This is a genomic window from Sporocytophaga myxococcoides DSM 11118 (assembly GCF_000426725.1).
GTDB lineage: Bacteria > Bacteroidota > Bacteroidia > Cytophagales > Cytophagaceae > Sporocytophaga > Sporocytophaga myxococcoides.
In genome coordinates, this window is record NZ_KE384560.1 from 1,033,673 (window position 1) to 1,091,343 (window position 57,671).

Consider the following 57,671-nt stretch of genomic DNA (forward strand, 5'->3'; position numbering starts at 1 on the left):
ATAATAAAGATAATTGGACTCAGGCAATTTTGAAAGATGGATTGAAATGGGAATCTCATGTTTCTGATTTAAAAGGCTGGCAGTCATCTGCAGCTCAGCTTTATGGAGTAAGAGGTATTCCCGCTACTTTTCTTTTAGACAAAGAAGGCAAGGTGGTGGCAACTAATTTAAGAGGTGAAAGCCTTGTAAATATGCTGGAATCTCTTTGTAAATGATTTTATATGAATTGATATGAGTAAGAATAACAAGGTACTGGTAGTAGATGATGAACCTGATATACTGGAACTTCTTCAGTATAATCTGGAAAAGGAGGGATATGAAGTGCGTACTGCTCCCAGTGGTATGAAAGGGATAGAAGTGGCGAAGGAATTTCTTCCTCAGTTAATTCTTTTGGATATCATGATGCCTAAAATGGATGGGGTTGAAACATGTAGAAGGATAAAGGAAATTACTAAGCTAAAAGATGTTTTTATAATATTCCTTACTGCCAGGTCTGAAGAATATTCTGAAGTAGCTGCGTTTGATGCAGGTGCTGATGATTATCTTACCAAACCTATAAAACCACGGGCTTTAATGAGCCGAGTATCGGCTTTTTTCAGAAGAGATTCAAAGAATAAAATTGAACACGAATCTGTTAAAATTGGCAGACTTATTATTGATAGATCAAGTTACGTTGTAAAGAAAAATGATGAGGAAATAGTACTGCCTAAAAAAGAGTTTGAATTGCTTTATTTTCTAACACAGCATCCTAATACCGTATTCAGCAGAGATGATCTGTTGAAAAAAATCTGGGGTACAGATGTCTTTGTTGTCCCGCGGACCGTCGATGTGCATATCAGAAAGGTGCGCGAGAAAATTGGAGAGGATTACATCAAGACTGTAAAAGGTATCGGATATAAATTTGAGAACATTGATTAGTGATGTTATCTAATTCTAAAATCCTCCCAGCCTTGCTGGCATTTTGGTCCGGATTAATAACAGTTTGCTTCTTTTCATTCTATAGTAATTCTGGCCAGCTCTATATTTGGAGTGCAGCTCTAATAGTTTTTGTAATAACCTATCTGCTCTATTATTTAGTGTTTGAGCATTTGATTTTTACAGAAATCCATAAGCTTTATACACTGCTCACTAAGGTAAAAAAAAAGGACTATCAACTAACCAAAGGAGAACTTGTAAAAGTGGATGATCCACTTTCTAGGCTGCATGAGGAGATTGTTGATTTTGCATCAAGAAAGGAGCAGGAAATTACAGAATTAAAAAAGCTAGAAACCTTTCGAAGAGAGTTTTTGGCTGATGTGTCCCACGAATTAAAAACCCCTATCTTTGCAGCTCAAGGTTTTATTCATACTTTGATTGATGGAGCTATTGAGGATGAAGGTGTGAGGGATAAATTTCTTACGAAAGCTGCAAATAATCTGGACAGTCTTAATGTTCTGGTAGAGGACCTGCTTACAATTTCTCAATTAGAAATAGGGGAAATAAAAATGCAATGTCAAAATTTTGACATTCATAGGCTTGCAGAAGATATATTTGAGCAGCTGGAGGAGACAGCTGAACGAAGGGGGGTAAAGCTTCGGTTTCACAAACATACGCCCAGATCATGTTATATCTATGCAGATAAATACAGAATAGGACAGGTACTCACTAATCTCATAGTAAATGGTATAAAGTACGGCAAGGAGAGGGGTAACATTACTGTTTCCTTTAATTACCAGAATGATTATGTATTTGTCTCTGTTCAAGATGACGGGCCAGGAATAGAATCAAGGCATTTAAACAGAATTTTTGAGAGGTTCTACAGAGTAGAGAAAAGCAGATCAAAAGACAAAGGCGGAACCGGGTTGGGGTTGGCCATAGTAAAGCATATTTTGGAAGCCCACGACTCCAAAATTTATGTGTCAAGTATAATGGGAGAAGGTACAATATTCTCTTTTAAATTAAGAAAAGGAAAAGTAATTAATGAAAAGGGCTAGTTTTAAAGACCTGATAATTTTTGAAGACGAGGAGTATTTATTGATCAATAAACCTCCATATATATCCACTCTGGAAGATAGAGATGCCACAAAGACAAATATTCTTGAAATGGCAAGAGAAATCTATCCGGAAATTAAGGTTTGTCATCGACTTGACAAAGAAACTTCTGGCGTGCTTGCATTGGCAAAGACTCCGGAAGCATACCGTCACTTGTCTATCCAATTTGAAGATAGAAATGTAACAAAGCAGTATCACGCCGTTGTGGATGGCGTACATGAATTTGATGGTGTCGATGTTTATTTGCCTATTTATGCTAGTTCGGATGGTATAGTGAAGATTGATAGACAAAAAGGAAAAATTGCAGAGACGATATTTAATACAATAGAGGTATTCAAAAAACATACATTAGTAGCATGTTATCCAATAACTGGCAGGATGCACCAGATCAGGATACACCTCACATGTTTAAAAGCCCCTATAACCTGCGATGGACAATATGGGGGGAGGCCTCTTTATTTATCTTCACTAAAGAAGAACTTTAATCTGAAGCATGATACTGAAGAGATGCCCTTAATTCAAAGGGTGGCTCTTCATGCAAGGTCTTTGGAGTTTAAAAATAGCGAAGAAAAGACTATATTTGCAGAAGCTCCTTATCCTAAGGATTTTGAGGTTTTGGTAAAACAATTAAAAAAGTACGCCTAAGGTGCTGATTATGAAATGCTTTTACCGGGTGTGGATAAAGAATTAGAAATTTTTTAGGCAAAGTTGTTTTTGAAAATATAAAGTTATATCTTTGTGTCCCTTTTTAAGGGGAAGTATGCTTTGTATAGTAAACAGAATAAATATTAAAAATGGATAGCATAAGTTATAGAACCAGTTTTGCGACTAATGAGACAGTTAAGAAAGACTGGGTTATCGTTGATGCAGAGAATCTGATTGTAGGTAGAGTTGCGAGTGAGATTGCAAAAATCATCAGAGGAAAACATAAAGCTAGTTTCACTCCCAATGTGGATTGTGGGGATAACGTTATTGTTATTAATGCTGATAAAGTTCGCTTTACCGGAAAGAAATTTGAAGATAAAGTTTACACAAGACACACTGGTCATCCAGGTGGACAAAGATTCACTACACCACGTGAATTAAAAAATAAATCTTCAAGATATATTATTGAAAATGCTGTAAGAGGAATGTTACCTAAAAACAGAATCGGAAGAGCAATATTCAAAAATCTGTATGTATATGAAGGTGCAGAGCATCCGCATGCAGCTCAACAACCAAAAGTCATCAATCTATAATCAAGAAATATAGTTAATGGAAACTATAAATAAGATAGGCAGAAGAAAAACATCCGTAGCAAGAATATATTTAACTTCAGGCAAAGGAAATGTTACTGTAAACGACAGAGATTTAAAAGAGTATTTCCCAAATGAAATACTTCAAACTACAGTAAATCAACCATTTGCATTGACCAATAATCTTGGTAAATATGATGTAAATGTGAATGTTCAGGGTGGAGGTATAAGAGGTCAGGCAGAGGCTGTTAGACTTGCAATCACCAGAGCATTGATCGAAATTAGCGAGGATAGTCGTCAGCCACTGAAGAAGGAAGGTCTTACAACCAGGGATCCAAGAATGGTTGAGAGAAAGAAATATGGTAGAAGAAAAGCTAGAAGAAGATTCCAGTTCAGTAAACGTTAATATTATAGAAATTCAGATCTCGATTTGACGATGGCAAAGAAAATAGAATATAAAGACTTATTAGAGGCAGGTGTACACTTCGGTCACTTAACCAGAAAGTGGGATCCTAAAATGGCTCCATACATTTTCATGGAGAAGAACGGAATCCACTTGATCGATTTAAATAAAACACTTGCTTGTCTTGATGATGCTTGTGCTGCTATTAAAGGTGTTGTAAGATCAGGAAGAAAAGTCCTTTTCGTAGCAACTAAAAAGCAGGCAAAAGAAGTTGTAGCTGAAGAGGCTAAAAGACTTAAAATGCCTTATGCAACAGAAAGATGGTTAGGCGGAATGCTTACCAATTTTGTTACAGTAAGAAAATCTCTTAAAAAGATGTCTTCTATCGATAAATTGATGAAAGATGAATCTTATACGGCTCTTGCTAAAAGAGAAAAACTTACAATTACAAGAGAAAGAGAAAAACTGGAAAAAGTACTTGGAGGTATCTCTGAATTAACTCGTCTTCCTGCAGCTCTTTTTGTTGTAGATGCTAAAAAAGAACATATCGCAATTAAAGAAGCGAAGAAGTTAAATATACCAGTGTTTGCAATGGTTGATACCAACTCTGACCCAAATACGGTTGAATTCCCAATCCCTGCAAATGATGATGCTTACAAATCAATAGCAATCATTACTCAGGCGATCGGTCAGGCAATCGAAGAAGGTCTGGTTGAGAGAAAGAAAGATAAAGACGATGCAAAGCTGAAAGAAGAAGAAGAGACTAAGAGATCTGCAGATATCGAAGAATAGTTAAAGATTCTTATCAATTATAAAATTGAACATTGGACTTCCTTCAATGTTCAATTTTTTTTAGGGTGTTCACAATCAAAACTTAATAAAAACTTTAAACATACTTAAAGCGATGTCTATATCAGCAACAGATGTTAATAAGCTAAGACAAATGACAGGTGCCGGAATGATGGATTGCAAAAAGGCACTAACTGAAGCAAATGGCGATTTCGAAACTGCCATTGATATTCTTAGAAAAAAAGGTCAAAAAGTATCCGCTTCAAGATCTGATAAAGAGGCTAAAGAAGGTTCCGTATTTGTAAAGACAAATGACAAAGGCAACGAAGGAATCATTGTTGCTTTGAACTGCGAAACTGACTTTGTAGCAAAAAATGAAGAATTTCAGAAACTGGGATCAATGATCCTTGAAGTTGCTGATAAAAATAAACCTGCATCTATTGATGAGTTACTTAGCCAAAAATCAGGTAACCTTTCAATTCAGGAGCATATTACTGATTTAGTTGGTAAGATTGGTGAAAAAGTGGAAGTTAGCTCTTATGAAAGAGTTTCTGGAGATCAGGTTATTCCATATATCCATGGTGGCGCTAAACTTGGAGTATTAGTAGCTCTTAAAGGTGTAGCTGGTGGAAACTTTACAGAAGTAGGTAAAGATGTTGCAATGCAAATTGCTGCTATGAAACCAATCGCTCTTGATAAAAATGATGTAGATCCAAGTGTTGTTCAAAGAGAAATCGAGATTGGTAAAGAGCAGGCAAGAGCTGAAGGAAAAGCAGAAGCTATGCTTGAGAAAATTGCTCTTGGTAAATTGAATAAATTCTACAAAGACAATACTTTGTTGAACCAGGAATTCGTAAAAGACAATTCTAAAACTATCAGCCAAATGCTTGATGGAGTTCAGAAAGGTTTGACAGTTTCTGCTTTCAGAAGAATATCTGTTAACTAATTTAATAGATTAGGTAAAATAAAAAAGTCCCGAATTTCGGGACTTTTTTATTTATATGACTTTCTATTTTTATTATTCGAAATGAACTGTAGTATTTGGTAATAAGGCTTTAATCTTATCCTGTTCTTTTTTGCTCAATTCATTCCCAACTAGGACAAGTGTTTTAAGATTCTTTAAGTTTGCTATTTCTATTGGCAGAGTGGTAAGTTTGTTCAGTGCCAGGTCAAGGGTTTCAAGAGATGATAAAGTCGCTACTGATTTTGGTAACTCTGTCAATGCATTTTGTCTTAGGTTTAAGACCTTTAGATTTTTAAGATTCCCAAATTCGTAGGGAAGCGTTGTGATTTTATTTTTATTCAGGCTTAACTCCTTCAAATGTACTAATTTCCCAATAGCAGGAGATACTGTTGTTATTTGGTTGCTATTAAGATCTAATGATAACAGAGCCGTAAGTTTTCCAAATTTGTCAGAAATTGTAGTTGCTTTGTTATTAAAGAAGTTAAGTTTTACCAGGTAAATGAGGTGATCACTGTTTGCCGGCAAATCTGCAAGAGTTTTTGAGCTAAAATCTGCACAATAAACTACTTCTGGTTCAAAAAAAGCACCATCAAGGTCAAAGCATTCACCCATACAGCTTTTTTCAAGTTTTGCAGCAGCGTCTTCTTTACCCAATTTCATTGCACTGACAAAATCTGTACATAGTTCTGAACTGAAGAATCCCATTTTTTTACCTAAAAGATCTTTTGCATATGCTCTATGATAATAAGCATCTGCAAAATCAGGTTTTAAGCTAATTGCGTTGGTAAATTCCCCGATTGCCTGTATATACTCTTTCCTATTGAGACTGGCTAAACCATTTTCATAATAAGTCTTGGCGTCAGGCTGATTAAAACTGGAAAGCGTTATAAGAATGAAAATAAGGCCTACGGTAAAAAACTGTTTCATAGGAGTAGTTTTTATTCCTTTTTGATTTGTACTTGAGCTTTTAAACAAAGGTTACACTAAGTTTTTCACAAAAAACGCTTCCTCCTCATATTCAGCGGAAGTTTTTTTGGGAGCTGGCAAATGTACAAAATTATTTACCGGAATTCATCAGTTCTTCGATTTCATCAGCTTCAATTGGAATATTTTCCATAAAATCAACAGGACCTTTCTCTGAAATAAGTATATTATTTTCAATACGGATGCCTAATCCTTCTTCTTTAATGTAAATACCAGGTTCAACGGTAAAAACCATTCCATTTTCAAATATTGCATTTCTGCTACCTACATCATGGACATCCAGACCAAGATAGTGACTGACACCGTGCATAAAATATTTTCTGTATAATGGATTTACCGGATCTTGTTTTTTAACGTCTTGACTGTCAATAAGTTTAAGTTTTATTAACTCTTCCTCCATTATTTTTCCTACAGTTTCATTATAGGTTTTATAATTATTCCCAGCCAACAGAAGCTTTTTGGCCTCTTTCATAACCTTAAGGACTGCATTGTAAACATCTTTCTGTCTGGAGGTGAATTTTCCATTTACCGGTATGCTTCTGGTTAGGTCTGCAGCATAGTTGGCATATTCTGCTCCAAAATCCATCAGTAAGATGTCCCCATCCTTACATTTTTGGTCATTGACAACATAATGGAGAATGCAACTACTCGCTCCGGAAGCTATTATAGATTGGTAAGCAGGTCCACGTGAGCGGTTTTTAAGAAATTCATAAGCAATTTCAGCTTCAATTTCGTATTCCATTACTCCAGGTTTCACAAAGTTTAACACCCTTCTGAAAGCTTTTTCTGTAATGTTTACGGCAGTTTTCATTTGGGCAATTTCTATTTCTGATTTAATTGAACGGAGTTTGTGAAGTATAGGAGCTGATCGCTCATAGGAATGCAAAGGATATTGTTTTTTACACCATTTTGCGAATCTTTCTTCCTTTGACAATACCTGTTTATCTGCTCTGGTATGCTCGTTGTAGTTTAAATAAATCGAAGAGCAGTCGAATATTATAGAGTTTAATACAGATTCAAACTGAGATGACCAGTATATAGTGGGAATCCCTGATGTCTCTGAAGTTTCTTTTTTTGTAAGTTTATTTCCTTCCCAGGTTGCGATATGATCATTTGTTTCTCTGACAAAAAGAATTTCCCTTAAAGATTCATTTTTTGCATCAGGAAATAAAACAAGAATAGTCTCTTCCTGGTCTATACCTGAGAGGTAAAATAAATCGTTATTTTGCCGAAAAGGTAGAGTACCATCAGCATTTGTGGGAAATATATCATTAGATACAAATATCGCGATAGAGCCGGGTTTAAGTTGACTAACAAAATTTGATCTGTTTTTTACAAAAAGGCTTTTATCAATAGGTAGGTATCTCATTTTAAAGTAATTTTATAAATCGTTTTTGAAAATTGATATTTATGAATAAAGTAATAAAAACCATATTCTTTTGTTTCATCTCAGTTTATTCATTCGGTCAGAATAAATACTGGGTCAATTTTAAGGATAAAGATATTCAGAATTATGATTACGAAAAGTATTTAAGTGCGGAAACGATCAAAAACAGAAAACGATTTAACCTGGCACTTTACCAATATTCTGATGTGCCAGTTAACCCGGAATATATTAAAAGCCTTAAAAATTCAGGAGTAGAAATTCAAAGTAAATCAAGATGGTTTAATTCAGTATCTGCATTCCTTACCTCAGACCAATTGAAGCAGGTATCAAACATGTCTTTTGTTGAATCTGTAGAACCTGTGAACCGGGATATTATCATTACAGGCACGGAAACGAATCTGAATCCGGAAAACTATCATATCGCAATGATGCAGATGCAATCAAGTGCTATGCTAGCAAAAAATCTTACTGGTGAGGGAATTACTATAGGCGTAATAGATGCAGGCTTTCTTCAGGCTAATTCAGATAGGTACCTTGTTCATTTGTTTGAGGAGGAAAAAATTAAAGGTCAAAGAGATTTTCAGGATCCTTCCAGAAAGGATATAATGAGTGAATCTGCTACCGATGCCGACTCTCACGGAACAACGGTACTGCAGATGATAAGCGGATATTACTCTCAGCAGAAAACTCAGACAGGTCTTGCGGTAAACAGTAATTTTTATCTAGCAAGAACTGAAAACGGAGCAAAAGAATACAGAGGGGAGGAAGATAAGTGGGTTGAAGCTATTGAATGGTTGGATAGCTTAGGAGTCAGATTGGTGAATACTTCCCTGGGATATGCCATAAACATGGATGATCCAAAGGAAAATTACAAGCCGGAAGAAATGAATGGTAAAACAACCAGGATAAGTAAAGCAGCTCAGACAGCAGTTGCTGATAAAGGAATATTTGTAGTAGTTTCTGCCGGAAATGAGGGAAGTAACCCTGGGTGGAGAATCATATCTTCTCCTGCAGATGCCGAAGGTGTGCTATCTGTGGGAGCAACAAGAGACAGATATTGGGATAAAATATCATACAGCAGCATTGGTCCGGAGTTTTTAAGTTATATGAAACCCAATGTAAGCTGTTTTTCACCTAATGGAACATCTTTCTCAGCTCCTGCTGTTGCAGGATTTGTCGCTTGTCTGATGCAAATGGATCCAAATAAATCTAATAAAGAATTAAAAGTAATAATGGAAAAAAGTGGCCATTTATATCCTTATGGAAATAATTTTATTGGTTATGGAGTTCCTTTAGCTTCAAGAGCTATAGCTCTTATGGAAAACCCAGAGTTAAAATTAACTCATTCTGATGAAAAACATGTTTCAGGCTCCAAGGTCCAGATAAAAATAGATAAAGATCTTAATGCAGATATAGTTTTATTCCATAAAAAGAATCAAACGATTGTAAAATATCAGGAAATCGGTACAGTGCACAGAGGTAAACTGAAAATCAAGAGAATACCAGGCATAGCCAGAACTACTGTTGCTTTTGGTCAGGAAGTGCTGGAGATCATCTGGGACTAGTTGAATTTCGATTTGTCAGTACTTATGAGTTAATTTGTTTAATGAAAGATTATGAAATTTTTACCCTGAGCAATGGGCTCAGGGTTGTTCATAGATTTGTATCCCATACTAAAATAGCCCATTGCGGATTTGTGCTGGATGTCGGTAGCAGGGACGAGCATCCGGAGGAACATGGCATCGCACACTTTTGGGAGCATATGGCTTTCAAAGGAACCCAAAAACGCAAATCTTTTCACATTATCAACAGACTTGAGGTGTTTGGGGGCGAGTTGAATGCATATACAACCAAGGAAAAAATCTGTTTTTATGCTTCAATCCTTGATGATCACTACGAAAAAGCGGTAGATCTGCTGGCTGATATTACTTTCAATTCTACTTTTCCGGAGAAAGAAATAGAAAAGGAAAAGACTGTCATATTGGAGGAAATGTCCATGTATGAAGACTCTCCTGAAGAGTCAGTACATGAGGACTTTGAAGAACTCATTTATGGTAAGCATTCTTTGGCTCATACTATCCTTGGGAAGAATAAGACTGTCAAATCATTTCAGAAAAAGCATTTTATTGATTTTTTAAGAAATAATCTTGATACCAGGAAAATCATATTTTCTTCTGTTGGCAATATTCCTGTAAGCAAAGTAAAGAAGCTCGCAGAAAAGTATTTTTCAGAAATTCCACTTCGGGCGGTTAAGAAAAAGAGAAGCCCATTTATTTCTTATAAGCCAAAAATCTTAGTGGTTAATAAGAAAATCCAACAAGCGCATTGCATATTGGGGAATAAAGCTTATTCCATAAAAGATGAAAAAAGATTACCCTTTTTTATGCTAATAAACCTTCTAGGAGGGCCAAGTATGAATTCAAGGTTAAATATGTCTTTGAGAGAAAAACATGGTCTTGTATATAATGTGGAAGCTAATTACAACTCATTTGTAGATACGGGCAACCTTTCAATATATTTTGGAACGGAAAAAAAACAGGTAGAAAAAAGTCTTAACCTGGTAAAAAAGGAATTACGCAAACTCAAAGACAGTCCGCTTGGAAGTCTGCAATTGCATACCTGCAAGGAACAGCTTATTGGTCAACTTGCAATGGCAGAGGAAAGCAATATTTCTTTCATGCAAATGATGGGAAAGAGTTTACTTGACCTTGGTCAGATTGAAGATCTTAATGAGATATTCAAAAAGATCAGAAAAACTTCTGCTCTGGAATTACAGGAGATCGCAGAAGAAATCTTTGATGAAGATCAGTTTAGTTACCTCACTTACCTTCCTGAATAAAATAATGGAATTTATTTCAAAAGATCTGGAGCAATATGTAGAGCAGCATTCTACTCCTGAATCAGACCTATTAAAGAGACTTGACAGGGAAACGCATGCCAAGATTTTAATGCCGAGAATGGTCTCCGGGCATATACAGGGAAGGTTTCTTTCTATGATTTCTCATATGATAAAACCCCATATTGTGCTTGAAATAGGCACCTATACAGGGTACTCAGCTATATGCCTTGCCGAAGGATTACCTCCTGAAGGAAAACTCATGACAATAGATGTTAATGAAGAAATAGAATCTTTTGCACGTAGTTTCATTGAACAGTCAAATAAGGGAAAGCAGATAGAACAGAGAATTGGTAATGCTCTTGAGATAATTCCAGAGCTTGAGATGCAATTTGATCTTGTCTTTATTGATGCTGATAAAATCAATTATCAGAAATACTATGATCTGGTATTTGACAAGGTCAAGAAGGGTGGATATATATTGGCTGATAACGTGCTTTGGAGCGGCAAGGTATTTAAAGATATCCTCAAGATGGATAAAGATACTAAAGCACTTATGGACTTTAACGACATGGTTCAGAATGATGACAGGGTTGAAAATGTGATGCTGCCTGTAAGAGATGGACTTTTATTAATACGAAAGAAATGATAAAAAAAGGATTGTTTGTCTGGTTAATTTTTATTCATCAGCTAGTACTTGGTCAGAGCCCGGAAGTGCCGGAAAAAATATATTTTGCTGACATGGAACTAAGGCTTACTGACAAAGCGAGAAAGACAATTCAGGCAGAGGTAGATGCCCTCGTCAGAAATCCTAAATACTTTCAGCTTAAGATCGACAGGGCAGATCTTTATTTTCCATTAGTTGAAAGAGTCTTTAAAGAAGAAGGATTTCCCGACGATTTTAAATACCTGGCCATACAGGAAAGCAGTCTGCGACCTGATGCAGTTTCTTCGTCAAATGCAGTTGGGTATTGGCAATTTAAAAAGGAAACAGCTATTGAAGTAGGCTTAAGAGTGGATCGGGATATTGATGAAAGAATGAATATTATTTCGGCAAGCAGAGGAGCAGCAACATATATGAAACGCCACAATGCAACACTGGATAACTGGGTGTATGCTTTAGTTGCATATAATACCGGACTAGGTGGGGTCAAGTCTCATATTGATAAGAAATATATAGGAAGTCGGAAAATGGAAATTGACAGTAATATTCACTGGTATTTCAGGACATTTCTCGCTCATAAAATAGCTTATCAGGACAAGATCGGTAAAAATCCCAAACCTTTATTTAAGCTTGTGGAATATACCAATTGTCACCATAAGTCTCTTGAAGAAATTGCGGATGAAACAAGCATTGCTAAAGAGGATGTTTTAGACCATAATAAATGGGTTCTATGCAAAAGAATACCTGACGACAAAAACTACGTAGTCGTGCTGCTTTCCAAAGCAGATCAGGAAGCTATAATTGCATCTCAAAATGAAAAGAAGAGTGAGGATGTCGAAAGAAGAGGAGGATGGAGAATATTCAAAAGAAAACAGGAAGAAGTTGTTCCTAACATACCAGTAGGTGAGATTGCAATCTTATCCGAGATCAACGGGCTTAAGGTTATCAAGGCCAAAGAAGGTGATTCTTTTGCAAAGCTTGCCTACCAGGGCGGAATAACAACAAATCAGCTATTGGACTATAATGATCTGAATTCTTTTGACAAGGTAAAAGGCGGAAAGATATACTATCTGGAGCCTAAACGAAGCAGAGCCATTGTAATGTTCCATATAGTAAAGCCGGGAGAAACGCTGCTGGACGTTTCCGATCAATACGGGATAAGAGTCAATGATATCAAGAGGAAGAACAGGATGAAGCTGTCTGAAAACGGCCTTAAGCCTGGACGAGTATTATGGTTGAAGAAAAGACGTCCAAAAGATACACCGATAGAAATTAAACCTGTAACTATTGAAAAGACTCCTGAAGTAGTAAAACCACCAGTTCAGATTACAGAAGTGGTTAATGATATTAAACCTGAAGAAAAGCCTCCAGTGAAGGAAGAGGCAAAACCGGAAGCGAAACCAGAATTAAAAAATCAGGGAACCAAGCCTGAAGATGAATCCATTTTTATGGATGGGTATATCAAGCCAACCACAGAGAAAGGATATAAGATTCACATAGTAGAGGCTGGTCAAACATTATACGGAATTTCTAAAATGTATTCAACTACAGTTGATTCTCTAAAATATTATAATGATTTGGAGGGTGGCTTAAAACCGGGATACCAGTTAAAAATTAGAGAAATTAATTCTTCCCCTAAAACTAGAATCAACTCAGCTAAAATTTTCGGATCAGGTAATTTTTCCATTCATAAAGTCGAGAAAGGAGAAACACTTTATAGTATTTCCAGAAAATATGGCGTATCAGTAAAGGATATTCAGGAGTGGAATGGGAAAATTGATAATACAGTTTCAATTGGTGAAGAATTGAAAATTTTGAAGGTTAAGTAATATTTTGACTTAACTTCAACAGCAGGTTTTGTACAAATTATCTAGATTTAAGATTCTTTAAGAAGCTTGAATATCAAAAATCTAGATAAAAAAGATTTAACCTCCATCCTTGAATCTGCTCCTGTTCCATTAATTATTACAGACAGGACTTTTTCATTAGTCTATCTTAACAGAAAGGCAAAAGATCTGTTTGGAGAAGACTACTTTGCGCTCAAGGAAGGCAATATCCTTGAAATTTTTTCTCAGGATTTAAAATCAATATCTTCTTTTAATGCTTTGCTGGACACTTCTTCCAGAGTGCTTATTGCGCCTTATGGGAAACAAGATAAGTTGTATGAGTGCGAACTCATTTATGACAAATCAGGTAATGATCAAACACTTCATTTTTGGCTGAACGAAAAACAGGGAGGATTCCTAAAAGGGGATTTTGACAAACTTTTTGATTCAGTTTTGGAGGGAATTTTTTTAATCGGAAATGATGGTAAAATACTCGAAGCAAACCCAGCTGCAGCAAAAATTTATAATTTATCTATAGATACGATAAGGAATAGTAATATTAAGCACCTCTTTCCTCACCAGACTGTTGAAGATCAAAACAGTTACTGGAATGGATTTATGAAGAATAAATTCATAGATGGGTTTTATAAATTTAAAATCAGTAAAGAAGAGGTCAGGTATATAGAGTTTAGAGGAGTTGCAGACTTCCTGCCAGGCATACATTTGGCGGTATTTGAAGATGCCACCGAAAAGACAAATACAGGAAAAGCCTATCGTTCCTCAGCTGCAAGTCTTAATGCAATTTTCGAGAATAGTAATCAGTTTATATTTCTTTTCGACCTACATGCTAAAATAATAACCGCCAATACGAAGGCTTTTGAATGGGCTGAAGATTTACTCAAAACTAAAGTTGTAATCGGTACATCTCTTGAAGACTTGGAAAAGAAAGGGCTGTCGCTTTTTTCTATTTCTTTTTTTGAAGAAGTAAAAAAGGGATTAACCTTAGAAAAGGAGTATAATCTTTCTCCGGCAAAGAATGAACTCAGCTGGGTAGAAGTCAATTATTTTCCTGTTTTTGAAAATGATGTAGTACTGGGTATTTGTATAAAAATAACGGACATTACAGAAAGAAAAAGGTCACAGGTTGTTCTCGAAGAAAAAGAAGCCCGTTTTCGTTCTTTATTTCTCAATTCTTCAGATCTCATTATGGTTCTGGATGAATACGGTACTATAAAGTATTCAAGTCCTTCCAGTAGCAGAATCATTCAGATGAATGCAGAAGAATTGGGTGGCAAAAAATATTTGTCATTTGTTCATCCCGATGAAAAAGAAAACTTTAATAACAGGTTTGAAGATATTTTATCGAATAAGCTTCAGCTCTCAATAGAGCACAGATTCGTTTCTGAAAGCGGAAAAACTGTATATGTAGATTGCATCTTTAATAATTTAACTGATGATCCATATGTTCAGGGAATAGTAGTAAACATGCGGGATGTATCAGAATCAAAAAGCAGGGAAGAATATTTACTATTACTTGAAAGGGCAATAGACAATAGTAAAAACGGCGTAATCATAACAGATTTTTTGCAGGAGGATAATCCTGTCATCTATGCCAATAGTGCAATAGAGACCATTACTGGATACCCGATTTATGAAGTGGTAGGAAAGAGTAGTGTATTTCTGCTGGAATTGGAGCCTAATAAGGAAGAGCTGAAAAGGATAACTGAAGTAAAGGATAAAAACGTACCCGTTAGAACAGTTGTAAAAAGCTATAAAAAAGACGGGACAGTATTTTACAAAGAATTGTCGATTTCTCCTGTGTTTAATAAAGATGGGAGTTTAACAAACTTCATTGGGATATTAAATGATGTTTCAGAAAGAATCATTTCAGAAGAATCACTTTTAGAAGTCTCGAAAGGAATTGAAGATAATAACTCTAGTGCTTTTTATACTTCACTTGCAGAACACTTAGGTAAGCATTTTGCCGCTGATCATGTATTTTTTATAGAGAAAGAAGATGCAGGAATTATAATTAAGGGGCAATGGGGAGCACAGCTTGATGAATTCAAAATTTCAAATGATTTAAAGAATCCTTTCTGGTCAAGAGTGTTCGGTGAAAACACTTTTTTCCACTTTGAAGAGGAATTAAAAGAATTTCCTGAAATCTATAACAAGGGGATCCGTAACCTCTGTGCATTACCCTTAGTAGGCAGTTCTGGAAATGTGATAGGTGGTATTTTATTAATGAGAAAAGGAAAATTTATAAATCACTCTTTTCTTGAAATAATTTTAAATCTACTTTCATTACGTCTTCTTGCTGAATTCGAAAGAGACAGAAATATTTCTGCTTTACTATCGAGTGAGGGAAAATTTAGGAGTCTTGCTGAAAATTCACCGGATATTATCTATATCATAAACCTTGAAGAGAGGAAGATCAAATATTTTAACAGGGATAAAATCTTAGGATTTTCCGCTACTGAATTAATTTATTCAGATGCCTGGGAAAAAATCGTTCATCCTGATGACGTGAATAAAGTTGCCAGGCATTGGAATAAATATTTAAAATCCAGAGGAGTAGATAGTTCTTCTATTGAGTATAGATTGAAGCATAAAAATGGCTATTATGAATGGGTAAACAATCGTCATGTAATAATAGAAAGGGATCCGGGAGGAAAACCTTTGAATGTGCTTCTGAATATTACCGTTATAACTAATAGGAAAAGAGCTGAAGATGCATTGAGGGAAAATCAAGCAAGGCTTACGGCGCTCATTGAAAATACTAGTGATATTGTCTGGTCGATAAATACGCACTATCATTTCACGACAATGAACAATGCTTTTCAGGGATTTGCGAGAAAATATTTTCACTATGAGGCCAGGGTTGGTGATAAATTAACTGATATCTTTCCATCTCATGTCAGAGATTATTGGAAGGAACAGCACACAAGAGCTCTGAAAGGAGAACGATTTGCGGTTGAATTGCAGATTCCGGATGATTTCCTATCCTTTGAAATCAATTTTAACCCCATTTATTCAGATAAAGACGAAATAAGTGGCGCTAGCGTATTTGCCAGAGATATTACTCAAAGAAAAAAATCAGAAAATGCTATTATTCAGGCCAATTTCGAACTGGATAGTTTCGTTTATAGGGCATCTCATGATCTCAGAGCACCTCTTCGATCAGTATTAGGACTTATTTCACTTGTTAAATTTGAAGAGAATGAAGATCAAAGAAATTATTATCTTAAATTGGCTGAGAAAAGTATAGATAAACTGGATTACTTTATTTCTGATTTAACAGATTTTTCCCGAAACAGTAGGACTGAAATTGAAGTTGAAAAAATTGATTTTAATGCTACAATTGCGGATTGTATAGAAAATCTGAAATATATGGAAAAGGCAGAGGAGATCGATATGAGGAAAAACTTTATGACAAATGTACCTTTTTATTCAGATTCAAGAAGAATCACTATTATTTTTCAGAATCTGTTAAGTAATGCGATTAAGTATCAAAATCATAAGAGTGTCAAACCTTTTGTTGAATTATCGGTAACGACCTTTCCGGACAGAGCTGAAATTTCAATCACAGATAATGGAAGAGGCATCCGCGAAGAATATTTGAATAAAGTATTTAATATGTTTTTTAGAGCTTCTCAAGACTCTTATGGCTCAGGATTAGGTCTATACATTACAAAACAGGTTGTTGAAAAATTAAATGGGAAAATTGAAGTTTTTTCTCAATTTGGAAAAGGGACAACATTCCGCTTAAATCTTCCTAATTTGGAAAATAATAATTATTATTAGTATTATTTTAAGTTTTTAGAATAGGATGGAAATTGCAGATCTCATATTAACTGCAAAAGACGAACGAAATATAAAAAGCAGAAAATCTGATATTTCTGTTTATAGGATTATTTTATTCCTTACAACTGCTTTTACTTTACTGCTAAGGTACTTATTTGTAAAAGAAAACCCGGAGGCATTTGATCCGCTTTTAATCAGGCTCGTGCTTTCTTCAGGGTTAATTCTCATTCTGGTACTATCTTTTATCTGGAAGTACAGAGATAAGATAGCATATTTGAATTATTTGGTTATTTTTTCCTATTCCATTTATATTCTGTTTCTTATAAGGAGGAATTATTTCGCAACGAATTACCTGCTTGAGTTTATATTACTGATAGTAATCATCTGTCTGGCTTTTCAGAATCGTCTACATCTTAAGATTTATCTCACATGTATCTTTATTGCTTTTTTTATATCTGCGTTCCTGTGTCTGGATTCTTATCTCGATATATTTGTTAAAACTAGCCTGATAGGAATTTTTTGTGTTGCTATTGTCACTTTTTTTAACAGCAGGTTTGAAATAGAAAAGCGACTTGAAATACGGGAAAATCTTTTGAATACCATTTTCAATGAATCTCCGGATGCCATGTTAATTGCGGATCCTTCAAGTTCTATTATTTTGAATTGTAATGAAAGAGCTATTTCAATTTTTAAAATTCAGGATAGAAGAGATCTGATTGGTAATAATCTCAACTTTCTGTTGAAATACCCTAACAGCACAGGAGCCTGGAATAACTTAAAAAAGAAGGTTGATAAAAATCGTTTTCTTGTTCAGGAACTGGAATTTAAAACTGTGTTTGGCCAAACTTTCTGGGGGAGCGAAGCTATAACTGAAATCCAGGTAGGCACAAAAGCTTACTGGCTTGTAAGAATTTCAGACATTACTGAAAGGGTAAAAGATAAAAAGACAATAGAAGAGAGCCGGAAAATCCTTAATCAGATTATAGATTTGGTGCCACATCCGATATTCCTGAAAGATAATGAAGGTAGGTTTGTTATTGTCAATAAAACATTGGCAGACAGATATGAAGTAGTTCCGGAAGAAATGGTAGGTAAAAAAGACAGTGATTTTATTGATCCTGTATTATCTGTGGAATTGCTTAAAGATGACAGAGAGGTTATTGAGAATGCCAGAGAAAAATTTATTCCTGAAGAATCTCTGACTTTCCTTGATAGGAACTATACTTATCAGACTATCAAAATTCCTTTTTATTTTGAAGATGCTACAAAGCCAGGAGTGCTTAGTATTTCCATAGATATAACTGATCTTAAAGAAGCAGAAAAGGCTATAAGAGAAAGCGAGAGTAAGTACAAAATGCTTATGGAGCAGGCGTCAGACGGAATTTATCTTACCGATAAGTCCGGTAATATTTTGAGCGTAAATGCCAAAGCCTGCGAGATGTTCGGATATTCAGATCAGGAGTTTCAAAAACTGAATGTTCGAAGCCTGGTAGACCTGAAAAGTGTAAAAGAAGAGCTCATCTTTGCTTTATTCAATAATGAGCCTGTCATTACTGAACTTGTATGCAAAAGAAAAGACAACTCAGAATTTACGGTAGAACTTAGTGCTACAAGACTGGATGGAGGGTTATTACAGGGGATTATAAGAGATATTACGGCAAGAAAGAAGCTTGAAAAAATACTTCAGGATAATGAGAAAAAGTTTAGAGCGTTAATTGAAAACTCCTCCGATATTATAATGATCCTTAATGAGGATTTTAAAATATCTTATGTGAGTGTTTCTGTAGCCCGTATCCTAGGGCACACCTATATCAGTCTTGTGGGTAAGACTATATTTGATCTGTTTGATCATGAAGGAATAGATAAGATCTCTAAATTCTTATCAGAGACGATTGCTTGTCCAGGTCAGAATCAAACAGCAGAAGAGCTTAAGATTCTTACTCGCAGTGGATCTTCGAAGATTGTTGAAATTGTTGCAGTTAATTTGCTTAGTGATCCTGTAATCCAGGGTATTGTTCTTAATTGCCATGATATTACCAAGAGAAAGAACACCGAAAATGAATTAATAAATACAAATTTTGAGTTGGACAGCTTTGTTTATAAAGCTTCCCATGATCTTAAAGCACCTTTGAGATCAGTGATGGGACTTATTAAACTGGCTAAGCTTGAAAGCAAAGATTCTACTCAGCATATGTATCTTGACATGATGAGTAAAAGCGTCAATAGTCTCGATGCATTTATTAAAGACCTCACCACTTTCTCACGCAATACCAGGCTAGATATAGAAGCAAATATTATTGATTTCAGCATTGTACTGGAAGAGTCACTCAACAATCTTAAGTATATGGAACATGCTGAAAAAATCAGAATTAATAAGAGTGTTGATATAAATGTAAATTTCTACTCAGATCTTACACGCTTAAGTACCATTGTAAACAATTTAATTTCAAACGCTATAAAATACCATAGATTTGAAAATAATATTCCCTATATTAACATTTCAATTAAGACGGACTACGAGAAGGCTGAGATTGTTGTGGAAGACAATGGGAGTGGAATTGATCCCTTACATATCAACAAAATTTTTGATATGTTTTACAGAGCTTCAGAAAATTCGTATGGGTCCGGATTGGGATTGTACATTGTAAAGAATGCGGTGAAAAAACTCGGAGGATCTATTGACGTATCTTCAGAGCTTGATGAAGGAAGTTCATTTAAAGTCGTTATCCCAAATCTGGTAAATGATATAAACTAAAAGTAAAAGTATATTTAGATTTTATGAAAGAGGTACAGGTAAATTCTGTAATGCTGGTAGATGATAATGATACAGATAATTTTATCCATAAAAGAGTAATCGAGCTAACCGGATTTGCAAAAAATATAATTGTTAAAAATTCAGGGAAGAGTGCTTTGGAATTTTTAGAATCGAACAAGTCTAACCTGGATGTCTTGCCTGATCTGATTTTTCTTGATATAAACATGCCGATAGTTGATGGGTTTGTTTTCCTTTTTGAATATGAAAACTTCCCAGACCCAGTTAAAGACAAGTGTAAGATAGTTATTCTTTCAAGCTCAGACAGTAAAAGAGACATCGATAGAATTGTCGATAATGAATATGTGATAAATTTTATCACTAAGCCTCTCTCAGAAGAAGCTCTGGATGATTTAAAAACGATATTGTAATATTCCAAGAAAGATTATTGTAAAAGCCTCCCTTCGGAGGTTTTTTTATTTCTTCTTTTTTTCTTAAAAACATACATAAAAAAGGGGCTGTTCACTAACAGCCCCTTTTGTATTATCTTTTCAGTAAATATAATATTACTTAGAAAGTTTAGCTTTAAGATTGGTGTCAATTGCAGAAAGGAATTCTTCTGTGTACAAGAAATGCTCTCCATGCTTTACGTTGCTTCCATAAACAGACACTGCAAGATCTTTAGTCATTTTACCGCTTTCTACTGTCTCAACGCAAACTTGCTCCAAAGCCTCGCAGAATTTGATTAGATCCTGGTTGTTGTCCAGTTTTCCTCTGAAAGCAAGACCTCTGGTCCATGCGAAGATAGAAGCAATTGGATTGGTAGAAGTTGGTTTACCTTTCTGATGCTCTCTATAGTGACGAGTAACAGTTCCGTGAGCAGCTTCTGCTTCAAGTACTTTTCCATCCGGAGTAATAAGTACAGAAGTCATTAGACCTAAAGAACCGAATCCTTGAGCAACGATGTCAGACTGAACGTCTCCATCATAGTTTTTACAAGCCCAAACAAAGTTTCCATTCATTTTAAGTGCAGAAGCAACCATGTCATCGATCAGACGGTGCTCATATGTAAGACCTGCAGCTTCGAATTTAGCTTTGAATTCTTTTTCATAAGTCTCTTCAAAGATATCTTTGAAACGACCGTCATATTTCTTAAGGATAGTATTCTTAGTTGAGAAATATAGAGGCCATTTTTTCTGAAGCGCAAGGTTAAAGCAAGATTGTGCAAAACCTCTGATAGACTCATCTGTGTTGTACATCGCAAGGGCAACACCATCACCTTTAAAGTTGTATACTTCAAATGTCTGAGGCTCACCGCCACCTTCAGGAGTGAATGTTAGAGTTAATTTACCTTTTCCTTTGATTACAGTGTCAGTTGCACGGTACTGATCACCGAAAGCATGACGACCTATACAGATAGGTGCAGTCCAGTTTGGAACAAGTCTTGGAACATTGTTCGTTACGATAGGCTCACGGAAAACGGTTCCATCAAGGATGTTTCTGATTGTTCCGTTTGGAGATTTCCACATTTGCTTAAGGTTGAATTCTTTTACACGCGCCTCATCTGGAGTGATAGTCGCGCATTTGATACCAACCTGATATTTTTTTATTGCCTCAGCAGCATCAACAGTTACCTGATCGTTGGTCGCATCACGGTGCTCGATACCAAGGTCGTAGTACTTAATATCAACATCAATGTAAGGAGTGATAAGTTTATCTTTGATAAATTTCCAGATAATTCTGGTCATTTCATCTCCATCAAGTTCCACTACTGGATTTGCAACTTTAATCTTGTTCATTTTTGCAAAAATTAAATGGTTATTTTAAGTTGAATAATAGTTCATTGCAGGAATCCCTGACTTATATTGAGGTGCAAATATAACAGGTAAGAGTCAAGAGACAAGAATTTTGCCCTAGATCGTGCAGGAAGTGGGTAAGAAATGCAGATTTCGTTATGATATAGTAGGGAATGACGGAGTCGATAGGGTATCTGAAAAATTCTTTTAAAGAAAAAACTGACCATATTTTGATCAGTTTTTTCTTTAAAAGAAAATAATATTTATTGACAAGTATACTCGTATTTTGTGAAATACAATTCGCCATCGCGTTCAACAGTTTGTTTTGTTACAAACCCGTTGGAGTTAATTTCATAGGTATAATTGATGGAATGTTTATATTTGAATTGTCCCTTACGATTTTCTATTGCTCTTTTTATGAGATATTTTCCTGGATTACCAAATTCATACATTAACTCTTTCTGAGCAGGTTTATCAAGGTAATATTCAAAATCTACATATGTAGTATCGTGGACATCAATGCCTTTTTTATTTTCAAATTCCCTGGTTTGGCTGCAGTTTCCATTAATATAGTTAAATAATTTTATTCTTTCTGACGGTTCACCATCTTCGCTTCTTTGAGTGATGGTTTTGACAAGTAAATTGTTTTCATAATAATAATCTGTCCGGTCAATAATAATACTCCCATCATCAAAATTAAAATGTTCTATTGACTTAACTGGAAGTTTCCTTTCATTAATCCAAATAGTATCATTGATGCCAAAGGGGTTTTTATTTTTATCAAATAAACTTCCGATGATGTATTTATCTGAAATAACTGCTTTTGCATATTTTACCTGACTGCTGCTTAGATCACTGTCATCAGAATAAGTAAACTCAGCAGTTTTACCATCCAATGACCTTATCTGAGTATAATAAAGGCTGTATGCTTCATCATCTTGGCTGTATGATACCGACTTTACATAGCATTGGGGTTCTGGGGAAGGTGCAGGATAGTCTTTATCTTTTTTACAGGAAATAAGTGCAGTAAAAGATAATACAGAAAGTAAAATTTTATATTTCATATTATAAAAATGGTTTTCTTTAAAAATACTAAAAAAGTCGAAGTAAAGTAGGATCAAAAAAGCAGCTCATTCATTTATGAGCTGCCTCTATGTGACTTTTAATAATCAAGAGTTTTAATACCCGAATAACTCTTCAAGCTTCAGTTCTCTTACTTTTCCATATTTAGAAAGCTTATCGAAATCAATTCTGTCTTTAGATCCGATGATAACATATGCTTTCTTCTGGCCTCTATAGAATTTATCATGAAAGTTTTTAAGGTCAGTGAGTGATAACGTTTTTATTTTTTCGTAAACTTCTTTTCTGATATCATAATCTATCCCAAGTTTTTTCAGTCTTTCATATTCTGATATAACTGCAAATTTGGTGATCCTTTGTGTGTTTACAATTTCGATGATTGAAGATTTTGCATTTTGATATAGCACCTCTGATTGGGGCATGTCTTCATAAAGCTCCAGCATTCCGTCAATAGCCTCTTTAATCTTGTCTGCCTGAGTTCCTATATATGATGTTATATAATTTGGATCACCTTTTCTCCACGCATTTTCATATCTTGACTTTACTGCGTATGCTAAAGCTCTTGATTCTCTTAATTCCTGGAATACAATAGAACTCATACTCCCTCCAAAATATTCATTAAATAAAGCTATCTGCGGAAGTATTTCTTTATCATAGGTAATTGATTTAGATAAGAAGATTACTTCACCTTGTACCATTTCATAATTAGCCCATAGTACTTCATTTTCATTTATTTCCTGTAAAGCGAATTTTTCCGGAGCCGGAGGATCCTTTAATTCAGTTCCGCATTTGTGATTTGAAGAAAGACTTTTGTTGAGTTTGGCAGCGTCTGTCGGCCCGTAATAAAGAACACGATGCTTTATAGAGTTAAGACTTTTTACTATGTCAGTCAATTCGGAAGGCTTCATAGAGCGCAGTTGCTCTTCTGAAAGTATTGTTGTAAAAGGAGAGTGGGGGCCATACTTAGCATAACTCACAAGTCCTGAACGGAATATTATGTCCTTGTTAAGCTTATTGTCTTTTCTGGCTTTTAGTGACCTTTCTACAAGGTTATTATAAGCTACAGGATCTTCCTGTGGAGTCTTAAGTATTTTTTCAAAAAGTTTTAGAGCTTGATTGAAATTCTCCTGAAGTCCTGTAAGGGTAAAGAACATAGCATCTGCTGACATCGAGAATGAATAGGAACATCCTATTTTATAAAACTCTTTTTTCAGTTCTTCACTTGATAAACCTTTTACTCCCAAAAAGTCAAGGTAACTAACTGCAAGGCCGTACTTTGGTGAATGTTCTCTTCCGATATCCCATACATAGTTAAGTGTAAATATGTCATTCTCCGTGTTCTTTTTATAAGTGACAGGTAGATTAGTCTTAGTTTTGAATTGCAATAATTCTTTATTGAAATCTATCCAGACCGGTTTAATGCTATCGCTAGGCTGATTCATTACAAACTCAAAGAACGGAGAGTGATCTTCTCTATTAAGAGGCACAGGCGATATTTGCGGTTTGGGTACTTTTTTGATTGTGGTATCAGTACCTGTAAATTTGTAAACAGCTACATAATTTGAATCAAATCTTTGTTTTACAAATTCTACGATTTGTTCTTTGGTGATAGAGGAAAGGACTTCTGTTTCTTCCACGCTTCTCTGCCATGGTTCTCCAGTGATAAAGCTTTCGACAAATGCATCAGCTCTGGCTTTGTTGCTTTCATAAGACTGCATTTTCGACATCTTGATATCATTGATGGTGGCTTTAATGAGCCATTCTTCAAATTTTCCTTTTTTTAATGAATCCAATTGGGCGAGCAATAACACCTTTAGGTCTTCCAATGTCTGTCCCTGTTTTGGTCTTCCACCCATTACAAAAATTGAATAATCATTTAATGCCATGTCATAGGCAAAGGCAGATAGTACTTTTTGTCTCTGATTGAGGTTTAAGTCTATCAGGCCGGCCTGCCCATTAGTGAGTAGGAGACTTATAAGTTTTAGGTAATAAAAATCTGGAATAAAATTATTTTTAACTTCTTGTCCTTTTATGCCATTGAATCTGAAAGCCACTGTAAGATTTTCTGCATCAGGTCCGTAAACATCAATTTTTTCAGGTCTTTTAATCGGACTCTCTGTAGGAGGAGTGAATGGCGCAACAGCTTTTTCCTTTAGCCTGCTAAAGCTTTTATCAATGATTCTGATCGCTTTTTCAGGATCGAAATCACCACTCATACATATTGCTATGTTATTGGGAACATAATATCTGTCAAAATATTTTTTTATTTCTGTTATGGAAGGGTTTTTCAGATGTTCTACAGTACCTATTGTTGTCTGGGTTCCGTATTGATGCCTTTGGAAAAGTCCAGACATCATTGCCTCATATACTTTTCTCTTATCATTGTCCAACCCCCTGTTTTTTTCTTCATAAACGGCTTCCAGCTCTGTATGGAATAAACGTGGAACAACAGTACTAAAACGTTCACTTTCAATTTCTGCCCATCTCTCCAGGCTGTTGGAAGGTATATCATTTACATAGACAGTTTGCTCAAGAAATGTATAAGCATTAGTTCCTGTGGCTCCAATGTTACTGAGCATTTTATCGTATTCGTTGGGTATGCTGAATTTAGCTGCTAGCAGAGAAGTGGAGTCTATTTTTTGGTATAGTCTTGTTCTTTGCTTCTCGTCTCTGGTTGTTCTGTACACCTCATAAAGATTTTCTATTTCCTTTAGTAAAGGTTCTTCTTTAGCCCAGTCATTTGTTCCGATTTTTGAAGTGCCTTTGAAAAGTATATGTTCCAGATAATGTGCAAGACCAGTATTGGTTGCTGGATCATTTTTACTTCCTGCTTTTACAGCGATATAAGTCTGGATCCTTGGAGCGTCTTTGTATACTGTCATGTAAACTTTCAGCCCGTTTTTCAGCGTGTAGATCCGTGTTTTCAGAGGATCATTTGTAACTGTTTCAAAGGTATATTCACCTGAAGAATGTCTCTCTGTAACAAACTTAGAAGGTTGCCCCAATACCCATAAAGGGAGTAGGAGTAAAAGGAAAATTTTCCTGATCATTGGAGTATTATGAACTATGGTTTAAAAATTATTGATATTAAAGGGAAACCCCTTAGTGGTTCTAAAAGTTATTTCCGGCGAAATTTAAAAAATAAAAATGACAGCTTGATTAGAATTCAGATTCAAGGCCGAATCTTTTTCTTAACTCATCAATGATAGGATATTTCTGAGTTAAGTAGTTAAGCTTTTCTTTTGGAGTATAGATTAATTTTACTTCGTCCTGAGAAGAGAGTTCAGCTTCGAGCTGAAGGGTTTTGTTACTAATCTTGCTTCTCAGAAAATCAAGCAGAGATGATCTCATTTCATTTATCTGATCTTGTTGGATGAAATTATCAAGTTTAATTTTGATAATATTACCATCTACCAAATCATATACTCTATCAATAATAAAGTATTCATTCATTTTACCTTCGTTTCTAAGGTTCATGGCATATTCCTGCCAGTACTTCATGAGTTCTTTCGGGTCAATGGGTTTATTTACTGTAATCAGATCTGATGCAGAAACCGTTTCGACTTTCTTTTCCGGCATCTTAGTGTCTGCCCCTTTTTGGAGATCTTTCAGACTGGGAAGCTTAATAGTGGATTTAAGCTCTGATTTCTCAGCAGCAGGTTTGGGAGCCGCTGGTCCTGCATTGTTTTTGGATTCGGCAGGCGCCTCTGCAGGCGCCCCGGATCCATTAATATTTACTGTATCAGCTTTTTTTTTTAACTCCTCAGGCATTGCCCGGAGTTCAGAACCAAGATTTATAGCCTGGTTGAGAAAGGCCATTTTCATGAGCGCAAGCTCAATGAGAAGTCTCGGGTTTTTGCTGTTTTTGAATTGAAGATCACATCCGCTGATAATATTCAGACAAGACATAAGGAATGAAATAGACGCTGCTTCTGCCTGAGAACCATATTTCTGTTTCACCTCATCAGATACTTCAAGGAGTTTAAGTGTTGCAGCATCTTTGCATACAAGGAGATTACGCAAATGCTCTCCTAGTCCTATGATAAAGTTATGTCCGTCGAAACCATCTCTCAGAATTTCATCATATACAAGCAATGCACCAGCTACATCCTGGCGATTCAGCAAGTCTGTCATCTTGAAGTAATAATCATAATCAAGTATATGCAGATTGTCAATTGTACACTTGTAAGTAACAGTATTGTCAGAAGAGAATGTGACAATCAGGTCAAATAGAGAAAGGGCATCTCTTAGGGCTCCATCTGCCTTTTGGGCGATCAGGTGTAGTGCTTGTGCTTCAGCTTTAATAGTTTCTTTCTCTGCAATTCGGGCGAGGTGAGCAGCAATATCTTTTACTGATATTCTGCTAAAGTCAAATATCTGACAACGTGAAAGGATAGTTGGTATAATCTTATGCTTTTCAGTCGTTGCCAGGATAAAGATTGCATATTTAGGAGGTTCTTCCAGGGTCTTAAGAAATGCGTTAAATGCCGCATTTGACAACATGTGAACCTCATCTATAATATAGATTTTATATTTTCCATATTGTGGAGGGTATCTTACCTGGTCTACAAGATTTCTGATGTCGTCTACAGAGTTGTTGGAGGCAGCATCGAGCTCATGTACGTTAAATGATGCATTGTTATTGAAACTTTTGCATGATTCACATTCATTACACGCCTCAATTTCAGAAGTAATATTTTCGCAATTGATTGTTTTGGCCAAAATACGGGCATTAGTAGTCTTACCGACTCCTCTTGGTCCGCAAAAGAGAAATGCCTGAGCTAAATGCTTATTTTTAATAGCATTTTTTAGCGTTGTAGTTATATGAGACTGACCGACAACTGTTTCAAAAGTAGTCGGACGGTATTTCCTTGCCGAAACAACAAAATTTTCCATCCTCGCAATTTATATAATTTCTGTTATTTTTTAAACGGAAGGAACGTCTAAATTGGATACTTTATGTGGAAAATTTCAATGTTTCTGATTCAAAACTGGTTATAAGGCTGAAAGCTAAAAGCTTAGTGCTGAAAGTTAAAAGTCTAAAGCTTTTTTAATTTGAAAATGCCAGATTGATTTAAAAAATATTTATATAATCAATAAAAAGCTGTTGTCCTTCCGGACAACAGCTTGTCTGGTAATTTACTAAAGGTTAGTTTGATAATATTTTAAGAAATCTTGTAGCTTTTTTTCTGGATTTTCATCAAATAGTCTTTCTTCTTCAACATGTCCACTATGGTTAAGAATAGTCACCTTGCATTTTTGCTCTTTTCTGGCAAATTCAAAAGTTCTCAGTACAATATCTCTTTTTGTAGGGCTTCTGAATATAACTTTGTCAGAAATTGCTTCTTTTGCTTCCCAGCAAGAGCCAGCAGGCACAATGCTTATAGATCTGTTCATATCTGTAGTGTGTTATTCTATTTGTGATGATTTTAATTCAAAACACCTTTAGTCAAAAAAGGTTTAAGATTTAATATACAGGTAATAAATATTTTTTAATTTCTCATTTATAAATCAATTAATAATGAAAGGTTTTATTGCTCATCTTTTTATAATACTGTCTTTATCTTCAATATCCTTTGCACAGAACGGACTTTTGCATTCAGGACCTATGCCGGGCTTTTCCGGAAAAAACAGAGTAAACATCTGGCTTCAGACTAAAGAACCCTCCAACGCAAAAATAAAATATTGGATATATGAGGATGAAAATGGTTTTGACTATAGTTCTGAAGTTGCATCAGATGTAGAGCATGGTAATACATTTCAATTCGATTTAAGAAACCTTAAACCTGGAAAAATGTATCAGTATGAAGTTTATATTAATGATATCAAACAGGAGTTTAAGGAACCTCTTTTCTTCAGAACTCAGCCAGATTCATCTGCTGGCGGTGAGTTTTCTTTTGCAACCGGAAGCTGTGCATACACTAAAGAGACGGATATAGCGAGTGATGAAGATAAAAACATCTATAAAATTTATACTTCTATAGCAGCACTTAAGCCTGATTTCATGCTCTGGCTTGGTGACAATATTTACTTTGAGAACGCTGATGTTGCAAGCAGGGATGGTATGTTGCACAGATATACTTTTTCAAGAGGTAATCCTTACCTGCAAAATCTTTTAAGAACTTCTCATCACTATGCTATCTGGGATGACCATGATTTTGGTCCCAACGATGCTGACAGTACTTTCAAAAACAAAGCTTACAGCAATGAATTGTTTCGCTTATTCTGGTGCAATAATAATTTAACAGAATTCCAAAAAAGGAATAGCATTGCTAATGTATTTTCATGGAATGATGTTGAGTTTTTTCTTCTTGATGACAGAACATTCAGGGCGCCGGCAAAGATTGCGAGAGCCAATAAGCAGTTGCTAGGAAAAGAGCAGATAAGCTGGCTCATTACTGAACTAAAGAGAAGCAGTGCTACATTTAAATTCATTGCCATGGGCGGGCAGATTCTGAATCCTGATAAGGTATTTGAAAACTATTCAAGATATAAGAATGAATGGAAGTACTTGCTGAGTGAGCTTGATAAAGCTGAGGTAGGGGGAATAATACTATTAACCGGTGACAGGCATTTTTCGGAGGTCACCATGATGCCTAGAAAAGGTAATTATCCTTTATATGAACTGACTTGCTCACCTCTTACCTCAAGTGTTCCGAAGAAGGAGCTAGGTCACAATAAATTAAGGTTAAATGGATCTTTGATTGCTGAAAGAAACTTCAGCATCATTACTATAGGTGGTGAGGGGGAAAAGCGATACATTAATATGACTATCTATTCGAATAAAAGTATGCCATTGTGGGAAAAGAGGATATATAAATCTGAGATATATTAGTAAAGTAAAATACAAATAGATAAAGGAGAGCTAACAAATTTTTTTAACAGTTCTAACTCTCTTATTTATACGGTTGGTTCCAATGAAAGAAAAATATTTTTTATCTGGTCAGCAGTGTTGGAACTTTTTATCATAGACTTGTTTACTCCAACAGCGTCAGCTATTTTTTGCTGTTGTTTATCATCAATATTATGTATTAACAATAAGAAGTCATCCGGAAATTTTTCTTTCAGATGTTGTAACGTTTGCATTGAAAAGTCTGGTAAGAGTGAATCTATTACGACGAGATATAAATCTTCTTTTTTCTGATATGAATGATTGATAAAATCACTCAATGTGTTGTATACACGGAACTCCAGGAACCCTCTCTCTTCAAGTTCTCTATGCAAGCTGCCAAAGCTGGTCTTGCTGTTTTCCAAAAGAATCAGTCTATTCATTTTAAATTCCTAATTGTGTTCTAATCATCAGAAGAACATTGATATTTTAAGGATAGTTTATAGAGTAATTTTTTCTGTTTTTTTTCATAATTAGCCGAACGAGGGTACATCGATAAGATGTTAAATGTTGTATAGGGTAAACATAGACAGATATGGAAATTATTAGTCCGGCTTTTAGAAATGGAGAGATGATACCTCTTGAGTATTCATGTGAGGGAGCAAGCATTAATCCGGAATTACAGTTCGTGGATGTTCCAAAAGGTGCCAAAAGTCTGGTTTTGTTGGTTGAAGACCCGGATGCCCCGACTAAAATTTGGGCTCATTGGGTAGTTTTTAACATGCCAGCTGATTGCAAAGGCATTGCTGAAAATTCAGAACCTGACGGGATTGAAGGGATATCTTCAGGTGGTACGCTAGGGTATGAAGGGCCTTGTCCTCCAGTGGGGGAGCACCATTATATTTTCAGGTTGTTTGCACTAGATAATATGCCAGCAATACCTGAAGAGTCTGATAGAAGAATGCTTTTGAACTATATAAAAGGACATGTTATAGAGGAAGCGACTCTTGTCGGAACCTATGAAAGACAAAAGACTAAAGCAGGAACAATAAACAGAAACAATAAACAGTGAACCATAACAGTAAACAGTAAAGAGTAGCAGTAAACATCATTGTAGAAATAGAAAGAGTAAAGTGAACTATTTATTTTCTCTTATCTCTGTTTTAAGTTTGACTCTTTTGTTACTGCTTACTGTTCATTGTTTCTACTTACTGATTCTGTTTTTTATTCACTTTTTCTGTTCACTGTTTTGAACTTTTCTTAAAATATCTCTGTATGATATTTAACTCAATTAATAGAGAATTTTCAATAAACTTTTTCAGCAAGGAGCTGAGGGTAAAATTTTATTTATAGGCGCGATGAGACAGCTTAAAATTACACAATCTTTAACAAACAGAGACAGTTCTACGGTAGAGAAGTATTTCAATGAAGTTTCTAAAGCAGAGCTTCTGACGCCGGATGAAGAAGCAATTCTTGCAAAGAAAGTAAGAGAGGGAGATGAAGCCGCTTTGGAAAGATTGGTAAAAGCAAATCTTCGATTCGTTATATCTGTAGCGAAGCAGTACCACTATGGAGATATTCCGCTTAATGATTTGATTAATGAAGGAAATATTGGCCTTATTAAAGCTGCTCAGAAGTTCGATGAAACAAAGGGATTTAAATTTATCTCTTATGCTGTATGGTGGATCAGGCAATCTATACTGGACGCTTTATCAAAAAACGGACGATTTGTAAGGTTGCCATTGCATAAGATTATGGAGCGTTCTAAAATAAAACAATTCAGTTCCGAGTTCGAGCAAAAATTTGAACGTGAGCCAACACCTGATGAAGTCGCGGAACATGTCGATTGTAAACCACAGGAAGTTGTAGACTTAAATCCTATAGGGGATAAACCGGCATCACTCCAGGCAGAGTTCGATGATGGAGAAGGTTGTATGCTGGATATCCTGAAACATACAAATTCATCCCATCCTGACCAGGATCTGATGTTTGATTCGGTAAAAAAGGATATTGAACGGATTTTAAGAAAACTTTCCGAAAGAGAAAGAGAAGTTATCCTCAGATTCTTTGGGCTTGGCAGGGAATATAGCGAATCACTGGAAGACATTGCGGCCTCTATGGGGCTTACCAAGGAGCGAGTGCGACAGCTGAAAGAATGTGCATTGCGCAAGCTGAGATCAGGGGTAAAACCAGAGCTGTTAACAGCATATTTTTAACTACAATTTGCGATTTTTCCCTAAGGATTCATCTTTAGTTATTTAATCTGCTAAAAATTATAGAGTTAACAAAATTCATGAATATGGGTTTTTTAAATAAAGGAAGTAGTCATGAATGAAAAATACAACGTCTGTTCAGAAAAGATTGAATCCATGAAAAAGTGGATAGTAGATTATCTGGAAGACGACAGTGCTGTCGTTCTGATTTCTGAAGGACAGTGTGAAAAGGATAGTAGGGAAACGAATGTGATGATATTATATCCCAATCAGGAAACTGTAGTAGGGAAGTCTGTAGGTTTTTTCAAGATTAAAAAGCATTTAACAGAAATTGAGCAGGCAGATATTCCTTGTCTGTTTAATGGCAAGCTTTGCAGGGAGATGAAACCTTGGCGATTAACGGTAGACAGCCATGCAGAGCATAAGATTGTATTAAAGCAAAGAGTGTAGATTATTTATAATTAATAATATTGAATACTAAAAAAAGATGCTTCTGATGAGTATCTTTTTTTAGTATTATAAAATTTTTTAATCATCAGATCTGTCAAACCCTTTAAGATCTGTGTTTTCTATTTCATTGTCATCAATTGTTCCCTTTGAGCCTTTATGAATCGCCTCAACGTTTTTCCTGGCTTCTTCATCGGCAATCCCTGCTCCAAAGGGTAAATGCTCTTCTTCATGATGCTGAAAAGAAGAAGATGGTTTGCTTGGCACCTTTTTAGCCTCTTTCTTTTTCATGTGTTCGGGCATTTTTAGGGAATCTCTGTTGCTGCCGATTTTCCTGGGACGAATTTTTCTTACAACCATATCCTTCTCAAGTGGAGGATTAAAACTTTCATCTTCCAATCGTACATTTTTATCTACATTTATCCTGGATGTAATTTCTTCCTGTATGAATTGATTATCCTTGAAATCTTCTTCATTAAGGGTAACATCCGATAAATCTTCTTCTCCTTCCAGAACAGCTGCAAGGTCCAGTATTTGGTTCATAATATCGGGAAGATCTTCCTGAGCAATTCTCCACAGAGGGTGTAAATCAAGTTCAAGAGTTTCATCAAAGTTTGCGTATTGCAAGCCTTTTAACATATCCCAATCGATCTCTCCATATTTTTCTCTAAACTCATCACTCAACAGAGCAGAGGCACCGCCAATCATAACAAGTTGTTCTATCACAGCTTGTCTTTCATTATCTGAAATGCTAAACTCTGCAAAATCATCTCTTCCGATATAACTTTGTATTTCTCTTATGGAATCGGCCATATCAAGAAGCCTGATTCTATCTTCACTTACCATTGCCATAATCCATTCCTTTTATATCTAACAAGAAAATTCATCCTTTACGTTTCCTAAAACTGATTGCTTTGAGTTTTTTGTTAGTATATTAATATGAATATGCGAATTTAAATCTCTAAGCAGGATGCGGTTATCTTTTGAAGAAGATGCATTGATTTTAATTACCGGAACCGGGCATTTGCCTGGGTGGGCAAAACATAATGTAGTTGCCGGTATAGAAGATCCTAATCTCTTAAAGCGATTAGAAAAGGGGGTGTTGACCTTTCTTCACCTTGTGAGACCTGCATTTGATGAAATTATGAAATTAGCTAAGATAGCAAGAAGAAATTTTGTACCCTTTCATGTCCTGGGCAAAGTGGATCGCAACAATCCCGATAAAGTAATTAATTTAAAAGTAAGGAAAAGGCTGCGGAGACAAGGAGTAAAGAATGTATATCTAACTGATGATAAAAAGGAGTGGGATACGCTTTCATTCAGGCTTAATAGGATTCATACAAGAATGTTAGATGAGCATGGCCCTTTTGATTTTATTGGAGATGTTCATGGCTGTTATCATGAACTGATTGCCTTGATTGATAAACTTGGATATGTAACTACATATACCATGATAAATGGTTCCATTCATAAAAAATATTTTCATCCTCAGGAAAGAAAGTTGGTATTCCTTGGTGATATGGTTGACAGGGGACCGGCAAGCGATAAGGTAATGGAACTTATACTTGAGTTAAATAATCAGAATATGGCTTATGCTGTGCTTGGAAATCATGATGAAAAGTTTTTACGCTATCTGAAAGGTAATCCTGTTACAGTTAATAGTGGTTTGGAAAAAACAATAAGGCAGTTTGTAGGGAAGTCAGAAGAATTAAAAAACAAACTTATCCGCTTTTTTAAAAGTTTGCCTTCCCATTATGTCTTCGACGAAGGCCGAGTTGTAGCTGTCCATGCGGGTATCAGGGAAGATATGCAGGGAAAGGATAAGAGAGAGATAAAGGACTATTGTGTTTTCGGAGCGCCAGGAGAAAATAAAAAGGATGATGGACTGCCTGTGCGGCAAGATTGGGGCCGTGATTATGAAGGGAAAGCCAAAGTAGTATATGGGCATACGCCAGTAAAAGAACCATTCTGGGTCCATAATTCAATTGATATAGATAGTGGATGTGTTTTTGGGGGAAAGCTTACCGCATTGCGATACCCGGAAAATGAGCTCATATCAGTAAATGCCTTTGATACATATTATCCCGGAGTTGATTTTGTGGACTTTAGAAAAGAGTGGAATCTGCAGGATTAAATTTTAGTTTGAATTAAAAGAGAAAAGAGAGTTAGCTAAATCTTATGAAAGACGTATCTCTTGCATTAACCATACTTACAGCTATGATCACACCTGCCGTGCTGATTCTGGCTACTACTTCGCTCATCGTAGCTACTAGCCAACGTTTAGGCAGGAATATCGATCGTGCTCGAAACTTGTCCGAAAGACTTATTAAAAATCTATTTACAAAAAAGGTACTTTCGGAGAAAGAACATGTTTATAATCAGTTGAATAAGGTTACCAGAAGAACGAGGTTGTTGCAAAGAGCTATGACAATTCTCTATGTAGCTCTGAGTGATTTCGTTGCTACCAGTATTTGCATAGGCGTTGTGGAAATATTGAATATCCGTTTTACATGGTTACCTCTGGTACTCGGAATATTTGGTTCAGGACTTGTATTCTATGCAACATTGCTGCTGATCTCAGAATCAGGTATTGCATTGATTGCTGTGAGGGAAGAAATGAATTATGTTTTGGATGTCGGAACTGAAAAGTTCAATTCCAGACACGAGGAAGATGATATATGAAGGGTATTCAATTCTTTGAATATCTCTAATATTTGAAATACAGTAGTAAGTATATTTTTATTCCGTTTACCGGTATTTTTTTGCAGCTCACCGATTTTTAATTTTTATTTTTTTAAGTGCTTTCTATTTTTGAATCGTTAAGCAGAAAAAAAATGAAAAAAGATAATTATTCAGATATGAAAAACTCATCCATTGATGCTTTTTGGTCAGCACTGTTTTTTATTGGTATCGGAGCAGTTCTATTATTTAAGAACCTTGAATTGTTGATACTGCCTCCTTATGTATACACATGGAAAATGCTTTTAATCGCATTTGGTGTATATAACATTCTTCTCAGAAACTGGATGTTTGGATTGACTATGGCGGCAATAGGGACATTCTTTATATTGCCAGAAGCACTGAACATTCCAAAGTTAGAATTTGGGAAAGTATGGCCAGCGATACTTATATTAATCGGCTTAGCCATTTTCTTTAAAATGATCTTTCCAAAAAAAAAAGTATTAATAGATTTTAAACGGGATTCAACAATTGATATAACAGAGGAAAATTATATGGAAACGACTGTAATCTTTAGCGGAGCTGAAAAGCAAATTAGCTCATATGATTTTAAAGGTGGAAAAGTTACGGCAATCTTCGGAGGCGCTGAAATAGACCTTACCAATTGCTATTTGTCAAAAGAAAATAATGTCATAAATCTTGAAGTAATTTGCGGTGGAGTGACGCTACTTGTGCCACATGAGTGGAATGTCCGATCAGAACTAGTGACAATTTTGGGTGGCTTTGAAGATAAAGCAGCATCTAAAGATAAAAATGCATACATAGACCCTGCTGCTGAGATTGTACTCAAAGGTACTCTTGTAATGGGAGGAGTTGAAATTAAAAGAGGATAAGATGATTCATCCTTTTACCGGAAAACTTAAGCAGCTTTATTTTTATATCACTGTATGGGTACTTATTTCAATGGCCCATACAGTGGTATTGTTCTATTTATATCACCAACCTTTTCTCCCGGCAATACTGGATGCAGTAATTTTTAATTTTTTATTTTCCTTCACTGGTCTGAGCCTTTGGTATATGGTCAGATACCTTAATTTTGAAAACCAGTCTTTCTACTTTATTTGCACGAATTATCTGGGAGCCGCTCTGATATTTGTGCTATTGTCTGTAGGCTCTGGTTATCTTTTATTGAATGTGGTAAGTGAAAGTAATTATGAATACTTAAAGTTCCTTGATGCATCTATACCCTGGAGGTGTATATTGGCTTTCTTTTATTTCCTGGCGTTCGTATTGATTTATTATCTGATAATGTTTTCCAGAACGATAAAGGAAAAGCAATTAAAGGAAGCAGAGTTGAAGTCTGCAATTCAGGAAACAGAGTTGTCTATGCTTAAGTCTCAGCTTAATCCTCATTTTATATTCAATAGCCTTAATTCTATTAATGCCTTGACAATATTAGATCCGCAGGCAGCAGGGGAAATGATCGTCAAACTGTCAACCTTTCTTCGGAAATCTTTGGATCAGGGTAAAACTTCTCTCATAGATATTGAAGAAGAGCTTGAAACTATAAATTTATATCTTGATATTGAAAAGATACGCTTCGGTGAAAAGTTGCAAATAGAATTGGATATAAAGAATTCTGTTAATGGTGCTTTAATACCTCCAATGTTGCTTCAGCCTTTGGTTGAAAACGCAGTGAAGCATGGTGTCTATGAAAGTCTGGAAAGTATTACCATATCAATCAATGCAGAATTGGCAAATGGCAATCTGCATATATCTGTTGAGAATTCATGTGATCAGGAAATAAAAAAAGTAGGCCGCAAAGGAATAGGGTTGAGGAACGTGGCACAAAGACTATATCTTAGCTTTGGCAGATCTGATCTGTTAAAAATTCATAGAGAACATCATGCATTCAGGGTTGATGTTTTTATTCCACAAAAACAAATATGACTAAATATAAAGTAATCATTACGGATGATGAACCACTCGGAAGAAGCCTTATCAGATCATATCTTAAAGATGATCCTGATATGGAAATATTAGCTGAGTGCGGTGATGGTTTTTCTGCATTAAAATCTGTTCAGGAATTGCAACCAGATATTCTTTTTCTGGATGTACAAATGCCCAAGCTTACAGGCTTTGAAATGCTTGAATTGATGGAAAATCCTCCTTTGATTATTTTCTCAACTGCCTATGATGAATATGCACTGAAAGCTTTTGAAATGAATGCTGCAGACTATCTTCTGAAGCCTTACTCAAGAGAACGTTTTGAACAGGCTGTTAAAAAAGCAAAAACAAGACTCAAGCATAATGAATCAGTCAATGATGCTAGAGGAATAAATAATAGCTTAAAGCAGAAGCAAGGGACACTTGAAAGAGTTGCGGTTAAAACAGGCAATAAAATCAATGTCGTTCAGGTTGAAGATATTTTTTACCTTGAGGCCCAGGATGATTATGTTATGATTTATTGTGCGGCTGGAAAATATTTAAAGCAGCAAAGAATGAAGTATTTCGAAGATGCTCTTGATCCTTCACTATTTATGAGGGTTCATAGATCCTATATTGTCAATCTTAATGAAATCATTCAGATTGAACCTTATGAAAAAGATAGCCATCTTATTGTTTTACGAAGTGGAGCTAAAATACCAGTAAGCAGAAGCAATTATTCCGAATTGAAAAAGAATCTTAATTTTTAGTCGGTTTCATCAGTCTCTTTCAAACATCATTAAATACATTGAGTATTCATTGATGTAATTGTTACGACTTATGATGCTAGTTGATTTTATTCTTTTAACTAAACTGTTCCTGTTCTGGATTAGCGAATGGTATATTTCGCTGGTCGTATTGATACTCATGTTTGCTGGTTTTGAAGCAGGTTTCAGGATGGGTATTAAAAGTCCTGCAGTGAACGATGAAAAGAGACGAAATGTAATTACAAATTTTCAGGTAGGTTTGATAAGCTTGCTTGGACTAATGATTGCATTTACCTTTGCAATGGCTGTGTCCAGATTTGATGATGGACGGACTCTTCTGGCAGAAGAAACTGATGCTTTGGAAACGGCCTATTATAGGTCTGACCTATTACCGGATTCCACCAGGACGAAATTGCATGATGTATTAAGAGAATATATTGATATCCGGCTTTTATTTTATCAGCCGAAGCTGGATGAATCTAAAGTTTTGGAAGTAAACAGACAGACAAGAAATATTCAGAAGAAATTATGGTCCTACTCACCCGAAATAACCAAGGAACTTCCGGACTATCTTGCAGCAGTGATCCTAGAATCTTTCAACAAACTTATTAACGCAAGCAATAAGCGTTATATAGCAATGGAAAATCATGTTCCTGAGGTGATATTTTTTCTGTTGTTTCTGATATCTATATTAACTAATGTTGCAGTTGGTTATAGCTGTGGAATAGCTTTTGACAGGCATATATTCTTTACCATCCTGTTTTCCTTTTGTGTGTGCACCATTCTCTTAGTGATAATGGATTTGGATAGACCAAGGAGAGGGATGATACTCGTAAGCCAGGATAGTTTGCTTGAGTTAAAAAAGGAAATTGAAAAGAAGAAGAAGTGATTTGAAAAAGATATCAAGCTTTCATTATGCTGAAAGCTTGATATCTTTTTCTGTTATTAGTTCCCATTTTTTCGCGATCAGTGCTTCTTTAGTGATAATAAGGCTGACCGGGTTTTCATTCTCCTGCTCAATAGGGTACGGGCTAAGTCTGAAGCTGGATTTATTTTGATGATATGAATTGATCCTATATACCCTTCCTTTAGGGTTTCTTAATATATCTTCAGGTTTCAGTTCAATTGCTTCGGTAATTAAAATTTTCTCTTCCATTTTAGTATTATCATTTCCGTTAGTCTTTATGTAGGGTTGTTAAATGAGTCTCCTGAATTCTGTAATAATTCAGTTTTAACATTCAGGAAATCAAACCCCTCTCTGGTTGGATTAACCATGTGTGTAAATAACCGGCATGAAATACTTTTTGTTTGGATTATACAAAGATGTGTTCTTGAAAAAAAACAATTTAAGGGGGAGGGACCTGTATTTATCTCATATTCATGATCTTTTGAAGGCAGTACTTAAAATAGAGTACAATTCTGGATGTTTAATTTTAAATTTATCAGGGTTTTCAAGAAAGTATTCGCAAACAACAGCGAAAAATTCTGCGGAATTGGTAACTCCATATGGATTGATATCCGAACGTCCCTTTTTAATTTTTTCGATCTCCTTATACATCAAGTCGGTCCATGGTCTGACCAGGGAAGGGGGCAAAATGGATTTTGGAATTCCATCAATGGAGCCATCAGTTTCATCTATCAGATGTGCAAATTCATGAAAGCCAAGATTGTCTTTGCCATTCATGTATGCGAACCCACGAATGAGGGATTGCATAGATAGTAGCATGACATGCCTGCTCTGAAAAGGTCTCACCTGTCCAAGTAAAGTGCCGCCACGCTCCGGATCATTTGGTTGATTAGGGTTAACTTCTTCATTATAAATCAAAATTTCAACCAGGTTGAAATAGTCCCATTCATCAAAGTAAAATATAGGGATAATAGCACTGCAAGCGGCTAAAAGCCTGAGCTCATCAGTAATTTTTAACTCAACTCCAGTGATTCTTGTATCACTAAGAAATAATTTTACCTTGTTTTCAAATCTAGTTTTTTGAAGATCGTCAAGGTCGCGGTAGAAAGATATTTCTTTAGTAAGGTATTCCTTCCAGCTCTCTGGGAAAGGTGTTTTTAGAATTTTCTCCTTTTTCTTTTTCTCACTTTTTATCCAGAAAGAAATAAAAAAAACAATCCCAGTAAATGCAAGAATCAGAAAAAGAAAGAGGAATATATAAAAAGTAGGAATCATTGTTTATTGTGCTGTATAAGGCGAAAATAGCTGGGTTTGGGGGTTTTCATTTGCATTCATGCAAACATCGCAGGAGCCGCAATTTTGAGTATCGTATGTGTCACCGAAGTATTCCAGTAAGTATTTTCTTCTGCAGGTATTTATCTCACAGAACTCTGCCATTCTTCCTAGTTTCTTAAACATGAGAGCAGTTTGTTCTGAATTGTTTTCAACTTCAACATAACGTTTCATTTTGGATACGTCTGCACTGCTATAGAAGAGTATAGCTTCACTAGGGTTACCATCCCTTCCAGCTCTTCCGGTTTCCTGATAATATCCTTCAATATTTTTTGGCAAATCCATATGTACCACATATCTGACATTAGGTTTGTCTATTCCCATTCCGAATGCAATGGTAGCAACAATGATTTTTACTTCTCCCTTGATAAATGCATCCTGGTTCTGATCTCTTACCCATTTATCAAGTCCGGCATGGTAGGGTCTTGCATTGTATCCTTCAAGACGAAGTTTGGCAGCAAGTTCTTCGGCTGATTTTCTCGAGAAAACATAAATGATTCCGCATTCCTGCCTCCTGGGTCTCAGATAGGAAACGAGCTTGGCATAGCCGTCTTTTTTAGCCCTCACATGGTATTTGATATTGGGTCTGTTAAATCCTGCTACAAGTATTTCCGGGTCTTTGAGCTGCAGTTGTTGAATGATATCTTTTCTTGTAAGGTCGTCAGCAGTAGCTGTTAAAGCTATCACGGGTACTCCTGGAAATTTACTGCGAAGCTCTCCAAGTTGCAGGAACTCAGGCCTGAAGTCATGCCCCCATTGCGATATACAATGAGCTTCGTCAACTGCGATTAGGGAAACTTTAACTGACTTCAATAACTCCATCAGTTCGTTTTCTTCCCCAAAGAACCTTTCAGGAGCCAGATATAAAACTTTTAGTTGTTGGTTCTCTATTTTCTCAAGGGTGTCCAGTCGTTCACTTACTCCTATTGTAGAATTTAGACAAGCTGCATCTACTCCCTTAGCCCTTAGAGTATTTACCTGATCTTTCATAAGAGCCAGCAAGGGTGATACTACGATTGTTAATCCCTCAAATACAAGGGCAGGAACCTGATAGCAGAGTGACTTGCCTCCGCCAGTAGGCATAAGGACAAACGTGTCTCTTCCAGACAATATGCTCCTGATTGCATTTTCCTGCTCAAATCTGAAACCGGAATAACCAAATACCTCCTGGAGAACCTGCAATGAATCCATCTGTGAAAATCAAAAGAAAATTGTAAAAGCTAATTTTAAAAATAAGAGTTTTTTTTATTTGATAACATAGCTAATTTTGAACAACTTATTAACAATTAATTGTGGGGTTTACTATTGATTTGCAGTTGATTATATTTGCATTAGTTGAAAAGTAATTTGAAAAGTACTATTACCTCCAATACTTTTCTGTTTAAAACTCCTCTAACGATACAAGAATTCAATGATCCGAAATAACAATGCCTCTGTAGAATTGGCTGAAATGCTTGCCAGGCATGAGCAACTAGGTTACCTGTTGCTGGATTCCGATTGGAGAATTTATAATATAAATTCAGTGGCAGAGGATATTTTCTGTGTGTCAAAGCATGATGTACTGGAAGGATTGATTACAGAGCAGTTCCCTTCTCTCAAGGATTCAGAACATTTTACTTGTATCAAAGAAGCTTTAAATGGAACCCCAAAAGAATTAACAGAATTAACCCTAAGTCCATTTTCAATTGATTCCCGCAAGTTGTTCAGGTTCTCTTATCTTCCATTTAAGGGTGATAATGATGAAGGAGCAGGCGTGCTTATGCTTGTTAAGAATCTGACAGAAGCTCCTATAGCACTTAATTCTGCAGGAAAAAAGTTTGAATTTATTATAGACGAAATTGATGTAGGGATCTGGGAGGTCGATATGATGGGGCACACTTTATATTTGAATAAATGTATGTGTACCATGTTGAACCTTTCATCTATCGATGATATAAAGGGAAGAACATATTTTGAATTCTTTACTCCCAGAAGCATAGAAGCTATGAGGAATCAGCATCAGAAAAGGTTGGATGATGTAGCTTCCGTTTTTGAAGGGGAATTGATTTCAAAGAATGGCAAAATTCTTAACGTAATGATCCATGGCTCTCCCTTATTTGACAGTTGCGGGAAGATAAAGGGATATATTGGAACGTTTACTGATATTACTCTCAAAATCAACTATCAAAGAGAGTTAAAGAATTCAGAGGAGAGATTCAGAATGTTATTTGAAAAATCTCACCGCGCAAACCTTATATCAAAGGACTACAAAATCACTCTTGTAAATGATGCATTATTAAAGAAGTTCGGATACAGTTCAGTTGATGAGCTTATTGGAAAATCTCCGACTATTCTATTGTCTCCAAAATCATTTGAAGCCATTAATGAACGAATTAGCAGGATAGATAATCATGAAGAAGTAGAGCCAACCTTTGAGTTGTTTTTTGCTGATAAAGATGGTATAGAATTTCCTGCTGAAGTGGAAATTACTTATTTCGAATTGGCTGATGGGAAATCAACTCACATTTCCATTAAAGACATTACGGCTCAGAAAATTGCTGAAGAAGAGATTAAGAGTAGTGAAGCAAAGTTTCGTAGTTTGTTTAACACACAAATGATTGGCATTGCATTTACAGATTCAAATCAGAAGATTGTAGAAGTTAATACTAAGTTTTTGGAGATTATAAAGTACACCAGGGAGCAGTTTTATGAGAAAGAAATGTATTGGAAAGATCTGACTCCTGAAGAATATTTATGGAGAGATGAGATAGCAGTTGAAGAATTTATGAAGAATGGTTTCATTACTCCTTATGAAAAGGAATATCTAAGGCGCGATGGGAGTAAGGTACCTGTGCTTATTGCATCTGCAATTCTTGGAGGAATAAAGAATCTGGGAGTAGGCTTTGTTATTGATGCATCTGAATTAAAGAAAAGCAGAGAAGAAACCAGTAAAATAGCGGAGGAGCTTTCCAAGTTTTTGTATATGGCTTCTCATGATTTGAAAGGTCCATTGGCCTCAGTGATTGGTCTTACCATGGTTGCTAAAGGTGAAGTGGCAGATGCAAAAGCTATTGAATATTTTTCACTTATAGAAAAATGCACCAAAAAACTTGACAGCTCATTGCTTAACCTTATGAAGATAATAAGGATAAAAAGCAATGTTTTTGAATTTGTAGAAATTGATTTCAAAAAGCTGGTGCCGGAGGTACTCGATACATTGATTTATCAGCAGGCATTTGATCTTCCTAAGCTTGAGCTGAATGTTGACCTTAAAACTCCTTTTTTTTCTGATGAAGAATTACTTGTATCTATTTTTCAGAACTTATTTGAAAACTCTATAAAATATAAGTCTCTGCTGAGAAAGCTTCTGATTAAGGTAACAGTGAGAGATTCTAATGATGCTATCGAAATTATAGTTGAAGATAATGGAAGGGGAATCAATTCAAATATTATCAACAGGATTTTCGATATGTTTTATCGTGGAGATTCTGATTCCAAAGGATCTGGATTAGGGTTATATATTGTACAAAATGGGATTGAGAAATTTAATGGAAGTATTTCTGTCCGGAATATTGAATCAGGTGGAGCAGAATTCCATATAATCCTTCCAAGAGATGCAACCATGTCCTGATATCAGAAGTACAATCGGAGTCTTATCTTGAATGTTTACTGCTAAGTTTTTGGCATCCAGCGAGTAAACCGGTTTAAATGATAATCGTATAATTCATTAATTAATTTATACGATTATGAGAGTTTTAAAACTGTTCTTTTTATTTTGCTTTATAGTTCAAATTGCTGATGCCCAAAGCTTTCAGACTGGGGATGCAAATTTGGATGCAGCCCTGAGAGATTTTAATATTCACTCAAAGACTGATTTGAGCTTATTTAAGAGGAAAATCAGTGTTGATTTTGGTTTGTCGGAGGGACGAATAGATCATTTGCTGATTTCGTATAAGATGGAACCCGCAGATTTATTATTAGTTTTAGAGACTTCTCGTCATTGTAGCAAGCCTGTTGAAAAAGTAATAGAGTGTTATGAAGGACATAAAGGTAACGGATGGGGTGTAATAGCCAAAGATCTGGGTATTAAACCTGGATCTCCCGAATTCCATGCTATGAAAAAAAATCTAAAGTATAAATGCAAAGGGGATAAAGATTATAAGGGACATGAAAATCATGAGGGGCATGGCAATGGTAAAGGTCACGGCAAAGGAAAAGGGAAGAGGAGATAAATTTAAAAATAAATAAAATATTAAGCTCAATGCTGAAATGGCATTGAGCTTTTTTTATGCAATGCTGAGTGTATTAAATGACAACTGTTTTGCCCTTACTTACTGCCGGATTAACATTCCTATAAATTGGTGGTTTTATTTATAAACCACCAATGGAAAAACAACATGTTAAATCAAAATGACCTTGCTTTAATAGAAATTTTAAATGACTGCGGAGCCGTCTGCGAAATGTGTGCTACAGCTTGTCTCAGAGAAGATAATGTAAAAATGCTGACAAAATGTATTGAGCTTGACAGAGACTGTGCGGATATTTGCAGAACCGCAGCGGCGCTTTTAAGAAGAGATTCCAGAATTGCACATCAGTATCTTTTATTGTGTGAAGAAATCTGTAGAATGTGTGCTGAGGAATGCAAAAAACACTCTTCTATGCGTCATTGTAAAGAATGTGCAGAAGAGTGTCAGCGCTGTGCTGAAGCTTGTCATGAACTTCATGAACCTATTTTGCAAAAGTAATATCTAAGGCTGTTTAATATTAAACAGCCTTTATTTATTCATTTATCTTTGACAGAATCTTGCTTACCACTCCAAGTGTATAATACTTGGCAACATTTTCAATGTATTTGGAGAAATCTATGGGAGCATGATCATTTGCTGAATCTGAAATAGTTCTTACAACAATGTAGGGGATATTAAATTCATAACAGATCTGTCCAACAGCACCACCTTCCATTTCTACACATAAAGCATCTGGCAATTCCTTCTGTATTTTATTCAGTTGCTGTGCAGAGCCAATAAACTGATCTCCGCAACATATCTGTCCACTATAAACAGCAGGGCTGTCAAGAGAAAACTGATCTATATATTCCCTGTCAATATATTTTTGGAAATCATCCTGAAGAAACTCTTCGCAACAGGAAACAGCAGAGCAGACAAGCGAATCATGGCATGGGAATATTGCCTTATCTAGCAAAGGTGCTTCAAATTGAGGAAATAAAGGACGGGCGTCAAGATCATGTTGAGTTGCTTCTGTTGCTACTACTATATCTCCGACTTTTAATTTTGTATTAACAGCGCCTGCCACTCCTGCAACAATAAGACGATCTATTCCGAAGCGCTCAATCATAATTGCAGCAGTTACAGATGAGGCTACTTTACCAATACGAGAAAGCGCAACCACACATTCGTGACCATTGAGTGTTCCTTTATAGAAATTTCTACGGCCCGATTCATACACTGATTCTATATTCATATTGGAAATGATCAGCTCGATTTCCTCTGGCATTGGTACAAGTATTCCCGTAAGCATAGTCAATTTTATTTAAATAATTTTAAAAGTTAATATTTCAACTCAACAAATCCTTTTATTATGCTGTCTCCATTGTAGAAAACATAATAATAGGTTCCGGCCTGAAGCTGCAACCCCTCTTCAGTGGTGCCATTCCAGTTGTTTGCATAGCTTTTTCTGCTATACCATACCTGGCCAAAACGATCAAATATTTCCAGTTTATTTTCTTCTTTGTTATTGATTCCTCGAATAACGAAATAATCATTCATTCCATCGTTATTGGGGGTAATAATACTCGGAGCTTCCAGGCGATCGTGGTTGGTTAGCTGTATCAGGTAGTCTTCTGTTTCTCCTGTTTCACCCTGAGAGATACATCCTTGTGAAGAAGTAAAAGCACCGGTAGTACGCATACGCACTCTGAGTCTTCTTGCTCCTGCAAAATCAGCATTGCTTGATATGGAAAGATTCTGAAGTGTTATTACTGAATCTTTACCGAAAGATGAAGTAAGGAATTCACCTGCATCATCAAACTCTCCGTTGTTATTGTAATCTATCCAGATGGCGCTGTAATAAGTGGGAGAGGAAAGCTTATAACTGGATGTATGAATCTCTGCATTATAAATATCTCCCAGGAAAATTTTTGTACTTATCTCCGATTGGGTATAATCCGAATAACCACTTGGATTACATCCTGAATCTTTGTTACCTATTGATGCCAGTCTGAAATAATCAATCTGTCCTCCAGCGCAAGGTTCAAATGCTGTAGAAGCGGGGCAGGAGGTGCCCGGAAGAATTACAGTTGATCCTCTATTAATTTTAACTTCAAAGTTGACAGTGTCATATGGACTTCCTTCCGGGGTAAAAATGAAGCATCGCAGATTGCCGTTTTCAGAATTTTTATTAAAACCTATTGCAATTGTAGGGCCCGTTTTGTTAGGAAAAACAACATTTTCGTCTGAGTATTCCCAGTCATATGTATGTCCGCTTAACTGAGGCACTATTGAATACGCCTGCAAGGTATTTTCAGCAACAATTTCTCTTCCTGAAATAGATAAGATAGGCCCTTTTACTTTCAGTTGTCTTTCAATAGTAGCTGGGAGATAATTCTGATTCCCTTCCTGGTGAGCAATTATAGAAGTACTTCCTATACCAGTGAGAGTGACCACACTTCCTGATGTTGAGGCGACAGCAAGATTAGAACTTTCAAATTGTAAAGGTAAACCGGAAGATGAAGTTGCATTTAAGGTAAAAGGTGGTTCTCCATAAGTGCGCTCTGCCATTGGCTCAAAGGTTATTAATTGATTAGCCTTGTTTACATTTAAGATTCTATAAACAACATTTGATGGAAAATAATTCTTGTCTCCGTCGCACCAAGCACTGATCGTAACAAAACCTGCTCCGGTAATTGTAATAACATTTCCAGAGGTAGTAGCTATAGTTTGAATTTCACTGTAAAGGGTAATAGGAAGACCTGCACTCGACTTGAAATCAGGTACAAATGGAGCATCACCATATGTTTTTGTGGGAATATTTTCAAAGGTTAATTCTTGTTGTGCCTTGTTAACTGTAAAATCTCTGGGTGTTGATGAGCCGGGAAAATAATTTTCATTGCCTCCTGCATTTGCTGTTAACATAGTAAAGCCTGCTCCTGTAATATTTGCTATTGCTCCTGAAAATTTAACAACAGAGGTATCAGAGCTTGTAAAAGTTATAGGCATTCCTGAATTAACGGAAGCTTCCAGTGTAAAAGGCTTATCCCCATATGTCATTTGTAAAAGTGGGTTAAAAGTAAACACAGGTTCAATTCTGCTATCGTACTTTGCAATAAACAGGTCACCATTGTTCCCTGAGAAAAAAGCCTGTTTTTGCTGGTCAGGATCGAAGTTACCGCTACCATTGACAGCTCCGCCGATAAATATTTTTCCTTTGCCATTAATAGCTAATGCAGATACAGTATCGTTGAGATTTCCTCCCATATTTTCAGCCCATATAAATTTACCCTCTTGAGAATATTTGGCCATTACTATATCAGTTGCTAATCCATTTAATGTGCTTGAATTTGAATTGACCGGATCTGGATCTAATCTGTTTTGAAAAACTCCGGCAAGGTAAATGGTACCTGATGATGAAGCAGCCACATTTAATCCACGAGTCACAGCACCACTTCCAATGACAAGTGACCACCTGTAGGTTCCAAGTGCATCAAACTGAGCAAGGAGGATATTGCAGGAAGATTTTGGACTGATGTTATTAGTGACAAATGATGGATCTATGTCTGTCTGTGTTTCCAATGATCCTGTAATGGTAATGTAACCAGAGTTATCAATACAAAGATCATGGATCATGTTGGTCTTTCCGGAAAAATTATTTTGAAATGTGTTGATCCATTCCAGCGTTCCTGTCTGAGAATACTTTGCAAGAAAGACAGAACCATAGTTGCTTTTTTGATCATTAGCGGTTTCAGTAATATCAAAATCTACTGATTCTATAAAATAACCTGTTGTATAGATACTTCCCTTAGAATCTGTAATATGAGCCGTAATTTCACATTCTGCATTAAAACCGGTCATTATTCCGCCCCATTTAATTTCTCCTGTGGTTCCACTGTATACTGAAATGAAAGAAGAAGTTTGTCCTCTGCTTTGTTTATAATAACCCTTGCTGTTAAGGTCTAAATCAATCTGGTTTAACTGATTTTTAGATATCCAATTTCCGGTTAAAGTAATGTTGCCGGACTCTTCAGTTGATATACCAATTCCCACATTATCTGAAGAGGATTTTACCATGCCAGACCAGATTAATGAACCATCGGTTCCTTTATATTTAGCGACAAAAGTTTGTTTGACATTAAATTCCCCAAAAAGGCTGCGGATGCCTTCTCCAGGATCGACGTCTATATTTCCCTGGAAATAACCGGTGATGTATACATTACCATCTTTATCAACGCAAATACTTTTACCTTCATCGTCCTGTGAGGATCCGAGTCCAAAGGCCCAGGCTAGTTTCCCGTCTTGATTATATTTGGCAACAAAGATATCTTTTTCACCATGTCCTACTATAAATTTATTGGTGTTATCTGGGTCAAAATCAAGTCCGGAGCCGGTATAATAACCTGTAGCTATAATACTTCCATCACCATCAAGAACAAAGTCATTTGTTTGCTGAAGTAAGCCCTGGCCTTCATAAATGGAGAATCCCCAGTCAAACTTACTATGCTGAGCTTTTAATCCTGTGATGGAAAGCAATAAAAGGATAATTAAGAAAAATTTACTTTTCATTTGTAAAGACAATGTCATTTGAAAAATAGACTAAATTTATATATTCAAAAATACGATTTTTAGACCGCTTGACAATGAGTTTTATAAAGAGTCTTGAAAGATTGATTTTGGGAAGATTAAAAGTTTTAGTTATTGATTTATAGTATTTTAGGTTTTGTTGGATGTAAGCTTATAAAACTTTCAGATCTAAAGTAAATGGAAGCAGTTATATTTTGTGGTATTCAGGCTTCTGGAAAATCCACTTTTTTCAAGGATAAGTTTTTTAAAACGCACGTGCGCATTTCTATGGATTTGCTAAGGACAAGAAACAGAGAAAGGCTTTTTCTGGAAACCTGTTTGAAAACACAACAGCCTTTTGTGGTTGAAAATACAAATCCTACAAGAGTAGATAGAGAGAAGTATATATCAATGGCCAGGGAAAGAGATTATAAGGTCATAGGTTATTATTTCAAAACAAACCTGAAAGATGCTCTTGAAAGGAATAGCTGTAGAGATGGCAAGGAGTGTGTACCAGAAGTAGGAATAAAAGCCACATTGAAAAAGTTTGAACTACCTTCTCTTGATGAAGGCTTTGATAAGTTGTATTGTGTTGAAATTATTAATGGGGAATTTATATTAAAAGATTGGTCAGATGAAGTTTGATGAATTGGATAGTAAGATGAGGGTTTATGAAACTGCTCATGATATATCCGTATTACCTGGTATTTACATGGTTGCCAGAATTGATGGGAGAGGCTTTACAAAACTTACAAAAGAAGTACATCCGTTTGAAGCTCCTTTTGATGTGAGGTTCAGAGATTATATGATTGAAACGGTGAAACACCTTATGAACTGTGGCTTTAAGGTCATTTACGGATATACTGAAAGTGATGAAATATCACTGTTGTTTGATTTAAATGAAAATTTGTTTTCTCGCAAACACAGAAAGTATAACTCAATACTTGCAGGTGAAGCCAGTGCTAAATTTTCCTTACTTCTATGCGGGCTTGCAGCATTCGATTGCAGAATCTGCGAGTTGCCAAACAAGCAACTAGTGATAGATTATTTCAGATGGAGAAATGAAGATGCATACAGAAACTCTTTGAATGCCCATTGCTACTGGAGGTTGCGGAAAGACAATTTTACACAAGCCGATGCGACTAAAAAGATAGAAGGGATGAGTGTTGCGGAGAAGAATGAATTATTATTTTCTTATAATATAAACTTCAATGATTTGCCAGTCTGGCAGAAGAGGGGCATTGGGTTTTACTGGGAAATGGTCGATAAGGAAGGCTTTAATCCTAAAACAAACCAGCAGGTGATATCTAAAAGAAGACAGCTAAAGGTAGATATGAAACTACCAATGAAAGATGAATATTCAAAGTTCATTTCGGACATCATTGAATTGAATAATATAGAATAAAAAGACAAAGCCCCTGTTTATTATCAGGGCTTTGTCTTTTTAACTATTACCAGCTTCCACCAGCACCGCCACCACCAGATGATCCGCCTCCAAAGGAACTACTGCTACTACTGCTGCTTGATGAAGAACTGGAGCGCTCTTTTTGAGGGATAGTATATGTTTGTTTATAAGTATGATCACAGTTTTTGCATGCATAAACCTTTTCCCCGACCCCGGAACTGCTATAGGTAGCTGCTTTCAGTGTTCTATTTGATTTTAAATAACCAGTAATGTATTTGCAGCCAGGGCAATTCGAATATTTGGAAAAGGTTCTTTCATATTTGTGAACCTTTTGTTCATCGTTATCTTCTGTAATCCACACATCGTAATCAACGGATTTGATGCCTTCTTCAACAAGCTGTCCTTTATTCAAATACTGATCATCTGTCTCTTCATCCAGTTTGGTCATGGGTTTACCTAAGGAAGAAAATCTTGGAGCATTTCTTAAAAAATGTTTGCGTTTGTAATACCATATAAAGTAGGGTATAAATACAAATGGGAAGAAGATGATGTACAATGCAATGGAAGAATGGCTATTCTTTAATTTGGTCAGTTCTACATAAGGATCATTGTCTTTGACATATTTATTAGTTTTACGACGGGAAACAACAGATAGTATAAGATACTGACTATAAAATAATAATATAAAAGACCAATGGCTGGATGAATCAAATATGATGTCAGGCATCATATAGTTAAGAAGTAATATTACTGGCACTGAATATATAATTAGATAAAACCAAAGAGGATCGAGTGGGCGGCTTTCGATTTTACCATCAGTCTTAAATTTTTTAACCTTTGAGTTTCTTACAACCAATGTGATGACGAGGCATAGAAAAGCCAGACCTGCATAGAATTTATAGTCGGGGATGCTTTTAAACAAAGCAGAGTTGTTTTCGCTCCTGATCGATTCAGCTACCTCAGGATCCGCAAGAATTTCGCTTAATTTGGCAAGGCCTGCAAGTATGCCACCACCAAAATTGCCTTCTTTAAAATGGGGTACCATTTCCTGTTGGCCAATTCTGAAGAGTGTGACATCGGGAAGAGTTCCTTCCAGTCCATATCCTGTTTCAAACTCCCATCTTTTAGATTCCATTACTATGAGAAGTAGCAGACCATTGTTTTTATCTTTTTGGCCGATTCCCCAATGGTTAAACAACCTGTTTGCAAAATCCTTAGGTACCTGATCTCCGATGGATTGCAGCACCACTACTGCAATCTGAGCAGTAGTTTTATTTTCTACATCTGTAATAAGCGAATTGATAGCATTTACATCCTGTTCACTTAGAAGGTTGTCAGGATTGCTTAACCATCCACCATCTATATTTTTAGGATTAGGAACTGTTTCAATTGTGTATTCAGCTTTAAGTTGAAAAGATTGAAAAGCAATCAATAATAGAAAAATGTATTTGGCCATGATTAAATATTGTATCTTTAAATTTACTGAATTTTTAAGGATAAAATAAATTCAGTAAAAAATGTAAGTCGCTGTGGGAATAGTAATTATAATGATGTTTGTAGTTTAAAAATCAACCATCATAAAAAAAGACTAGGTGGCGATTCGGAACTTATTTTATTGCAAATGATTCCATAAGATCGCCGGGAGTATTAAAATTTTTTACACCAATTTTTTCACTTTCATTAAGATGAATGTAAAATCCCCTTCCAAATGATAGGATATATTTTAAACTGTTTTTAGCCAAAAGATTTTTCTCCGTCATGAACATTATCCTTTTCAAAAAGTCTGATTTATATATACCTATAAGCGGTTCTTCCTGCATGTCGTTTTTAAGTATATAATAATCATAATCTTCTGAAAAATTAGAAATGTGTGCGTGATAAATTTTGCTTAATAAGTCCGTACCAATATCGCGCACATCGCATGCCAAAAGGAAAAGATCTTTAGTTGGTAAATGTGTATGTACTGTAAGAATACCGTTTAGCGGGCCTTCTACAATGTCTTTATCTATAATCAATAGCTCCGGATGAAATAAGTCGGAGTAAGGAAGTCTCTGTTTCTCATTAATAGAGACAACAACTTCCATTGGTAACTGATTTAACTTTACAAAGGCGTTTTCAGCCCATGTCTGACCGGTATCCTTTAACAAACCTTTGTCTTGGCCCATTCTGCTGCTAAGGCCTCCGGCCATCACTACTCCAAGTACATTTTCTTCCATAGCTTATTTCAATTAATGACTGTGTTGGTGCTCAAAACAACTGCAATTATGTCCCCATTCATAGGTACCATCTGAGAAAAACTCTTGTTTCCATATGGGTGCTTCATGCTTTACTCTATCTATGATATATCTGTTCGCAGCATAGGCTTCTTCTCTGTGAGATGAAGCTGTAATAACAACCACCGCACTTTCGCTGATGCCAACTTTACCAATTCTATGGCAGCACAATGCTTTGTGCAGTTTAAATTTGGTGTAGCTGGTTTCAATAATTTCTTTAATGATCTTCTCTGCCATTGGTATGTAGCACTCGTAAAAAAGATAATCTACATCTCTTTTATGGCTGTGATTTCTGACTTCTCCGCTGAACAGCACAACTGCACCGGCTTTAGGGTCATGAGCCTCGGAAAGCATTGTTATCAAATTTATCTGATCCTCTGTAATTAACTGCATATCAGCCCCCGCTTGATGGTGGAATAATTAATAAATGTTCATTGTCTTTCAGAGTATAAGTTCCTTCGACAAAACAATCGTTTACTGCTAACTTTGATTTGCGGAGAATACTTTCAGCCATCGGATGCTCTGTTAGTAGTTGGGAACGCACTTCGTTTGCTGTAGTGCCTTCTTGTAACTCAAGATAAAACTGCGGATCAAGATAATCTTTTAATGCAGCAAATACCTGTATTTTAATTTTCATTTTTATCCTCCAATATATCTCATAGACATAACACTGCCTGCAAACTGAACTTCTTGTTTTTGCAGAAGCGCTTGTTTTAATGAATATTCTAATTTTAATGAATCATCAGAGTGATCTTTAATACTTATACCATTATCATTGCTCAGGCAGCCATAAATATTGCCATAACTATCAAGTCGCAATCTATTGCAATCTCCACAAAAGGGATGACTTTCATTTGCTATAATTCCAAAGACTTGTTTTTTGTCGGTTATCCAGTAAGTAGCCGTAGCGCCATGTTCTCTGTCCATTGGTATGAACTGATGTTGCTCGGCAATTTTTTCAAGTATTTCTTCCTGTGAAAAATACAGGTCCTGATAGCTATTGTGAAGATGTCCCATTTTCATTACCTCAAGAAACCGAATGCTGATACTCCTTTCTCTTGCAAATTCAAGTAAAGGAAGGATCTGATCAGTATTCATTCCTTTCATCACAACTGTATTAACTTTTACAGGAATGCCTATGGCGAGAGCATGATCAATACCCTCAAGGATCTTCTTCAGATTTCTTCTTTTTGATATTTTAAAGAAAGATTCCGGATCCAGGCTGTCTAGTGAGACATTAATATTGGTTATACCTGCATTCTTTAGAGGTACAGCTTTTTCTTTCAGGAAAACTGCATTGGTAGTCAGTTTAACATTTTTGATACCAATCTCTCTGATACCTTCAATCAGGTTGCTGATATCTTTGTAGAGCAAAGGTTCTCCGCCTGTAAGCCTTATTGTTTCAAGGTTTAGACGGTTGTGTAGACTATTAATAATTTTAATATAATCCTTTGTAGACAGAACATTGTCTTCAGGTTGTGAAGCCTTCTCGCTGGCAGGCTGATCTGTACAGTAGTTACAGAACAGATTACAGGCATTGGTAAGACTTACCCGTAATGTTTTAAATGTTCTACCATATTTATCAGCCAACATAATTATATTTTTTCAAAGTAATATTTCTGAATTTACTGAATTAAAAGATTCTTTTTCTGAATCACACACAGGACATCTGTATGATGGTGGCAACTCTTCAAAAAGCCTTCCTGCCGGGATTTCCCCGATGTCATCTCCATATCTGGAATCATATATAGTCAGACAGTTTTGACATTGAAACAGTTCTACTTCCTCATGTGGCCGCTGATTAATTTCAATTTCGTCTTGTAAATATTCTGATTCAGACTGAGCGTCAATTGAGTTAAGCTTCTTATAAAATACTTCTGTAAGGTACGTTAATACTGTAGGTACATCTCGCTTCTTGACATAATTAGCGTAAGATATTGCCTCTCTTGAGTTGATATCAAAATTTTTCTTATAACTGATGTTATAAAAATCTAATAGCTTTATATTTCCAATCTGTATTCTGAACTTTCTTCTTATAATAACCGAACAGGCAAGGTCAACATCCGTAGTCCTGATTCCAAATATCAAGCCGTTTGTTCTTAACCCTTCTTTGATGAAAGATCTGGTGATAAACTTTTTTAGTTTGGTAGCTTCTTTATCAAGGTCCGGTATTTGCCAATTGAGCTCAAGAGAAGAGTGACCAGTATTGATTTTATATTTTCCAAGCAGCTTTTCCCATTCAAATATATCTTTTCTTTCTATGTTTTTAATAATAACAGAGCTGTTAGATGTCAGATATATAGAGTTGTTGTTCGTTTCAGAACACAAGAGGCAAAGAGATTCCAGAAAGTTTACATTATAAGAGTTATCAGAATTGTAGATACCCAACCACCATTTCTGATCTTCCTGCTGATGGAACCCTTCGTAATAGGGTAGCTGATAGGGTGGAAAGTCAAGATGATTGATGATCGGTATGGTATTCCACTTCCTGAAGCTGAGTACATCGTCTTTAAGATATTCACAGGATGCTGATGGGAATTTTTCAAATGTTTGCTCTATTGCTTTGCAGAGAGGAGGGATTTCATTGGACTCTACGAGAAAAGGCCAAAGATCATATCCTTTCTGATTTTTCATTTTAAGATAAAGAAACCAGAACCCTCTGAATTCAGAAGCAATAAAATTTAATTGTCCTATAAACAGTGGTGTCAGTGACTGCAAAGGATCTACCAGATTGACCTTTAGATTTGGCTGAAAGTCAAAGTTTGAAAGTATCTGATGGAATGTTCCTTCTGATAACCAATTGGTAGTTTCCTGTATGTGAATAGCAGGATAGGAGGTGACTATATTTTGTTTCTGAGTTTTTTCAGTTTCGAATTTATACTGAAGGAAGCTGAACCTTTGTTCTAAAGATTTTTTATACTGCGACTTACATTTTAAAAGTAGCTCTTGTCTTGAGCTTATATGAATAGAATTAGTGCCAAAGTGGTATGCTGATGAAACTACTTTGCGCAAATCTCCAGGAGATAAAATCCCACCGGGAATAAAGAGCCTTATAAATATGTCTTTGCTCATTTCTATTCTTAGAATCTTCTGGTTTATCTGTAAGTATGCCTGAAATCAGAGGAGGCAAGTTTATCAGATTCTGTATGTTTGTTTTTATTTGAAAGTAGTAAAGAAACTCGTTTGTCGGCAAGTTCAACTTTGCGAAGTATAAGATTTTTAAATTCAGGAAACTCTGATTTGTCTCCAACTAATACTGCTCCGACAAGTCTGTCATTCTGCACTATACATTTTTTGTAATAACGTTTGGATTTATCAATATATACAATTTCTTCGAATTCATCTTCCTTTTTACCCGGCACTTCTATCATGCCTATAGAGCATATGTCAAAGCCTGAAACTGTTAGTACATTGACTGGTAGTGTGCCTGAATAAGACTTAGTTTCATCTCCGTTTAGAAATCCTGCTACAACATCTGCCTGCTCTTCAGCGGCGGTAGAGCTTTCAAATAAAGATTTTTCAAACTCCGCAACTTCGCCTATTGCATATATGTAAGGATTGTTGGTTCGAAGATATTCATTAACTACGATTCCTCTATTGCAATTTAGTCCTGCTACTTGAGCAAGTTCAATATTAGGCCTGGTACCAATCGTATATACGAGAACATCGCATCCTAGATCTTTTCCTGATTTTAATTTTACTCCTGTAATTTTATCTTTTCCTAAATGAGAAAGAACTTCATCATTGTAGTAAAAACTAATGTTTCTTGCGGATAGTTCTTCATGCAGGAAACTACTTGATGTTGCGTCTAACTGTTTGTTCATCAGTCTTGAGGATCTGTGTACAACAGATACTTTTATAGAAAGCTGAGTAAGCGCATCTGCCAATTCAAGCCCTAATAAACCTCCGCCTGCTATTACTACATTGCTTTCTGGAGAAATTGATCTTTTAAATTTATCCGCATCTTCTTTGCTTCTCATAGTAAATATTCCCTGAATTTTTGGAACTCCTCTCGGAAGAGCAGGTCTGCTGCCTGCGGCGATAATTAAAACATCGTAAGAATGAATTTTTCCTGTATGGTCAGTAATTACTTTTTCACCAGGGTCAATTGACATTACCGAAGTGCTCTTGTGAAGAAAAATTTTCGATGTGTTGAGCTCATCTTCATTGATCCTGATAAGATTATTCCAATCCTCTTTACCTCTTATATAGCCAGGAAGCATTATCCTATTGTAAAAGAAGTTCTTTTCCTTGCTGAAAATATGAATTTCATCTTCAGGATTGAGTGTACGATATTTTCGGACAAACTGGCTGGAGCCTACACCGGCACCAATGACTATTATTTTTTCTTTTTTCTTATTATATTTTTTAACCTGAACCACTGAAAATCCAGAATCTGATTTGCTGCTCATCTGATCTGGCCTTGTATGCATGGAAGCAGAAAACCTTTCCAGATCTTTGTTCAGAATTTTACCCCATTGCAATGGAAGAAAAACAACCCCTTTTTTTATATCTATAGAATATTGGGCGGTCACTTTCACAGAGCCAGTTTCATTAAATACCTCCACAACATCTCCATTCTTAATGCCTCGGTTCAGTGCGTCTTCTTTATTGATTTCCAGAAATGGTTTATCAGTCTGGAGGTTAACTTTTACTAATTTACCAGAACTGCTAAAGGCGTGCCAATGGTCTTTAGTTTGGCCCGAAGTAAGGAGTAAAGGAAAGTTCTGACTTAGTTCATATGGTATATGACTTTTTGCTAAAGAATGAAAATTTGCTTTACCCGAGAGGGTGTTAAACCTATGGTCTGAGTATAATATTTTCGTGCTGTTTCCTGAAGAAGATTCAAATGGCCATTGCATTGATCCTTTTTGAAAAAGTAATTCTATATTGATATTGCTGATATCAAAGTTTGTTTGCTTTGTTAATCTGCTATATTCAAGAAATATATCCGTTGTCTTTTCATAGTTGAATATATTTTCAAATCCCATTTTTTTAGCGAACCGGGATATGATTTCAACTCCTGGAATAGCATCACCTGGGGCATTGGTGAGTTTATGAGCTAGACTTATTCTTCTTTCCGGATTTGTTACTGTGCCCTCTTTCTCAAGCCAACCAGCTGCAGGTAATATAAGATCAGCATAGGGTACTGTCTCTGATTTTAAAGACATATCCTGTACGATTACAAACTTTGCATTCTTCAAGGCTACTTCGACATTTCTAGCAGAGGGCAAGCTAACCAATGGATTGGTATTAATAATCCAAATAGCTTTGAGTTTTCCGGAAAGCAGGTTGTCGAACATTTCTGTGTCTGTATATCCTCTTTTATCAGAGATAGAAGGTACTCCCCAATATTTGGCAACCTCTTCTCTGTGCTCGGGATTAATAAGACTTCTGCGCGCAGGGAGAAAATCAGAAAGACCTCCGGCTTCTGTTCCTGTAATTGTATTCGGCTGATCCGAAAGCGGAAAAGGTCCGCAACCCTCTTTTCCTACTTGACCAGTTATCAGAGAAAGGTTAATTAAAGAAAGATTTTTATTGATGTCTGTTGCGCTTTGGTTATTGCCAGCA

At 35.9% G+C, this 57,671-nt stretch carries 51 protein-coding genes (2 of these 51 running past the window's edge); 30 read left to right on the forward strand and 21 right to left on the reverse strand.

What is annotated here, in order from left to right; translation table 11 throughout:
* From K350_RS0122715 to tsf, 8 genes are all read left to right on the forward strand, one after another.
* Window positions 1-215: the 3' end of a TlpA disulfide reductase family protein gene (locus K350_RS0122715; RefSeq protein WP_028981874.1), read on the forward strand. Its footprint begins 1,132 nt before the window's first position; the window shows 215 of its 1,347 coding nt (coding positions 1,133-1,347); its start codon lies beyond the left edge, outside the window; its stop codon occupies window positions 213-215.
* A gap of 16 nt (window positions 216-231) precedes the next feature.
* Entirely contained in the window at window positions 232-918 is a 687-nt protein-coding gene (locus K350_RS0122720) for a response regulator transcription factor (protein ID WP_028981875.1), read from the forward strand.
* 170 nt (window positions 919-1,088) lie between these two features.
* Complete coding sequence (locus K350_RS0122725) at window positions 1,089-1,973, forward strand: sensor histidine kinase (RefSeq protein WP_245598688.1); 885 nt, start codon at window positions 1,089-1,091, stop codon at window positions 1,971-1,973.
* Entirely contained in the window at window positions 1,960-2,676 is a 717-nt protein-coding gene (locus tag K350_RS0122730; RefSeq protein ID WP_028981877.1) for an RluA family pseudouridine synthase, read from the forward strand. The genes K350_RS0122725 and K350_RS0122730 overlap by 14 nt, the downstream gene beginning before the upstream one ends.
* A 149-nt stretch (window positions 2,677-2,825) precedes the next feature.
* Entirely contained in the window at window positions 2,826-3,269 is a 444-nt protein-coding gene (gene rplM, locus K350_RS0122735; protein ID WP_028981878.1) for a 50S ribosomal protein L13, read from the forward strand.
* A gap of 16 nt (window positions 3,270-3,285) precedes the next feature.
* The gene (rpsI, locus tag K350_RS0122740; protein WP_028981879.1) at window positions 3,286-3,672 is read left to right on the forward strand and encodes a 30S ribosomal protein S9; all 387 of its coding nucleotides are present in this window, start codon (window positions 3,286-3,288) and stop codon (window positions 3,670-3,672) included.
* A 30-nt stretch (window positions 3,673-3,702) separates the two neighbouring features.
* Window positions 3,703-4,461 (forward strand): 30S ribosomal protein S2, encoded by a 759-nt coding sequence (rpsB, locus tag K350_RS0122745; RefSeq protein ID WP_028981880.1) that lies wholly within the window; start codon window positions 3,703-3,705, stop codon window positions 4,459-4,461.
* A gap of 112 nt (window positions 4,462-4,573) precedes the next feature.
* Window positions 4,574-5,404 carry a translation elongation factor Ts gene (gene tsf / locus K350_RS0122750; protein ID WP_028981881.1) on the forward strand — a complete coding sequence of 277 codons (831 nt, stop codon included), beginning with the start codon at window positions 4,574-4,576 and terminating at the stop codon, window positions 5,402-5,404.
* 72 nt (window positions 5,405-5,476) lie between these two features.
* Here tsf and K350_RS0122755 read toward each other — a convergent pair whose 3' ends face one another.
* Entirely contained in the window at window positions 5,477-6,349 is an 873-nt protein-coding gene (locus tag K350_RS0122755) for a leucine-rich repeat domain-containing protein (RefSeq protein WP_156027158.1), read from the reverse strand.
* Window positions 6,350-6,479: 130 nt separating this feature from the next.
* Entirely contained in the window at window positions 6,480-7,775 is a 1,296-nt protein-coding gene (locus K350_RS0122760) for an aminopeptidase P N-terminal domain-containing protein (RefSeq protein ID WP_028981883.1), read from the reverse strand.
* 41 nt (window positions 7,776-7,816) lie between these two features.
* Here K350_RS0122760 and K350_RS0122765 point away from each other — a divergent pair, with 41 nt between their 5' ends.
* The 7 genes from K350_RS0122765 to K350_RS0122795 all read left to right on the forward strand — a co-directional run bounded on the left by K350_RS0122765 (window position 7,817) and on the right by K350_RS0122795 (window position 20,106).
* The gene (locus K350_RS0122765; RefSeq protein ID WP_028981884.1) at window positions 7,817-9,358 is read left to right on the forward strand and encodes a S8 family serine peptidase; all 1,542 of its coding nucleotides are present in this window, start codon (window positions 7,817-7,819) and stop codon (window positions 9,356-9,358) included.
* A gap of 41 nt (window positions 9,359-9,399) precedes the next feature.
* On the forward strand, window positions 9,400-10,632 hold the full coding sequence (locus tag K350_RS0122770; protein WP_028981885.1) for a M16 family metallopeptidase: 1,233 nt from the start codon (window positions 9,400-9,402) through the stop codon (window positions 10,630-10,632).
* Between the two features lie 4 nt (window positions 10,633-10,636).
* Window positions 10,637-11,278 carry an O-methyltransferase gene (locus K350_RS0122775; RefSeq protein WP_028981886.1) on the forward strand — a complete coding sequence of 214 codons (642 nt, stop codon included), beginning with the start codon at window positions 10,637-10,639 and terminating at the stop codon, window positions 11,276-11,278.
* Window positions 11,275-13,122 (forward strand): lytic transglycosylase domain-containing protein, encoded by a 1,848-nt coding sequence (locus K350_RS29990; protein WP_051313512.1) that lies wholly within the window; start codon window positions 11,275-11,277, stop codon window positions 13,120-13,122. The genes K350_RS0122775 and K350_RS29990 overlap by 4 nt, the downstream gene beginning before the upstream one ends.
* A gap of 66 nt (window positions 13,123-13,188) precedes the next feature.
* Window positions 13,189-16,923 carry a PAS domain S-box protein gene (locus tag K350_RS31595; RefSeq protein ID WP_051313514.1) on the forward strand — a complete coding sequence of 1,245 codons (3,735 nt, stop codon included), beginning with the start codon at window positions 13,189-13,191 and terminating at the stop codon, window positions 16,921-16,923.
* Window positions 16,924-16,948: 25 nt separating this feature from the next.
* Window positions 16,949-19,678 (forward strand): PAS domain-containing protein, encoded by a 2,730-nt coding sequence (locus K350_RS31600; RefSeq protein WP_051313516.1) that lies wholly within the window; start codon window positions 16,949-16,951, stop codon window positions 19,676-19,678.
* A 23-nt stretch (window positions 19,679-19,701) separates the two neighbouring features.
* Window positions 19,702-20,106 (forward strand): response regulator, encoded by a 405-nt coding sequence (locus K350_RS0122795; RefSeq protein ID WP_028981888.1) that lies wholly within the window; start codon window positions 19,702-19,704, stop codon window positions 20,104-20,106.
* Window positions 20,107-20,241: 135 nt separating this feature from the next.
* Here the strand turns inward: K350_RS0122795 and K350_RS0122800 are convergent, their stop codons facing one another.
* The 5 genes from K350_RS0122800 to K350_RS0122820 form a co-directional block, all read right to left on the reverse strand.
* Window positions 20,242-21,474, reverse strand: a complete 1,233-nt coding sequence (locus K350_RS0122800; RefSeq protein WP_028981889.1) for an isocitrate dehydrogenase (NADP(+)) — start codon at window positions 21,472-21,474, stop codon at window positions 20,242-20,244.
* A 260-nt stretch (window positions 21,475-21,734) separates the two neighbouring features.
* Window positions 21,735-22,535 carry a hypothetical protein gene (locus K350_RS0122805; protein WP_028981890.1) on the reverse strand — a complete coding sequence of 267 codons (801 nt, stop codon included), beginning with the start codon at window positions 22,533-22,535 and terminating at the stop codon, window positions 21,735-21,737.
* Window positions 22,536-22,649: 114 nt separating this feature from the next.
* Complete coding sequence (locus tag K350_RS0122810) at window positions 22,650-25,601, reverse strand: M16 family metallopeptidase (protein ID WP_051313518.1); 2,952 nt, start codon at window positions 25,599-25,601, stop codon at window positions 22,650-22,652.
* 109 nt (window positions 25,602-25,710) lie between these two features.
* Entirely contained in the window at window positions 25,711-27,447 is a 1,737-nt protein-coding gene (locus K350_RS0122815; RefSeq protein WP_028981892.1) for a DNA polymerase III subunit gamma/tau, read from the reverse strand.
* 246 nt (window positions 27,448-27,693) lie between these two features.
* Entirely contained in the window at window positions 27,694-27,948 is a 255-nt protein-coding gene (locus K350_RS0122820; protein WP_028981893.1) for a hypothetical protein, read from the reverse strand.
* Between the two features lie 124 nt (window positions 27,949-28,072).
* On the opposite strand from K350_RS0122820, the gene K350_RS0122825 reads away from it, so the two are divergent.
* Window positions 28,073-29,386, forward strand: coding sequence for an alkaline phosphatase D family protein (locus K350_RS0122825; RefSeq protein ID WP_037576655.1), 1,314 nt, complete (start codon window positions 28,073-28,075; stop codon window positions 29,384-29,386).
* Window positions 29,387-29,451: 65 nt separating this feature from the next.
* Here K350_RS0122825 and K350_RS0122830 read toward each other — a convergent pair whose 3' ends face one another.
* On the reverse strand, window positions 29,452-29,823 hold the full coding sequence (locus K350_RS0122830; protein ID WP_028981895.1) for a hypothetical protein: 372 nt from the start codon (window positions 29,821-29,823) through the stop codon (window positions 29,452-29,454).
* 152 nt (window positions 29,824-29,975) lie between these two features.
* Between K350_RS0122830 and K350_RS30000 the strand changes: the two genes are divergently transcribed.
* From K350_RS30000 to K350_RS0122845, 3 genes are all read left to right on the forward strand, one after another.
* Complete coding sequence (locus tag K350_RS30000) at window positions 29,976-30,452, forward strand: YbhB/YbcL family Raf kinase inhibitor-like protein (protein WP_037576658.1); 477 nt, start codon at window positions 29,976-29,978, stop codon at window positions 30,450-30,452.
* Between the two features lie 286 nt (window positions 30,453-30,738).
* Window positions 30,739-31,596 (forward strand): sigma-70 family RNA polymerase sigma factor, encoded by an 858-nt coding sequence (locus K350_RS0122840; protein WP_028981896.1) that lies wholly within the window; start codon window positions 30,739-30,741, stop codon window positions 31,594-31,596.
* 111 nt (window positions 31,597-31,707) lie between these two features.
* Entirely contained in the window at window positions 31,708-32,043 is a 336-nt protein-coding gene (locus K350_RS0122845; RefSeq protein WP_028981897.1) for a hypothetical protein, read from the forward strand.
* A 78-nt stretch (window positions 32,044-32,121) separates the two neighbouring features.
* Here the strand turns inward: K350_RS0122845 and K350_RS0122850 are convergent, their stop codons facing one another.
* A complete protein-coding gene (locus K350_RS0122850) occupies window positions 32,122-32,892 on the reverse strand; it encodes a HepT-like ribonuclease domain-containing protein (RefSeq protein ID WP_028981898.1) in 771 nt (256 codons plus the stop codon).
* A gap of 118 nt (window positions 32,893-33,010) precedes the next feature.
* On the opposite strand from K350_RS0122850, the gene prpE reads away from it, so the two are divergent.
* The 6 genes from prpE to K350_RS0122880 all read left to right on the forward strand — a co-directional run bounded on the left by prpE (window position 33,011) and on the right by K350_RS0122880 (window position 38,301).
* Window positions 33,011-34,174, forward strand: coding sequence for a bis(5'-nucleosyl)-tetraphosphatase PrpE (gene prpE, locus K350_RS30005; protein WP_028981899.1), 1,164 nt, complete (start codon window positions 33,011-33,013; stop codon window positions 34,172-34,174).
* Window positions 34,175-34,218: 44 nt separating this feature from the next.
* Window positions 34,219-34,722 (forward strand): DUF2721 domain-containing protein, encoded by a 504-nt coding sequence (locus K350_RS0122860; protein WP_028981900.1) that lies wholly within the window; start codon window positions 34,219-34,221, stop codon window positions 34,720-34,722.
* A 152-nt stretch (window positions 34,723-34,874) separates the two neighbouring features.
* Window positions 34,875-35,612: a LiaF transmembrane domain-containing protein gene (locus K350_RS0122865; RefSeq protein WP_028981901.1), complete on the forward strand. Its 738-nt coding sequence runs from the start codon at window positions 34,875-34,877 to the stop codon at window positions 35,610-35,612.
* 1 nt (window position 35,613) lies between these two features.
* Window positions 35,614-36,669, forward strand: a complete 1,056-nt coding sequence (locus tag K350_RS30010) for a sensor histidine kinase (protein ID WP_156027159.1) — start codon at window positions 35,614-35,616, stop codon at window positions 36,667-36,669.
* On the forward strand, window positions 36,666-37,415 hold the full coding sequence (locus tag K350_RS0122875) for a LytR/AlgR family response regulator transcription factor (RefSeq protein ID WP_028981902.1): 750 nt from the start codon (window positions 36,666-36,668) through the stop codon (window positions 37,413-37,415). The genes K350_RS30010 and K350_RS0122875 overlap by 4 nt, the downstream gene beginning before the upstream one ends.
* 70 nt (window positions 37,416-37,485) lie before the next feature.
* Complete coding sequence (locus K350_RS0122880) at window positions 37,486-38,301, forward strand: bestrophin-like domain (RefSeq protein WP_081671110.1); 816 nt, start codon at window positions 37,486-37,488, stop codon at window positions 38,299-38,301.
* A 24-nt stretch (window positions 38,302-38,325) separates the two neighbouring features.
* Here K350_RS0122880 and K350_RS0122885 read toward each other — a convergent pair whose 3' ends face one another.
* The 3 genes from K350_RS0122885 to K350_RS30020 all read right to left on the reverse strand — a co-directional run bounded on the left by K350_RS0122885 (window position 38,326) and on the right by K350_RS30020 (window position 40,842).
* On the reverse strand, window positions 38,326-38,568 hold the full coding sequence (locus tag K350_RS0122885; protein WP_028981904.1) for a hypothetical protein: 243 nt from the start codon (window positions 38,566-38,568) through the stop codon (window positions 38,326-38,328).
* A gap of 222 nt (window positions 38,569-38,790) precedes the next feature.
* Window positions 38,791-39,594, reverse strand: a complete 804-nt coding sequence (locus K350_RS30015) for a M90 family metallopeptidase (protein WP_051313523.1) — start codon at window positions 39,592-39,594, stop codon at window positions 38,791-38,793.
* Window positions 39,595-39,597: 3 nt separating this feature from the next.
* Entirely contained in the window at window positions 39,598-40,842 is a 1,245-nt protein-coding gene (locus K350_RS30020) for a RecQ family ATP-dependent DNA helicase (protein WP_051313525.1), read from the reverse strand.
* Window positions 40,843-41,062: 220 nt separating this feature from the next.
* On the opposite strand from K350_RS30020, the gene K350_RS0122905 reads away from it, so the two are divergent.
* From K350_RS0122905 to K350_RS0122915, 3 genes are all read left to right on the forward strand, one after another.
* Window positions 41,063-43,261: a PAS domain S-box protein gene (locus K350_RS0122905; protein WP_028981905.1), complete on the forward strand. Its 2,199-nt coding sequence runs from the start codon at window positions 41,063-41,065 to the stop codon at window positions 43,259-43,261.
* Window positions 43,262-43,376: 115 nt separating this feature from the next.
* Complete coding sequence (locus K350_RS30025) at window positions 43,377-43,862, forward strand: hypothetical protein (protein ID WP_051313526.1); 486 nt, start codon at window positions 43,377-43,379, stop codon at window positions 43,860-43,862.
* 165 nt (window positions 43,863-44,027) lie between these two features.
* Window positions 44,028-44,375 (forward strand): four-helix bundle copper-binding protein, encoded by a 348-nt coding sequence (locus tag K350_RS0122915; protein WP_028981906.1) that lies wholly within the window; start codon window positions 44,028-44,030, stop codon window positions 44,373-44,375.
* A 34-nt stretch (window positions 44,376-44,409) separates the two neighbouring features.
* Here the strand turns inward: K350_RS0122915 and K350_RS0122920 are convergent, their stop codons facing one another.
* Both K350_RS0122920 and K350_RS0122925 read right to left on the reverse strand, forming a co-directional pair.
* Window positions 44,410-45,168, reverse strand: coding sequence for a 5'-methylthioadenosine/adenosylhomocysteine nucleosidase (locus K350_RS0122920; protein WP_028981907.1), 759 nt, complete (start codon window positions 45,166-45,168; stop codon window positions 44,410-44,412).
* A 29-nt stretch (window positions 45,169-45,197) separates the two neighbouring features.
* Window positions 45,198-48,425: a T9SS type B sorting domain-containing protein gene (locus K350_RS0122925; RefSeq protein ID WP_028981908.1), complete on the reverse strand. Its 3,228-nt coding sequence runs from the start codon at window positions 48,423-48,425 to the stop codon at window positions 45,198-45,200.
* 195 nt (window positions 48,426-48,620) lie between these two features.
* On the opposite strand from K350_RS0122925, the gene K350_RS0122930 reads away from it, so the two are divergent.
* Window positions 48,621-49,067: an AAA family ATPase gene (locus K350_RS0122930; protein WP_028981909.1), complete on the forward strand. Its 447-nt coding sequence runs from the start codon at window positions 48,621-48,623 to the stop codon at window positions 49,065-49,067.
* A complete protein-coding gene (locus K350_RS0122935; RefSeq protein ID WP_028981910.1) occupies window positions 49,057-49,827 on the forward strand; it encodes a tRNA(His) guanylyltransferase Thg1 family protein in 771 nt (256 codons plus the stop codon). Before K350_RS0122930 ends, K350_RS0122935 begins: the two co-directional genes overlap by 11 nt.
* Before the next feature lie 46 nt (window positions 49,828-49,873).
* Here the strand turns inward: K350_RS0122935 and K350_RS31605 are convergent, their stop codons facing one another.
* From K350_RS31605 to K350_RS30040, 7 genes are all read right to left on the reverse strand, one after another.
* Window positions 49,874-51,283 (reverse strand): TPM domain-containing protein, encoded by a 1,410-nt coding sequence (locus K350_RS31605; protein WP_028981911.1) that lies wholly within the window; start codon window positions 51,281-51,283, stop codon window positions 49,874-49,876.
* A gap of 151 nt (window positions 51,284-51,434) precedes the next feature.
* Window positions 51,435-52,043: a molybdenum cofactor guanylyltransferase gene (locus K350_RS31610; RefSeq protein WP_051313528.1), complete on the reverse strand. Its 609-nt coding sequence runs from the start codon at window positions 52,041-52,043 to the stop codon at window positions 51,435-51,437.
* Between the two features lie 12 nt (window positions 52,044-52,055).
* Window positions 52,056-52,493 (reverse strand): molybdenum cofactor biosynthesis protein MoaE, encoded by a 438-nt coding sequence (locus tag K350_RS0122950; protein WP_028981912.1) that lies wholly within the window; start codon window positions 52,491-52,493, stop codon window positions 52,056-52,058.
* A 1-nt stretch (window position 52,494) separates the two neighbouring features.
* Window positions 52,495-52,737, reverse strand: a complete 243-nt coding sequence (locus K350_RS0122955) for a MoaD/ThiS family protein (RefSeq protein WP_028981913.1) — start codon at window positions 52,735-52,737, stop codon at window positions 52,495-52,497.
* 2 nt (window positions 52,738-52,739) lie between these two features.
* Window positions 52,740-53,693, reverse strand: a complete 954-nt coding sequence (gene moaA / locus K350_RS0122960) for a GTP 3',8-cyclase MoaA (RefSeq protein ID WP_028981914.1) — start codon at window positions 53,691-53,693, stop codon at window positions 52,740-52,742.
* 12 nt (window positions 53,694-53,705) lie between these two features.
* Window positions 53,706-55,172 (reverse strand): rubredoxin, encoded by a 1,467-nt coding sequence (locus K350_RS0122965; protein WP_028981915.1) that lies wholly within the window; start codon window positions 55,170-55,172, stop codon window positions 53,706-53,708.
* Window positions 55,173-55,195: 23 nt separating this feature from the next.
* Window positions 55,196-57,671: the 3' portion of a molybdopterin-dependent oxidoreductase gene (locus tag K350_RS30040; RefSeq protein WP_051313530.1), read on the reverse strand. 896 nt of this gene lie beyond the right edge of the window; the window shows 2,476 of its 3,372 coding nt (coding positions 897-3,372); its start codon lies off the right edge, out of view; its stop codon occupies window positions 55,196-55,198.

What these genes read in the sequence shown, in the direction of transcription:
- K350_RS0122720 (WP_028981875.1), top strand. Translation starts at nt 232, where the DNA reads ATGAGTAAGAATAACAAGGTACTGGTAGTAGATGATGAACCTGATATA.
- K350_RS0122730 (WP_028981877.1), top strand. Translation starts at nt 1,960, where the DNA reads ATGAAAAGGGCTAGTTTTAAAGACCTGATAATTTTTGAAGACGAGGAG.
- rplM (WP_028981878.1), top strand. Translation starts at nt 2,826, where the DNA reads ATGGATAGCATAAGTTATAGAACCAGTTTTGCGACTAATGAGACAGTT.
- rpsI (WP_028981879.1), top strand. Translation starts at nt 3,286, where the DNA reads ATGGAAACTATAAATAAGATAGGCAGAAGAAAAACATCCGTAGCAAGA.
- rpsB (WP_028981880.1), top strand. Translation starts at nt 3,703, where the DNA reads ATGGCAAAGAAAATAGAATATAAAGACTTATTAGAGGCAGGTGTACAC.
- tsf (WP_028981881.1), top strand. Translation starts at nt 4,574, where the DNA reads ATGTCTATATCAGCAACAGATGTTAATAAGCTAAGACAAATGACAGGT.
- K350_RS0122755 (WP_156027158.1), bottom strand. Translation starts at nt 6,349, where the DNA reads ATGAAACAGTTTTTTACCGTAGGCCTTATTTTCATTCTTATAACGCTT.
- K350_RS0122760 (WP_028981883.1), bottom strand. Translation starts at nt 7,775, where the DNA reads ATGAGATACCTACCTATTGATAAAAGCCTTTTTGTAAAAAACAGATCA.
- K350_RS0122765 (WP_028981884.1), top strand. Translation starts at nt 7,817, where the DNA reads ATGAATAAAGTAATAAAAACCATATTCTTTTGTTTCATCTCAGTTTAT.
- K350_RS0122770 (WP_028981885.1), top strand. Translation starts at nt 9,400, where the DNA reads ATGAAAGATTATGAAATTTTTACCCTGAGCAATGGGCTCAGGGTTGTT.
- K350_RS0122775 (WP_028981886.1), top strand. Translation starts at nt 10,637, where the DNA reads ATGGAATTTATTTCAAAAGATCTGGAGCAATATGTAGAGCAGCATTCT.
- K350_RS29990 (WP_051313512.1), top strand. Translation starts at nt 11,275, where the DNA reads ATGATAAAAAAAGGATTGTTTGTCTGGTTAATTTTTATTCATCAGCTA.
- K350_RS31600 (WP_051313516.1), top strand. Translation starts at nt 16,949, where the DNA reads ATGGAAATTGCAGATCTCATATTAACTGCAAAAGACGAACGAAATATA.
- K350_RS0122795 (WP_028981888.1), top strand. Translation starts at nt 19,702, where the DNA reads ATGAAAGAGGTACAGGTAAATTCTGTAATGCTGGTAGATGATAATGAT.
- K350_RS0122800 (WP_028981889.1), bottom strand. Translation starts at nt 21,474, where the DNA reads ATGAACAAGATTAAAGTTGCAAATCCAGTAGTGGAACTTGATGGAGAT.
- K350_RS0122805 (WP_028981890.1), bottom strand. Translation starts at nt 22,535, where the DNA reads ATGAAATATAAAATTTTACTTTCTGTATTATCTTTTACTGCACTTATT.
- K350_RS0122810 (WP_051313518.1), bottom strand. Translation starts at nt 25,601, where the DNA reads ATGATCAGGAAAATTTTCCTTTTACTCCTACTCCCTTTATGGGTATTG.
- K350_RS0122815 (WP_028981892.1), bottom strand. Translation starts at nt 27,447, where the DNA reads ATGGAAAATTTTGTTGTTTCGGCAAGGAAATACCGTCCGACTACTTTT.
- K350_RS0122820 (WP_028981893.1), bottom strand. Translation starts at nt 27,948, where the DNA reads ATGAACAGATCTATAAGCATTGTGCCTGCTGGCTCTTGCTGGGAAGCA.
- K350_RS0122825 (WP_037576655.1), top strand. Translation starts at nt 28,073, where the DNA reads ATGAAAGGTTTTATTGCTCATCTTTTTATAATACTGTCTTTATCTTCA.
- K350_RS0122830 (WP_028981895.1), bottom strand. Translation starts at nt 29,823, where the DNA reads ATGAATAGACTGATTCTTTTGGAAAACAGCAAGACCAGCTTTGGCAGC.
- K350_RS30000 (WP_037576658.1), top strand. Translation starts at nt 29,976, where the DNA reads ATGGAAATTATTAGTCCGGCTTTTAGAAATGGAGAGATGATACCTCTT.
- K350_RS0122840 (WP_028981896.1), top strand. Translation starts at nt 30,739, where the DNA reads ATGAGACAGCTTAAAATTACACAATCTTTAACAAACAGAGACAGTTCT.
- K350_RS0122845 (WP_028981897.1), top strand. Translation starts at nt 31,708, where the DNA reads ATGAATGAAAAATACAACGTCTGTTCAGAAAAGATTGAATCCATGAAA.
- K350_RS0122850 (WP_028981898.1), bottom strand. Translation starts at nt 32,892, where the DNA reads ATGGCAATGGTAAGTGAAGATAGAATCAGGCTTCTTGATATGGCCGAT.
- prpE (WP_028981899.1), top strand. Translation starts at nt 33,011, where the DNA reads ATGCGGTTATCTTTTGAAGAAGATGCATTGATTTTAATTACCGGAACC.
- K350_RS0122860 (WP_028981900.1), top strand. Translation starts at nt 34,219, where the DNA reads ATGAAAGACGTATCTCTTGCATTAACCATACTTACAGCTATGATCACA.
- K350_RS0122865 (WP_028981901.1), top strand. Translation starts at nt 34,875, where the DNA reads ATGAAAAAAGATAATTATTCAGATATGAAAAACTCATCCATTGATGCT.
- K350_RS30010 (WP_156027159.1), top strand. Translation starts at nt 35,614, where the DNA reads ATGATTCATCCTTTTACCGGAAAACTTAAGCAGCTTTATTTTTATATC.
- K350_RS0122875 (WP_028981902.1), top strand. Translation starts at nt 36,666, where the DNA reads ATGACTAAATATAAAGTAATCATTACGGATGATGAACCACTCGGAAGA.
- K350_RS0122880 (WP_081671110.1), top strand. Translation starts at nt 37,486, where the DNA reads ATGATGCTAGTTGATTTTATTCTTTTAACTAAACTGTTCCTGTTCTGG.
- K350_RS0122885 (WP_028981904.1), bottom strand. Translation starts at nt 38,568, where the DNA reads ATGGAAGAGAAAATTTTAATTACCGAAGCAATTGAACTGAAACCTGAA.
- K350_RS30015 (WP_051313523.1), bottom strand. Translation starts at nt 39,594, where the DNA reads ATGATTCCTACTTTTTATATATTCCTCTTTCTTTTTCTGATTCTTGCA.
- K350_RS30020 (WP_051313525.1), bottom strand. Translation starts at nt 40,842, where the DNA reads ATGGATTCATTGCAGGTTCTCCAGGAGGTATTTGGTTATTCCGGTTTC.
- K350_RS0122905 (WP_028981905.1), top strand. Translation starts at nt 41,063, where the DNA reads ATGATCCGAAATAACAATGCCTCTGTAGAATTGGCTGAAATGCTTGCC.
- K350_RS30025 (WP_051313526.1), top strand. Translation starts at nt 43,377, where the DNA reads ATGAGAGTTTTAAAACTGTTCTTTTTATTTTGCTTTATAGTTCAAATT.
- K350_RS0122915 (WP_028981906.1), top strand. Translation starts at nt 44,028, where the DNA reads ATGTTAAATCAAAATGACCTTGCTTTAATAGAAATTTTAAATGACTGC.
- K350_RS0122920 (WP_028981907.1), bottom strand. Translation starts at nt 45,168, where the DNA reads ATGCTTACGGGAATACTTGTACCAATGCCAGAGGAAATCGAGCTGATC.
- K350_RS0122925 (WP_028981908.1), bottom strand. Translation starts at nt 48,425, where the DNA reads ATGAAAAGTAAATTTTTCTTAATTATCCTTTTATTGCTTTCCATCACA.
- K350_RS0122930 (WP_028981909.1), top strand. Translation starts at nt 48,621, where the DNA reads ATGGAAGCAGTTATATTTTGTGGTATTCAGGCTTCTGGAAAATCCACT.
- K350_RS0122935 (WP_028981910.1), top strand. Translation starts at nt 49,057, where the DNA reads ATGAAGTTTGATGAATTGGATAGTAAGATGAGGGTTTATGAAACTGCT.
- K350_RS31605 (WP_028981911.1), bottom strand. Translation starts at nt 51,283, where the DNA reads ATGGCCAAATACATTTTTCTATTATTGATTGCTTTTCAATCTTTTCAA.
- K350_RS31610 (WP_051313528.1), bottom strand. Translation starts at nt 52,043, where the DNA reads ATGGAAGAAAATGTACTTGGAGTAGTGATGGCCGGAGGCCTTAGCAGC.
- K350_RS0122950 (WP_028981912.1), bottom strand. Translation starts at nt 52,493, where the DNA reads ATGCAGTTAATTACAGAGGATCAGATAAATTTGATAACAATGCTTTCC.
- K350_RS0122955 (WP_028981913.1), bottom strand. Translation starts at nt 52,737, where the DNA reads ATGAAAATTAAAATACAGGTATTTGCTGCATTAAAAGATTATCTTGAT.
- moaA (WP_028981914.1), bottom strand. Translation starts at nt 53,693, where the DNA reads ATGTTGGCTGATAAATATGGTAGAACATTTAAAACATTACGGGTAAGT.
- K350_RS0122965 (WP_028981915.1), bottom strand. Translation starts at nt 55,172, where the DNA reads ATGAGCAAAGACATATTTATAAGGCTCTTTATTCCCGGTGGGATTTTA.